This window comes from Pseudoalteromonas sp. XMcav11-Q (assembly GCF_040104525.1).
GTDB lineage: Bacteria > Pseudomonadota > Gammaproteobacteria > Enterobacterales > Alteromonadaceae > Pseudoalteromonas.
Genome location: NZ_JBECOX010000001.1, coordinates 576,714 through 634,384 on the forward strand (window position 1 = coordinate 576,714; position 57,671 = coordinate 634,384).

Below are 57,671 nucleotides of genomic sequence, written 5' to 3' on the forward strand. Positions count from 1 at the left end.
TTAGAGCTCGCCAATGATGTATTGCCTAAAGTTGAAGCAACAAAGTGTCGTTTGAAGGAAAGCCTTAACCAGCCCATCTCACAACTCAGATTAAGCGTGGAATGTCATGCTTGTTTTCACTGGTTGCTGCCAACGATTAAAGAATTCAATACCTTTTGGCCTGACATTAAAGTCGATTACGAACGAGGCTTTAGCTATGATGCGATTCCTGACCTTATTGAAGATGAGCTGGACTTAGTGCTTACTTCGGACATTCGAGAACCAGAACAGCTCGAATACGCGCATCTTTTTGACTTTAAATTAAAGTTAATCGTTGCACCAGATCACGAATTGGCCAAGAAGGCCTATGTCACAGCACTCGACCTAAAAGATGAAACCATCATTTCTTACCCTATTCCTCGCGAGCGTCAGGACATATTTAAGCACTTTATTCAAAATGCACGCTTTGATGGTACGCTAAAAACCGTCGATCAAGGTTTATTAATCTTCCAACTTGTGAGTGCGGGTATGGGGGTTGCGGCCTTACCAGACTGGTTGGTCACACCGTATGAAAGCCAAGGGCTGATTAAATCGATTCCTCTAGGCGCTCTTGGGCTAAATCGTCCAATGTATTTAGCAATGAAGAAAAGCATGAAAGATAACCCTGTTTATCGCCATTTCCTCAATACTTGCCGTAAAACCACGGCAAGATAGTTGACTGGGCTCTTTTTGAGCCCTAATTGTTATACATTTCTACAGCTCCCATCTCATGCTAGCATTGCGTCAGGCTTATCTAAATCTAAGGCATGTTTAAATGTTTGAAGTCAAAAAGGTTATCGGTCAACTTCTGATGCCGTTACCGTTATCTTTGGTTGCACTTATGGGGCTCATGTTTTTTATCGCCAAAACACGCAAAGGGCCGTATATCACAGTCTGGTTGGTCCTACTAACTACTTGGAGCATATCCACTCCTTATGTCGCGCAACACATTATCGAGTGGGATAAGGGCACGCTCACCGCATTCAATCCAAGCAGGCACAAAAACATAGACAGAATTGTTGTGCTTGGTTGTAATTTATACCCCGATGATTCCCTCCCCAGTAATGCTCAACTAGGTAGTTGCGGTTTAGCTCGACTAGTTGAAGGCATTAGACTTGCTAATATTTACCCAAAAGCCCAGCTGTATGTTTCTGGTTATGGCTATGGCAACGCAACAAGCGCAGGACTCATGGCTAAAACTGCACAGAGCTTAGGTATTTCCGCTACCCGTATCAAGCAAAACCCCAATGCCAAAGACACCGCAGACGAAGCGAAAATGCTCGCGCCCGTTTTGGTAGATTATGATGTTGCACTTGTCACGTCAGCTTCGCACATGAAACGCGCAAAAAACCTATTTGAAGCACAAGGCGTTGAAGTATTCCCTGCCCCGACAGAGTTTTATAATTTTAAGTCACTCCCATTAAGTCGGCAGTTTATCGCAAATGATAAGGCGCTAGATATAGTCACTCGAATTTGGCATGAACAAGTTGGTAGTATGTGGATCACGATACGTCGCATTATCGACCCTGAAGCACTTTAAGCGTCGAAAAAGGCATCAAAACCAGGCTAAAGTTCGATAAATTGGCGCTGAAAAACGTAAAAAATTGAAAATTTGCGCAAATATGGGTATAAATAGAGTTTAATCTTAACCCGCGTATCCGCGTACAACACGACTAGGATCTACGATGAGTAAACTAGATAAAACTGAAGTACTAAGCGCTTTCGAAGCTGCGTACGAAGCTGCACATGGCAAAAAGCCTGAAATCACTGCAAAGCCAGGTTGGTATAGCATCGATGGTGGCAAAAACATGCGTCTTGCTGAGGTAGCTGAATTAACAGAAGAGCTAACTTCAGGGTCAGCTGTAGCAAGTGAGACAACGCAGGCGCCTGCCAAAAAAGCGAAAACGACTAAGAAAGCGCCGAAGGCAGCAGCTGTAAAATCAGCAAGCTTTACTATCGTTACAGAAAACGAAGATGGCTTCAAAGCGGAAGAACAGTGGATTGCTGAACTAGCAGCAAAAGATCACGACTGTCGCTTACCTCGTGGTGTTGTGTAAGCACAGTTTCATGAGTGAAGAAACCTCGCTGCTGCGAGGTTTTTTTTGGTCAGCTGCAATTAATACCGATTCAACCTGAGCGAAGAAGAGCTATTTTTATGACGTAAATTGAGCAGGGCGGCGCTCCAAACCAGAATAATCAAGCAAGTTAGTGACACCCAGCCTAATAAAAAAGTCAACGAAGCAAGCGGCAATTCCGGCCACTTTCCTGCCATACCATAACCCGCAATTGTGCGATGGGCGTAAAAACAAATGCATAAGACCAATCCGAAACTCAACGCTAGTGATACCATTACACCTCGGTACTCATCTTTGCGGCGCAATTTAAACTGCCGCTTGATATACATGTAAGTACCACTGAGAACCAAAAATGAGAGCACAACCCCAAATATAAACCACAGTATCTTCCCCCATATCCCCGCAAAATTGCCAAAATGTAGAGGATCTGCGGTGTCGGATAATCGCCAATATAGTCCTTGGCTCGATGCTGTTTGGCTATAAACAACTTCCCCCGTGTAAGGGTTGACATAGATCTTGTTTGCCCTATCCCGAACTATCCAATCCTGCGATTGTCCTTCAGCATAAAAATACCCCCCAGAATAGCGAATAGCTTTCACCTCAAGATCGGGTCTCGTCGCTTTTACTATTGCGAATAATTCCACAACAGACAATTGGGGTTTATCCTGTCTCGGCAGTTCAGCCAAAGGATTAACGGCAAAATCCCCAACATCAGTAAAAGCTGTTTTACCATCGACCATATCCATTCGAACAAACTCAAATAGATACCAAATACTCGTAAGCGAAATAACAACCGCAAGCCATAAGCCCCACGCCCCACTTATTTTATGCATACCTGCCATCTTGGCACGTGCATCCCCGCTAAACGTAAATGCAAATAACTTTTTCCACCAGCCGCGATATACATAATGCGCACTCACGGTCGAGATACATAAAGGAACTGCAAAGATGAGCACAAGATAGTATGAAATGATGCTGTCAAACACGCCAAAAAAATGCATATGGAAATCGCGAAAAAAGCGCTGAATATTAAAAAAACTACTTTCACCTAAGATAGTTCCTGAATATGGATCGACATAAACATGTTGCCATGGACTATCAGGCATTCGCATCACGATGTCATGTGCAAAATAGCTATCAGGACCTGTAAAGGCTATCCCAATTTGGGCATCAGGATACGCCTTTTGTACCATCTCGTAAGCTGCTGCTAAGCTTATTTTTGATTGCCCGTCTACTGCCCTCACCTGATCGTTGAATAGCCAATCTAGTTCGTGGGCAATACTCGCAAACGCGCCAGTCCAACATATTATGAACAGCAACACCCCAAACCACACGCCACTCAAACTATGCCAATTGAACCATTGTTTTGCCGTCATGGACCACCTAATAGCGAAGACATAAAACGACTTCACTTCCTTGCCTTGTATTAATATTCAAAAATAGATAAGCCCCTGTGACAGCGCTATCCAACCTAATTGACATCCCACCTAACAATCAGATCCTAACAACTATGAGATTTGGGTAAGCCATTATTTTTGCAATAATTCATTTTTTGCATTACCTCTTATGGTAACAAAAAGAATTATCATTTAGAATTGAAAATAATTTCTGTTTTCAGTTAGAACCATTCAAAAGTTTGGTTCAATCTCAGAAAAATAGCTCCTACATTTCATAGGAACTTTCACCTTTATCTCTTGTGACGAAAAAACAATTTAGGAAAGGAAACACCCATGCAAACCAAAGCGCATCAATCTACAGCACTAGCTCTGATGTTATCACTCCTTTATTTTTCTCCAAATGCGGCAGCAAAAGCCGAGCGCGACAATATTGAACGGATCAGTGTTGTTGGCCAGCCAATCAAGCGTAACTCGGGTCCTACAGGACTTGACCTTACCATTAAAGAAACCCCCCAGTCTGTTACCGTGTTAAGCCACGATTATATAAAAGACTTCGAGCTGAATGACCTTGAGGACATCATGGTACAGGCAACAGGTATCTCAAGATACAAATTTGGCGCGGGTGATAATACTGAGTTTACTTCTCGTGGGTATCTCGTCAATGCATTGGTTAAAGATGGCTTACCGACCTCAATTGCTGGACCACAAGAGAGTCGCTTAGACACTATTGTCTATGACCGAGTAGAGGTTCTTCGGGGCGCTGCGGGGTTAATGGCGGGTGCAGGACAACCATCGGCAACATTAAATGTCATCACAAAACAACCAGACCGAAGTGGATTTGTTGAAGTTGGTGCTGAGATTGGCTCTTGGAATAAAGTGCGTACACACATAGATGCAACAGGCTCCCTAACGAAAGATGAAGCATTGGCCGGACGAGTTATTCTTGCCTATGAGGAAAGAGATAGCTTTGTCGACAAAGAAAATAGTAATAAGATCGTCGCATACACCCAATTACATCATTATTTCTCCGAAGATACCGAAGCCTCGCTTAGTGTTCATTACCAAGACAATGAACTGAAACTATCACCCTGGGGATTACCCATTTTTTACTCTGATGGTAGTTCCGTCGAAATAGACAAGAAAACAAATTTATCATCGCCAGATAGTCACAACGGCAATACCCACCAAAGTTATCATTTAAAATTATCTCACCAAATCAATTTAGATTGGGAACTTAACTTTGGCGCACAATACAGTAAAACAGAAGCTGACATTACCTTGACCTACTTTAGTGGTAACCCAGACAAAGAAACAGGTCTTGGCCTTCAAGGCGGTGACAGACGCTGGGTTGAAACGGTTGATGGGACTAATTTTATTTTGGGACTGGTTGGTCGGTTTGAGTTATTTGACCGCGCACATCAGGTGAATATCACCTATTTAAATGCCGATTTTGAGTCCACAGACGATCGCTTCGAAGAACTGGATGAAAACGCGAGAACAGTATTTTATCCACTCCAATCGATTAATAACCTTCACCCAGCCGCTCATTTAACTGCGACAGATAAGCAATTTATTGGCTATTGGGACAAAACGACGAAAGAACAGAGTATTGCACTCAGCAGTAAGTTAACGTTAACGGATGCCCTTCACGCCATTGTTGGTGTCAAATTTTTTGATTATGAACGTACCAATGAGCGTGACTTTGCTTGGAGCGGATTCTCAAGCGATAAAGGTGAAGAAACCGGTGAGAGCTTATACTTGGGACTGGTTTACGATCTCAATGACCAGATCAGCACGTATGCAAGTTATACCGATGCTTATGAGCCGCAACTAGATAAAGTGGATGCCAATTTAAATCAATTAGCACCAATCACCGCCCGGAACTTAGAAGTCGGCATCAAAACCACACTTTGGGATGACAAACTACGTCTAAACGTCGCTTACTTTGATAGTTTAAAAGAGGACTTCGGTGTTGTTATTCCCGAATATGCAGACCAAAGACCTGCTAAATATCGACCCGTTGATGGTGCTGAAGCCGATGGATTTGAAGTTGAATTAGAAGCAAAGCTGACAGATGATTGGCAAGTAAACCTTGGTTACAGTGATTTTGATGTTGTCGATGAGCATGGCGAAGATATTAACTTGTATGCGCCAAGACAAACGCTCAATGCAAGCACCAAGTATACTTATGGGGCTTGGCGATTAGGGCTAAATGCAACTTGGGATACAGACAGAAAAGTCGATATTTTAAACGTCCCAGGTGTTGACCTTGGACTTCCAACAGGTGGTCGTCGAGGCGCAGTGCGCGCAGATCAAGATAGCCAGCTTTTACTAAATGCACACGTCAAATATCAATTCTCTAGCCAGCTGAGTGTTAAACTGAATATCAGTAATCTCACAGATGAAAGCTATTACGATACTTACGGTTTCGTGCCGAAAAAGTACAGCGAGCCTAGAGCATACAATTTAAGTATGGAATATCTGTTTTAACGTAAAGCACTATGCAAATGCTGTGGCGTGATAGGGTTACAACGCCTTTAAAACTTAGCCGCCACAGAAAAATGCCTATAATACCAATTGAATTAATTCTCTAATCAATTTGAAGGGTGAAATAGCATATTAGCTTCGTTAAAAATTTCTCATTTAGAACAACTAAATAGCAAAATTTTTGCCTTGCTACTAAAGCTATTTCCCCGCTTCAAGATAGATCATTTACTTAATACAACTGGTATAAATAAAGCGCGGGCTTCTGACTAGAAACCCGCGCTTTTCTATCTCACACCAATTTACGTAACTATGTTTTCAATCCCAAGAGCCGAACCTCCCAAATTAAGTACTAAGTCGAGTTGCCATTAAACCTTAAATACCGACACTTGACCGTTTAACTGCTCAGCTAACGCCTCTAAGTCATTACTCACATCTGCATTACTCTGCGCACTTCGAGTAATTTCAGAAATACTGCTACTGAAATCATTAATATTTTCGCTGATTTCCGCAACCACCGTTGTTTGTTCTTCCGTTGCCGTTGAAACCTGAATATTCATACCGACGATTTCATCCACCGCCTTGTCTATATCAGTCATGATTTGAGCTGACTCATTGGCCCTATCAACTCCTGCAGCTGCACTCGACTGTGCATTCTCCATTGACGACACGGCATTTTGTGCCATGCCCTGTAACTTACTGATCATATCTCGGATCGATTCCGTAGCTTTTTGCGTGTTGTGTGCCAATTGCCTAACTTCATCAGCAACAACCGCGAAGCCTCGACCTGATTCCCCAGCTCTCGCCGCTTCTATTGCAGCGTTTAATGCCAAAAGATTTGTTTGTTCAGCCACACCTTGGATCATTAGCACGACTTGGTTGATTTCATTCGACTGGTCGTTCAACGCTTTAATTAACTGCGCGTTATCTCCCACCTCACTGGCAAGACGCTCGATGGCCTGAATATTTTGCGAAATAACATCCATCCCCTGCTTTGCAAGCTGACCCGACATCTCTGCTTTGTTTGCGGTATTCATTGCATTATGTGCAACCTCCTGAATTGCACTACTCATTTCTGTCGCTGCGGTTGCGATCATTACCGTTTGCTGCTCTTGTTCTTGTGAAGTGCCCGCAATTGACTGACTAATTCCATTTAGCTCGTTGGATGTTGAGGACAGACTATTCACCATCGTAACTAGGTTGGTAACTAACTCATGTAAGCTCGACACCATAGTATTGAAGTCGTTTCCTATCTCACTCAGCTCGTCCTGCCCCTCAACCACTACACGTTGGGTTAAATCAGCATCTCTTGCAATGTTACCAATACGCATACGCAAACGACTGAGTGGTTCGTTAATTGACCTAAATATCAACATACCAATCATCACCATTACGATCACAATAGTAACGGAAGAGATAATCATCGCCGTTTTTGTCGCACTGGCTTCTGAGCGGCCAACATCTCTTAGTGCACTTGCCTCTGCAAGTTGTAACTCAATTAGTGCATTGTAGCTTTCACTTAAGGGGTCAAAGGCGGCATAGAGATCGCGTACAAATTTATCATAAGGAATTTCTTCAAAAGTATTTGCGTTAACTCGGTTAATATAATTAGACAGCAGTTGCTTGACACTTATCTCTGCTTTTTCAACTTGCTTTACTAAGCTTCGCTCTTCGCTCGTAAGGTCCGTGGACAAATAGCTATTCCATTCTTTTTCAGCGATATTTTTAGCTTCTTCGATTTGCTTTAACGCGGCACTGTTGGATAGTTGATGGCCTCGTAACTTGTGAAAAGTATCTACAATAACCACCGCATAGTTGTCTGACACTACTTTTATTTGCCTCAGCGGTACAACTCTGTCGTCATAAATACGGTCAATGTAATTGATAAGATTTGATAATGTTCCAATTGTAAAGATAGTAGCGAGAATAAAAAACACAGCAGGTATGCCCGAAAGCGACAACAATCTGCTTTTAACTGAAACCCTATTTAGCATAGTCTGATTTTTATTGAGTAAACATAGAAATAAAGTATTACTCAAAGTTCATAGATTACAATAATAATTGCAAATTAAGCAGCGCATTATTGATATGCATCATACTTCGTAACTGTGTCTCTTAACTGTATAGGTTTGATTTTTAAACCTATTACAAAAAAAGAGGAGAAGCTTTTATCGGCTTCTCCTCTTTTATTCCACGTCGAAATCACTTTCGCTTAACACTCTTCGTTTTCAGCGTTCATGTTCTCTTTTACATCTTCACACGCGTCTTCCACGCTATTTTCTACTTCCTGAACTGTTTCATCGAAACGCTCACCAGCATCTTCCGCCGGACCTTCGCTACAACCAAAAAGTGCTAAAATTGAAACAAAACCAAATGCTTTTGCTAATGTAATTGCTGATTTCATAATCTATCTCCTAAAACCGTTTTTGTACGTTAATTCCCTTTTACCTGGGAGCTCGTGCTTTGCCAAAAATAAACGAAATAATCATAAAGGCGATAAACACAAAGAATAGAATTTTCGCCATACCTGCCGCAGCGCCAGCGATTCCAGTGAAACCTAGCACGGCTGCGACAAGTGCTAGGAATAAAAACATTACAGCCCAACTCAACATAACATTCTCCTTAGGCAGTTAGCTCTTGCAACTGCTTCATTTGATCGTGACAAGCTTGCATTCTGGTTTGAATTTGCAGTAATACACTCTTGCATTTAGGTGGAAGATCTTTGCTTAATGCTTTATCAAGCTTGCTTAACACTTTGTCTTCCACTTCTTCTAGCTGAGAAATATAGGTGTGCTCTTTGTCGGTGCTCACCATACCAACCAACTTGGTGTACGATTCACGAATGTCGATGCTAAGCGCTGAATCTGTCTCAATTTCACCTTCGTCAATAAGAACAAATGGTTGTAGATCCGAGATTGCTTGCGCTTTATCTACAATCATTTGGTCAAATACGCGGTTTAATTCGATATTATCTAGCTTCTTTTTAGCTTCAGTGTAAAAATCAACACCACCATTTAATACTTTGATGAGCTCTTTTACCGGCCCCATGTCGTAATTTGAATCTGCCATAAATAACTCCTTTCGTTGCGATATTTAATAAGTGCATTTTGCAAATATTATTTTCTGTCCCTTTCACTAATGCAGATTAAATGCCAAATCATAAACCTTTATTATATAAGGATTTTTAATCTAAGCACCTTCAGACCGGTGAAAATATTACAAACTAGATGTAAATTATTCCTGTGATAATTGCGTACTTAAGGTTGTGCTCCCTTTAGCATTGAAATCCATAGTCCTAATTGGGAAAGGAATTAAGATATCGTTATCAGCTAATACACGGTTAATGGTGCAAATTGCTTTGTGCCTGACCACCATAAAGCCCGGATCTGCTGGGTAATCTATCCAAAACCACACTAATAGATTAATAGAGCTGTCACCAAAAGACTCTGCATAGACATCTGTTTCTTTTTGGCTTACTACGAAATCAAGCTTGTTAATTGCCTCAACAATCACCTCTCGGGCTTGCTCTGGGTCGTCCGCATACGAGATACCAACTGGTACTTCTATTCTTCGCTTGCCAAGCTTAGTGTAGTTTTGTAACTCATTCTTAAAGAGAATTTTGTTGGGGATATAAGACAGCTGGCCATAAAAGTTTTCTACTAAGGTGTTTCTCAAATTGATTTTGCTTACCGTGCCAAAGCAATCCTTGGTTCTTATAATGTCACCGACCATAAAAGGTTTTCTGACCCCCATCACAAATCCAGCGATGAGGTTCTCGGTCATGTCTTGGAATGCAAAGCCAATAGCAAGGCCAATGATCCCCGCCCCAGCCAACAATGACATTACAGCACCTGATAGTTTTACTATATCTAAAGCGAAGAAAATCCCAATGGCAATAATAGAGACTTTAAATATGGAACTAATAAGTGAAGCCACTTGTTCTGTCTTTATTGCTTTTTTAATTGCCTTTGAAAACCAAATTGAAGATATTTTAGCCAAAACAGTGAAGAATATGAGTATCATTAAGGCTAGGATCATATTCGGTAGTAACTGCACACCGGATTCAAGCCAAGAGATTAACTTATCATTAATTAACGTCCAGAATTTTTCTAAATTCATAATCAAATATTCCTATTTAAGTACTCGACAAATCTAGAATGCAGTAATCATTCCTAGTTATATTAATTAGCCGTTCATGGAAAAGGTAATTATTACAAACTAATTTACACATCTTCTCGGTAAATTCTTCCTTAAAACTTACTCTATAAAAATAAATCACATAATTATCAACAAGTTAAAGGTTGGCACAACAGCTGCAACAGATAATTCGACTACGAAATTAAAGGAGTTTAATTATGAAAAAGACATTAATTGCAACTGTACTAGTATCTTCACTTACTACTGCTTCAGCATTTGCTGCTGATAACTCTTGGGAAAAAGAAGCGAGTGACGCTTGGATAGACGGTAAAGCAGAAGCAACACTGCTTTTCAACGGTGAACTGAACAACTTTGACATTAACACTGATGTAAAGAACGGCGTTGTAGTGCTAACCGGTAAAGTTGAACACTCAGTAGATAAAAAGCTGGCTGAAGAACTGGTACTAGGTATCGATGGCGTAAAAGAAGTGAAAAACGACCTGACTATCGTAGATATGTCAGATGAGCGCAAAAAAGAGCGCAATTACGAAAGCGATAGCGGTTTTACTGACGCAAAAATCGCAACAGTAATTAAGTCTCGCTATCTGTTCGACACAGATGTAGATGGTACTGACATCGATGTTGATGTGGAAGGTTTAGTCGTAACATTAAACGGTCATGTAGGTAGCGAAGCAGAGCGCAAACTTGCTGTGCAAATCGCGAAAAACGCCAATGACGTTAGAGATGTAAAAGATAACCTTCGCGTTACCACAAAATCATAAGCCAATTTTGATTTGAGGGGGGCTTTCCCCCTCCCATACTTATATTGATTTAAGGAGTAAAGATGAAACAATTAACAATTGCTGCTGCGCTACTTGCCTCTCTAGGTCTTGCATCCACAGCCGCTCACGCGGAGTCTGATTTTGGACTAGATGATTATAAAATTTACACAGGTATCGGTTATGGCCAATACTCTTTCCAATGGGAAGATCGTGAGAATGACACTTCATTCGACGACGACTCTTCTATGCTAAAAGCGTATGTGGGTACAAAAATTAATCCATATTGGAGTTTTGAACTTGCCTATGAGAACTTCGACGAAGCAAGTGACATTGACAACTCTGCTGAAATAGACGGTATTTCTTTATCTACACGTATTTCAGCTCCACTAAACGAACATTTCTCAGTGTATGCTAAAGGTGGTTGGCTTGAGTGGGATGCTGATATCTACGCGGATATTCCAGCTGTAGGTCGAGTTTCATCTAGCCTTGAGGGTGGCGACTGGCTCTATGGTGCCGGTGTTGAGTTTCACCTCAATGAAAACGTTAACATGCGGTTAGAATACACTCGCTATGAACTTGAAGACAATATCGACCCTGATATGGACGTAGCTGCCGTCTCTATCGAATATCAGTTTTAAGCAGTAATTTTGGCTCTATAGCCTCCCAATTATTTCCCCTTTGACTCAGTCCTGGCTCTTCCACAAGAGTCTGGTTTTGGCGCTACCACTTGGTAGCGCTTTTTTTGTTTTCAGTGTACGGCCTCCATATTGAATAATGTAAGTACTTTCTCGCTATTTCTTATTTTCAGGAAACAGAATTTAAAGGTAAACAACCTCTAGATGTAATAGTTGCCATTCAGTGCAAGAAATGAAATCTGTCAATTTTTCAAACTCTACACCCTGTAGGTTCTGCTATGTAACATTTACACCCTTCATTTCGCATCTACCGACAAACGATACCGGAAAACATTAACCTTATGAATTTAAACAGCTTTCAAGTTGGCAAAGGGTTTGCAACCTATATAGTGAACTAAACGAATAAGGAGTAGTTTATGAGTAATCAAGCAAACCAAACACAGACAAGCAATACAGCTAAACCACAGCCAAATGGCCAAGACTCTAGCCATCCTGTTACGGATCAAATTGCAGATACATTGCATGCATCAGTAGATTCACTGCACGCTTCGGCATCTCGTACTGAAACCTCACTACGTGAAAAAAGCCATAATTCGAGTGAAGCGATTGGTGCCAAGCGCAAGGAGTGGGAACGTGCGTGGAATACATCAGGTGTGAAAAAGTATGCAACGGAAAACCCAGTAAAAACGGCTGGTATCGCATTCTCACTTGGTATGTTAGCAACTATGCTGTTAAGGAATAAGTAATCATGCAAGACCAAGCTCAAATAAGAGACCGTCAAGCAGCAGCTCACGAGCGCACTCCAGCGCTCGCTGAGCTTAAAGATTCTGTGTCTCTATTATTCAACAGCTATCAGCAAATCGCAGAAGCACAACTAAACCTATTAGGTGCTAAGTTTAGAGCTAATCTAAAAACCTTATGTATTGCGCTCGGGTTAATTCTATTTTCTCTAATCTTGACAGCAATGGTGTGGGGAAGCTTGCATGTGTTATTTGCTTACGCGTTAACCTACGCGGGACTAAGTTGGTTTGTTTCGGCGGGTATCGTACTGACTATCAATATCGCGATGATTTATTACCTAATCATAACAGGGCTGAAGCTCTTTAATAATAGTATTAACGACCTGACGTCTGGGTTTTATACCCCAGTTGCGAAGCAGGAGGCTAGCAATGACGAAGCTCGCTGAATTCATCACTGATAAGTTGCACCAAGAAGTGGTGATTGAGAAGAAAAAGCTCATTACCGCTAAACATTTTAATCAACTTACCCAAGTGAAAGCCAAGAAGGTATTCACCGGCGCGATTAGCTCTCCTCAAGGGTTGGGCTTCATGTTTATGTTTGGCGCACTCAGCGCTAAATATGGCAAGTTTGGCGCACTAAGAAAAATCGTACTTTTACAAAGAATAGCTCAAGGTATCATTTAACTCCTTGAGCTATTCTTTGGCTCTCTATCTAAACTAGCTTTTCTTTAATTTCTTTCAAATCCACAAGTGTAATTGGCTTTAATAACACTTCATCCACTTGCGACTCAGCCAACTTTTCCGGCTCTGGATCAAAACCACTAGCAATCACAATATGCTGATTAGGATCTTGTGCTTTAATTTCTCGAGCAAGCGTAAGCCCGGACTTATCGGGCAGACCTATATCCAGTAAAATCGTGTCAAAGCGCTCAGAACCAACAAAATGCTGCCAACAAGTTTGCGCGCACTCTGCCGTAACCACATTCACTTGCAGTGAATTAAGTAACAGCTTAAGCAGATTGCGTGTATCTGCGTCGTCTTCTACCACTAAAAACTGCAATGTGCCGCTAGCTTGCTCTACGTCATTGCTAGAAGCTACCAACACCCCGCTCAAGTAGTGTGTTAAATATTCTCCTAACTCAGAGACATTAACAGGTTTGCTCATCATATCGCTAAAGCCTAATGCCATTAACTCCTCTTTTGTGCCTTTTTGAGCTGCTGCTGTCAGTGCGACAACAGGTAAGTCAATACCACGCTCTCTGAGTGCAACAATCGTGTCTCGGCCATCCATTCTAGGCATATGCAAGTCCATAAAGACTAAGTCATACTTATCAGGGTTATCCTTTAGCATCGCAAGCGCTTCAATACCATCACCCGCAATTTCAGCGGTTGCGCCAGTTTGACCAATCAAGGTACGCATTAACATTTGGATCTCACTGATATCTTCAACGATAAGGATATGCCCTTTCAAATCAGATGGAAGCGAGTTATTAGCCGCGTTGTGGGTCTTATCAAGCATTAATGGCGCCAGAGTCATTTCATCGATAGTATCAAGGTCAATACTAAAGCCAAATTCACTCCCCTCTCCCAAAGTCGACTCAACCGCCAGCTCCCCCCCCATCAATTTAATGAGTGCCGAGCTAATAGCCAAACCAAGACCTGCACCTTCGTCTGTACGAGTCGTAACATTTTGTACTTGTTCAAAAGGTTTAAATATACGTTTTAACTTCTCGCAAGGAATACCAATACCCGTGTCAATCACCTTGAATTCAAGTTTTGCATCCGCTTGTAGTGTTATCTCAACCTTCACAAAACCGGAGCTTGTGAACTTAATCGCATTATAAATAATGTTGATAAGTACCTGCTTCAACCGCGTCTTATCTACTTTTACATCCTGCGGCAATGGCGTTTTAGCCTCGATACTAAAACTTAAGCCTTTCTTAGCTGCGGCCATTTTAAACAAACTATACAAATCACTTAAAAAGCTACTCAAACACGTGCTTTGTTTATTGAGCTGTAACCGATTTTCATTTAGCTTGGATAGGTCAAGCACATCGTTTAGCAGATTAAGTAAGTGCTCACTATTATTATTGATAATAGAAAGCTCAGGCTTAACATTCTGCAATTCTTCCCGAGATAGGAGGAGATTAGTGTAACCTAAGATAGAAGTTAAGGGTGTTCTCAACTCATGGCTTAAATGGGCCAAAAAGCGGTCTTTTGCTCGACTATCAGACTCTACACGCAATCGCTCTAGGCGCTCACGTTCAAGCTCTTTGCGTGCCAAAGCGTAGCGAATGGAACGAATAAATCGTGCGCTACTGATCTCTGACTTAAGTACAAAGTCTTCAGCACCAGCTTTTAGGGCTTCGTTATCTAACACTTCGTCTGATTGCCCCGTCAGCATGATTATCGGTGTATGGACCCGTCTTGCTCGCGCTTCTTTTAACACGCTCAAACCGGTTTGTGGGCCTAATTGATAATCCAATAAGCAGAGATCGAAGCCATTGCTCTCAAGTGCTTCTAGCGCTTGATGGTATTGGCTTTGCCAAACGAGATTAAATTTAAAGTTAGGAATAGACTGTAAATAATCTAAGGTTAAAATATAATCGTCTTCGTCATCTTCAATGAGTAGCACATTGACTTCACTGACCGACTCCTTTGTCATACTGTCCTCCACAAATGAAGTGATACTAATTCGTTTAGGTCGCCACGTTATGTTGATACAGATATAGGACGACTTGGGGTGAGGTAGCGCTTGCTTGCACAAGCGCGATAGGATTAGTTTGGCAGCTCTACTATTTCAATCCAGTACTTGCCTAAATGTTTCATCAAATCGACTAAGCCATCAAAATCAACAGGTTTAGTAATATAAGATGCAGCGCCTGAGTCATACCCTCTCAATTTGTCCTCTTCTTCCTTTGAGGTCGTTAAAATCACCACAGGAATAGAACGTAGTATCGGGTCTTTTTTGATTTCTTGTAGTGCTTCTCTACCATCCATTCTTGGCATATTCAGGTCAAGTAAAATAAGGTTAGGTCTTGGGTACTGTTGCTTATCAGTAAACTGGCCCTCATTTCTCAAGTATTCCAAAAGCTCAACCCCGTCTTTAACAAACTGAAACGCATTGAGTACTCGGCTCTCTTCTAGAGCATCTTGAGCCAATAAACGATCATCTTCGTCATCATCCGCCATCAAAATATGGATCGGCTGAGTTTTCTTATAGTTCATTCTTCAATTCCTGAATAATTGGTGTTGGTTCAGCGAGTAGTGTTATCGTGAATTTAGCACCTTTACCATCTTCACTGGTCGCTGAAATCGTTCCGCCGTGTCGCTCAACAATGCGTCTACACACGGTTAAACCAATGCCAGTACCAGCATATTTTTTTCTGTCATGCAGTCGTTGAAAAGGCGAGAATATTTTCTCAGCGTATTCAACGTCAAAGCCAACGCCATTATCTTCCACTACAAAGGTATAGGCATCTTGACTCATCAATTGACTGTTTTCAACCGCGATTGTAATAATCGGATCGCGCCCTTCTATTCTGAATTTAATTGCATTGGAAAGTAGATTTAAAAACAACTGATGTATTTGACTGGCATCACATTTTATTGTCGGTAACACGTCCGAGTTTACGCTCGCTCTACTGTCATGAACTGCTATTTCTAAATCATCCAACACAAACTGTAAAACTTGATTAAGATCCTGATCTTCAAAAGGCTTTGCTCTGGTGGTAACTCGGGATAACTCAAGCAAGTCAGTGATAAGCGTTGACATCCGTTGCGCGGCGCTCGTCATTCGAGCCAGATAATCTCTGCCCTTATCATCAAGGTGTTCGCCATAATTCTTTTCGATGCGATCGCCAAAAGCACGGATCTTTCTCAGCGGCTCTTGCAGGTCGTGAGAGGCAACAAATGCAAAGTCTTCTAGCTCACGGTTACTACGGTTTAACTCTTCAGCATAATGTTCTAACGCTTCGGTACGCGCTTGTACCTTTTCTTCCAGGTGATCGTTCGCTTTTTCTAACTCATTCTTTGCTTTCTTTGCGCTGCGTAGATTGACAACTAAAAGTACCAAAATGGCAAAAATCATCACGGCGCTCAGCAAAGTAAATACAACGATATTCATTTGTGCTTCTTTGCGGACGCGTTTTAACTGATTAAGCTGAATGGTTCGAATATCCACTTCTGCGGCCATGATTTGAGTAAACTCTTCCCGTAGGTCGCCACCAGAGTCCGCAGCTCGGTCAAGTAATAAGTTTTCATTACCTGTATCGGTGTTACGCGCAACGATTACCGTACTTTGTAAAGTTTTAAATCGCGCTTTTACACCTTCAACATAACGATTGATTTTTTGCTGCTGTACTTCACTTTCAGAGTGATTGCTATCAACCCTAGATAGACTTTCATCAAGGTTTTGCAACGCCTTTCTAAAAGGTGCCAAATCGCTTTCTTTATTTGAGATTAAAAATGCTCGTTGTCCAGCCTCTGCATTTAGCATCGCAATATGCAGCCTGTCCAATGACATCATCACTTCGCTGGTGTTACGGATACTCTCTTGAACTTGGTTTAATTCTTTAACATTGTTAAAACCGATTAGGGCATTGGACGCGACAAGGCCAACGCTCACAACCACCGCAAACCAAATAAAATTAAGCTTACTACTCAAATTCATAAAGTAATTCGACTTTGTTTCATTGTTCACTCATCATTTCCTTGCTCCACCAGCGTTTGTAACAACTCGCTGCACTCTTTGGTTGCCTTAATAATCGTATTCGCTATCTCGATCACCTGTTGCTGAGAACCAGGCTGTTCAGCAATAAGCTTAATCAACTCTGAGTTCATTGAAATTTGATTCAAAGGTTTGCGTGCATCGTGTACTAGCTTCGCGAGCTCACCTTGATCATGTTGTGTCATTGTTCCTCCCGAAATTATGACTGTGTTTCTCCCTCATAGGCGTTTAAACGGTTGTAGAGCGTTTTTGTACTGATCCCAAGCATTCGCGCGGCCAGCGTCTTATTACCTTCTACTGATTCTAACGTTTGATAGATCAATTCTCTTTCTACTTCTTCAATCGTTTTACCAGGCTTCATTTCAGGCGTTGGTACTTGAATCGCATTTGCTCTGCTTGAAGTCCCCACCTGTGGTGGAATTGGAGTACGATTAAGCTGCGCATGCTCCATCATACGTTTAGCCTGTGCGAATGGTGAAGCGAAGTTCGCATCAAATACTAAGCTATGGTCATCGTGATCTGCCATAATATAGGCACGATGAATTGTGTGCTTGAGTTCACGCACGTTACCAGGCCAGTCATATTCAACCAAACGGCTCATATCCGCCGCCTTGATCACATATTGGCTATTACCTTTTTTATTCAAGCCTTGGAGAAAATGCTCGGCAAGCAATGGAATGTCTTCTTTTCTCTCTCTCAGCGGTGGAATATGGATTGGAAATACCGCCAATCGGAAATAAATGTCTTCTCGCAGTACATCATTGGTAGCAATATCTTCAACGCTACGGTTAGTCGCTGATATTACCCGACAGTTTACTTTTATCGGCTTTGTGCCACCGACCCGTGTCACCGTATGCGTTTCAAGTACACGTAACAAGTTTGGCTGTTGCTCTATTGGCATTTCGGTTAATTCATCTAAAAACAAAGTGCCATTTTCTGCTTGTTCAAATACTCCAACTTTTTGAGCATTTGCTCCCGTAAACGCGCCTTTTTCGTGACCGAATAGTTCGCTACCGATCAAGTCTTTCGGAATTGCACCACAGTTTACGTTAACCAAGTCCCCTGTCACTGTGCTGGCATTGTGAATTGCGCGGGCAAACATTTCTTTACCTACACCGCTTTCCCCCATCAACATCACATTAGCATCAGTACCCGCAACGCGCTCTATCATCTTATATAGATGTTTCATTTTGGCAGACTCGCCCAGCAACACACCAAAATGTGCTTGACTCTCGGTTCGCTTGGCTTTGTTCTTAGAAGGGCTTAATGCGTTTCTAAAATCGTCTGCATCAACTGGTTTAGTGAGATAATTTAACCCATCATGACAAAGCTGCGACAATGCTGATTTTACTGATGGATGTCCCGTAACCATAGTTATTGGTGTACGGATCCCTGCAGCTCTGATTTCATCAACCAAATGTAAACCACTGCCATCTGGCAGCATAAAATCAAGAAAGATATGATCAAAACTTTGTGTTTCTAGCCATTGTCTGGCCGACGCTAAGTCATTCGCTAAACACGCGTCATGGCCTAAGTATTCGACAATGCGACAGGCCAGCTCTGCAAAATCATGATCATCATCTACTAATAAAACGGTTTTCAATTGAGTCCCTCTCTCAATACTCCAATAGTGTTTCCACTTTTGATTTTTATCTCGCACACTAATGAATGGCCGCAAAATACCTAATTCGGAACCATTACGTTCAGCGCGTGTTTCTGGATCACTATCTCAATACTTTTTGCACTAAGCACTTCACCATCTAGTGCAAAGTGTTGTTCTTGTTCAAATTCTATGTTTATCTTTTCGCACTGCTCGGTGCGAATATTAGAAGGTTTGCCGTCCAATTTAGGTAAAATAAGTTCGGCTACCGTGAGATTCTGCGCACCATCCGGCTCAACCGGTAAAATCGTAATATCTAGTTTGCCATCGTCATAGATTGGCTCTCCATGACCTTGAGCAAGAATTGTGGTTTTTGGTGCTGCATTCGCTACAACCAGACTAACACATTCTATTTGAGATTGCTCAGCGCCATCAAAGCTCACTTTAAAATTAAGAGGCTTATTCTCACTTACCGCCTGCCAAAGGCCTCGAATATAGGCTAATTGCCCCGAGTTATTCTTTTCTTCACGCCCAGCCTTTTCGATCATTTCCTGACCAAAGCCAACGGCTGCTGCTAAAAGCGCGGTGCGGCCATTACAGTTCATTATATCAATAGGCTTAGTTTTACCCGCTAAAATTGCTTCACAGGCACGGTTAATGGGATCTATTTTGGACAGTGAACCAAGTAACACGGTCGCTAAGGAATTGGCAGTACCTAAAGGCAATATACCAAACTGTAAATCACTTTGATGAACACCATGAGCAACACTTGCTAATGTACCATCACCGCCTCCTGCGATGATAATATTTGGCTGTTTATCAGACATGATTTGTTTAGCCAAAGCCGCGACATCTGTCTCTTTCTCTGTAAAGTGAATGGATAAGTTATATTTTTCCGTCAGCATACCCACAATGTCGTTTTCATAGGTAAACCATTTACCCGATCCTGATACAGGGTTAATGACTAATGCCGCCTGCTCACTATGGGTAAAATTTTGACTGTGATGTAGCTTTGTCAGCCCTTTTAGCTGATGCTTGTTTAACCTTGCTGTTTCACGGCGGTTTTGAATTTTTTCAAGTGCTTCACGGACGGTATAATCGGGGTTGGTTGCAAGTAAATAAGCAGTACAAAAGAACACTGAGCGTCCTCGACCTAACGCACAATGCACCACAACCTTTCGCTTTAATTCGTGCTGCGCCGCTATCCATGCCATGCCATGCGCTAACTGCTCTGAGGTAGGCGCTTGATGATCTAACACTGGAATATTGAGGTAGTGTAAGCCTTGCTGTTCTGCTGACCAGTTTAACCCATCAAACTCCGCAGTTACGTCTAAAATGGCTTCAATCCCTTCCGCCTTAAGCATATCCACATCGCTTGGAAATAACCGACAAGCAACAAATAAATCATCGGTAAGCGGCTGAAATGCATCAACAACATCTCTACCTCTTTCAATTGCATTGTATAAATGTACACAGCCTAAATAAGGCCAAAATAGCCAAGTTATATACCAAGGAATTTTGCCTGTACCGTGCTTTCTAAATATGTGCGGATAGTTGGTTGCATAAGCAAAAGTAACTAAAGAAATAGAGACGGTAAACCACGCAAGCGGCAACATTAGCCAAGATCCAATACTGTGGATCGTGAGTGCGGCTAAACAGAGACTTGCAAACAGGTAGTACTTGAGCATTTTCATTGCCTTTCCTTAATTATTTTTGTCGCCTACGGCTTTTTATTATCGCCTTATGCGGAACTCTCTTAGGTTTGTACATATGTAACTAAGTATAGGTATGCATTTCTTAATCTGCGCTGATTCATCAACTTGTTTATGATAATCATGAAGATACTTAACTATAGCTGAGACTATTCACAAAGAAATAAAAAGTGCGTCTGGGTATTTGTAACGACTTATGCAAGTGCTGCTACATAAGTATTCAGCCACCATTAATCCATTAAAATTTCTAATGTGAAAATCATAAAATTTATCAGTTGAATGAAGCATAAATGATCACCATAATGGCGATCCTTTAAACGCATTTGGAGAACCAAACAGACAATGGCAAACGAGCTCGACTGGCTACTTAACTTAATATTACTTACTTTAGGTTTTGGTGCCTTTTTTATTAACCATAAAATGCTACTAAGAATAGCTGCTGTGTGCGCATGTGGCGTACTTTTTATCTCGTTTAGCCTTGATCTGATGAACACCAGTGTAATTTCTAACCTTAGCTTGATTTTGATAAATACTTTTTATCTATTCAAAGTCTATACCTTTGGTCAGCTGGAAGTTCACTAGTTCTTTGCAGTAACTCGTTCATAGCGACTAGTTCCCAGCGACTAGTTCCCTATTTCACTTCGGTGCGCTAAAATCATGGCCATCATTGCTTGTTAATGGAGAAGCAGTATGGCCATGACTGATGAAGAGCTATTTTTAGCTTCAATGGGCGACGTCACTCCGCTCGCCCAAGACAAAAAAGCAGAATTACGCCGTCATAAAAACGAACCTACTATTTCGCAACTCGCAAAACGCGAGGCCGCCGAGCAAGAACTTGAGTTTGATCCTAATTACTTATCTACAGAGTACGTCGATCTATTAGATCCACACGATCTACTCGCCTATAAAAAAAGTGGCGTCCAAGATGGTGTATACAAAAATCTCAGATTAGGTAAATACCAAGTTGATGCTACCTTAGACTTACATGGCAAACCCTTTCATGATGCCCGTAAAGCCTTGTTTGACTTTGTTACCGATTGCCATGCGAAAAGCATCCGAGTGTTGTTATTAAGACATGGTATCGGTTTAAACAGTAAACCCTTTCCCGCTGTATTGAAAAGCTATACAAATAAATGGCTGCAAGAAATGCCGCAAGTGTTGGCATTTCACTCTGCATTAAAATGCCACGGTGGTAGCGGCTCTACTTACGTACTACTAAGAAAGAGTGAAGAGAAAAAACAAGAGAATAGAGAGCGTCACGCTAAACGCTAAAAAACAAAAAGCCGAGTAAAACTCGGCTTATTTGCTATTTGCGGTGGGTGTCGTCCCCTGAAGTTCACTTGCACTAGCTTGATTAAACCAAGCTGATACACCTAACAAAATAACCGAAACCACAACAAGTGATAATTTCGCGCCACCTTGACTTTGCTTCATGGGTTAGACCTTTTTATTATTGTTTTTTTGTTAAATTAATGCATCATTCATAAACACTCAAGATGTTTTTTTATACAGTAGTTTATTCTATTCTCTTTACACTCTGCTCTGTGGCTAATTACAATCATTTAATCAATTAGTAACCCTGTTTTTTCTGGACTGAGTGAACGAGTGCTTTGCCCTCCTGCATCGCTAAATAGTTGTTAGCAATTTGCTGAGCAGCCGTATTCAAACTGGTTAATGCGGCAACATGTGGAGTAATACTAATGTTTGGCTGCTGCCAAAAAGCATGTGATGCAGGGAGTGGCTCAGTGTCAAACACGTCTAAAATAGCCCCGCCAAACGTCTCAGCCGCTAATGCATTGAGTAAATCCGCCTCGTTAAGATGACCTCCTCTTGCGACATTGATGAGTACGCAATGATCTGGCGCGAGTGCAAATAGCTGGGCGTTCAATATCCCTTTTGTTCGTTCAGTCAATGGCAGAAGGCACACAAGATAATCGATGTCCGAAAGAAAAACAGCTAGCTCATCTTGCCCACTGAAGTGCTCAATATTGTCGAATTGTTTTGCAGAGCCGGACCAACCTTTGATGTTAAATCCATTTACGTGTAGCTTGTGCGCGACCGCAAGGCCAAGTTGCCCCATTCCCATAATACCAACCGTGCGGCCTGCTCTTGCGCGCCTTGGCTTCCATATTTGCTGAGATTGATTGTGCCCGTACTCTCTAACTCTAAGCTTATGACTTAATAGTTGGCCTAATACATATTCAGCCATATCATTCGCTAAATTTGGGTCAACGATACGCGCAACTTCCACATGTGGTGGTAATAGCTGCATCGGAATACTATCAACACCGGCACCGTAAGAATGCACAACTTTTAAATTAGGAAGCTGTGACCATAACGTCTCTGGCGCATTCCATGCCAGCACAAACTCGACCTCCTTTAATAAGCTAACATCATCAACGGGCCATTCAAGCAAGGTTTGCTGCGGCAGCAGCGCTGCTAGCTTAGCAACTAACTTGTCATTATTACGACCAGTAACACAAATAAGTAAAGCCATATCGTTCCTTTATTTTCGCTATACGCTATCACTGCAAAATAAATGACATACCAATGCAACATGCTTGTCATTAATAGTTTTTACTCTTGCAAAAAAGCGCCAACAGGTGATGAAAAATGATCAGTGTAGATAAAGTCATTGAAGCAAATCTTCCACAACTTGAAAACTCCCCAAAGGTAAAAGGTTTAGTAAAAAAAGGACTTGGTTATCTCTTGCATGAGCAAGAGTTTGTCGCGTTTGCTGACACCTACCCCCATTTGCAGGGGCTCGAGTTTGTTGAACAGGTGCTCGATGAGTTAGATTTTGACGCTCGCTTTAAACCAAAGCAAATAGAGCATATCCCAAGCGAAGGTCCGGTGGTGATCGTCGCAAACCACCCTATTGGCTCTTTAGATGCACTGGCACTAATCAAAGTGCTGGCGCAAGTACGGCCTGACTTAAAGGTTGTTGCTAACCGGATGTTGATGTCGGTTACACCAATGCATCCACTATTACTGCCTGTTGATAACCTCTCAGGGACCAGTAAAAAGCAAGAGCTGGCAAACATTCACAAGCATTTAAAATCTGAGGGGGCGCTACTTATCTTCCCAGCAGGTGAAGTTTCTCGCTTAAGCCCAACCGGAATTAAAGACTGCAAATGGAACTCTGGCTTTTTAAGAATGGCTAAAAAAGCCAACTGCCCCATTCTACCCATTTTTATCAAAGCGAAAAACAGTCCGCTCTTTTACGGCACCAGTATGATTTATAAGCCTTTAGCCAGTTTATTATTGGTCAAAGAGATGTTTAAACAAAGGCAAAAGTCGCTAGAATTTGAAATAGGCGCCAGCATTCCTCCAGAATCTTATCTTATTGATAACCTTAAAGACAAAGAGATAGTCGCGCTTATTCGCAAGCAACTTTATCGCCTTGCCAGTAAAAAGCCACTGCCACTCAAAACACAAACCCCCATTGCAGTTCCAGAAAATCGCAAAGAACTTAAAAAGGCAGTGGAAGCGTGCGAATGTATCGGTGAAACACCCGATGGCATGCAAATATACGTTTACCAATACACCGGCAGCTCGGTGATATTTAGAGAGCTTGGACGCCTTAGAGAAATTGCCTTTAGGGCCGTGGGAGAAGGGAGTGGTAATCGTCGCGATATCGATAAATACGATATGCACTACCACCATTTGTTGTTATGGGACACGAAACAGCTTGAGTTGGTGGGCGCCTACCGCCTTGCAAGTGCCAAGCAAGTGATAGAAGAACAAGGGCAAGCCGGGCTTTATACCGACAGTTTGTTTTCGTACAGTGAAGCCATGGCCCCATACTTCGAAAAAGGCCTCGAACTTGGTCGCAGCTTTGTGCAGCCCAAGTACTGGGGTCGCAAGAGCCTAGATTACCTGTGGTATGGGATCGGTGCATTCGTAAAGCGCTACCCAGAACACCGTTATATGTTTGGTGCAGTCAGCCTCTCAAACGCGTTACCGGATGAAGCAAAAGCCATGTTGGTTTATCACTACCAACATTACTTTTCAAACCTTGCAGGTATCGCCACGCCGAACAACGAAATGAAGCTAAGTAATGATCAGCTTAACCGTTATCAACACATGTTCAGTGGCGATGACATCAAAGAAGATTTCGCAGAGCTCAAACATATTCTTGCTAATATGGGTGCTCAAGTACCAACCTTATTTAAACAGTATACTGAGCTTTGCGAAGAGCAAGGCGTGAACTTTCTGAGCTTTAGTATAGATCCCGACTTTAATAACTGTATCGATGGTCTGGTACTCGTTGACTTAGCGAAATTAAAAGAGCAAAAAGCGAAACGCTACCTAGGCGACAACCCCTACGGTTAAGCTCAAATACATTGATCCGCTGCAATAAAGATCGCTACACTGCGGTCTTTATTGTTGCCTATTGTTATCACGGGATCATTAGTATGTTCAAGCTACTTGGCCAAGCTGCCATCATTGTGCTGGTGTTTTTCGCCGTTTCAGCCTATCAAGAAAGAAACATGCTTGTCGACTCGGGAGAGCAAACGGCGCCGCCATTTCACCTACCCATTTTACAATCCAAGCAAACTTATTCGTCTATTCAGCTTAAAGGTCAACAAAGTGTCGTGTATTTTTTTGCGCCTTGGTGCGGCGTATGTCGAGTGAGCATGCCAAATATTGATAAACTACATCAGCAAGGCAAAGTCAAAGCGGTGGCGATTGCGTTGGATTATCGTTCCACTGAAGAAGTAACAAAGTTTGTCAGCGATCTACAATTAGACATGCCCGTATTGCTCGGTAATCAGACCACAGCACAAGCGTATAAAGTGCAGGCTTACCCTACATATTATGTACTTGATGAAAACTTCAAAATAACCGAGCGCTCTGTTGGTTACTCATCTGAGATAGGGATCCGAGCGAGATTGTAAGAAACCTCAGTATACCGCTTACAGTTAATTACAACTCTCTGAAATTAATCAACAATTATTTCGTTTAGGCTGACGCACATCTTAATAAAGGATGAATAGGAAGCCGACCATGCGCCACGCCCCACACTTTACGCTCAGCAAAATTTCACTCCTCGTGCTCTGCACTACCCTTACTAATCATGCATTAGCCGATGAGAAGAAAATTGAACACATCGAAGTTATCTATAAACGCAGCTCAGTTATTTCAGAAATTACCGAAGATGCGCAAAAACTCGTAGACATGCCAGGAGCCATGGGCGACCCGCTCAGGGCTGCTTTTGCTCTACCTGGCGTTGTTGCTGCGGGTGGATCTATGGGCGCACCTGCCGTGCGAGGCTCTTCTCCTGACGACAATATCTTTGAAGTGGACTTTATGCCCGCAGGATATATCTTTCACGATTTCGGCAGCTCTATTTTCAACCGCAATACAATTCAAGATTTTCAGCTAAATTCTGCTGGATTTGGTACCAGTTACAGCAATGCCACTGGTGCCGTATTTGACGTCACGCTGCGTAATCCAAAATACCAAGATATTGCCACCACACTTGATTTAACCATGTTTAACGCAGGTATTTTTGTTGAAGGTAAAGCAACTGAAAATTCTGCATTCTATGTGTCAGCAAGAAAAAGTACCTTACCGCTGTTTTTCAGTGATGGCGAGGAGCTTGAGGATGATGATGGCAAGCCAACAGGGATCACCATTAACGATCCACCGGATGATCACGACTATCAAGCCAAGTGGCTGTGGGATATCAATGCAAATAATACCTTAACGGTAAATATCAATGGCGCGGAGGATTCGGTTGCGGCTGGGTTTTCAGGTGCGTCAGATCTTGCTCTTAAAACTCCAGAATATCAGGGCGATGCTCGCTATATTCGTAAATTTAATAGTCAGAACATTTTGTGGGACCACTACGCCAAAGACTTACATATTCGCGCAGGCGTCGGTTATCTCAATCACCAAGCCACCATGCGCTACGGTCAACGCGCGACTTTATCTGATGGCTACTTTGAGAATTTTGAAGAAGAACAACTCAGTTATAAAGTACGAGCCAGTTATAAGCTAAATAAAGAGCAACGTGTCATTGCAGATGCCGGCTACTACGACAAAAAATCCACCTACCGCTACGACGCTTTTAATTATGTTTGCACTGAGTTTGACCCCGACTGTGATCTAAATAAAGGTGAAAGGATTAAGGGCACATCGAGTGCTGGAACAGATTCTGCCTTTATTGGGGTTAATCACGTTTGGCAATTTTCACCAAACTGGCAAAGTGAACTAGGAATAGTGGGTGAATATTATGACTACAGTGATGAGACGATTGTCCATCCACGCCTTGCGCTCAATTACTTCTATAACGATGACACAGTGATCTCAGCTAAGGCTGGCACTTACAGCCGCATTCAAGACCTTGAATACATTTTACCTGTTGTTGGTAACCCGGAACTTGAAGCACAGCGTTCAACTCACTATACCTTAGGTTTTAAGCAGGAGTTGAAAAATGAGTGGTCATATTCCGTCGAGACCTATTATAAAACCATGGATGATCTGCCAAAAAGCGCCCCCTTATCTCAAGTAAACTACATCAATGGGACTTCCGGTACAGCCTACGGTGTTGATTTTATTGTTAACAAAAACAAAACCGATGACTGGTATGGTTGGATTGCGGTAAGCCTTGCAAAAAGTGAACGTGAGGATGAGCTAACCGGCATTAAGCGTGACTATTATGCCGATACCCCTTTTATTCTGAATGCCGTGTTTCACTATGACTTTGGTGAAAAGTGGTCTGGAGGCTTTAACTTTACCGCTCGCAGCGGTCAAGCCTACACCCCAATTGTGGGTGTAAAAGAGAACCCTGAATTTGCGAACCGCTACTTGCCTGTGTATGGCGACCCATTCTCAGAGCGTTTTGACACTTATCACCGCCTAGATATTCGTTTTGAACGCAAAACAGAGTTATTTGGTCTCGATGGCAAGCTAATTTTGGAGCTAATGAATGCATATGGCCAAGACAATACTGCCTATGTTGACCTTGACTACGATAGAGTCAAATCAATCAATGATTTATATATAGAAGAGGAAAGCGATGACTTTGAAATGCGTCCTTCTATTGGCTTCAGCGTAACATTTTAACTTGCCATAGGCGCGCAAGCTCTGCATGATCGCATTTATTTTTTAATGAGAGTCCCTTCATGCCTAAAGCGTGCGCCTATCATATTTTAGTAAAAACCGAAAAAGAGTGTTTAGACATCAAAGCCAAACTAGCCAAAGGTGCTGACTTTGGCAAATTGGCTAAACAATATTCCCTTTGTCCTTCAAAAAAGCGCGGTGGCGACCTTGGTGAGTTCAATAAAGGGGATATGGTGAAGGCCTTTGACGATGTGGTATTCAAAAAGCCGTTATTTGAAGTGCACGGCCCTGTGAAAACCAAGTTCGGCTTCCACTTGATCAAAACCGTCTATCGGAGTTAATCGCTTTTTTGGATTAATCTCATCATTTTAATTCAATTTACCTTCATGATTAATCCTCTATACTGAAGTTAATCATTCTAGCCAGAGAGTTTTGGAGATAACCAGGCGAATTTACGCACCAATAGCTGGCTATTGGAAGTGAATTCAACGCAGTTAGCGCTAAAACTGGCTGCTAGAAAGGCATTAATTATCCGAAGTTCAGGTTCATTTAGGAGAAAGAATATGTTTACTGTTATTTTTGGTCGTGAAGGTTGCCCGTTTTGTGTTCGTGCAAAAGAAGTGGCTGAGCGTTTAACGCAAGAGCGCGATGACTTCAATTTTCGCTATGTTGACATTATCAAGGAAGGCGTAAGCAAAGCCGATCTTGAAAAGTCAGCGGGTAAACCTTGCCCTACCGTACCACAGATTTTTATCGACCAAGATCACATTGGCGGCTTTACTGAATTTGAAGCCTATGCAAAAGCAAATTTAGGCCTTTACCAGTAAATTAGCAAAATCACATAGATTAAATTTTAACCAATATCAGGCACATATAAAATAGTGTGATTTTATGCAAGCTTTTATTTTATCTTTCCTGTACAATGCGCGCCTCTTTAAAATAGTTGAGGCGCATTAATGTCAGAACCAGTTACGTTTGAATCTTTAGACCTTTCTCCTGCAATCTTAAAAGCAGTCGAAGAGCTGGGATATAAAACACCTTCTGAGATCCAAGCTCAATGTATACCGTTATTGCTAGAAAGAAAAGACGTACTGGGACTAGCGCAGACGGGTACAGGTAAAACGGCAGCATTTGCACTGCCATTGTTAAACCAAGTAGACGCATCCGTTAAACAACCGCAAATTCTTGTGCTTACGCCAACGCGTGAGCTAGCTATTCAAGTTGCTGAAGCATTTCAGCAATATGCTAAATATACTAAAGGCGTTGAAGTACTAGCGCTTTATGGTGGTCAAAGCTATGGCATTCAGCTAAGTGCTCTACGCCGTGGTGCCCAAATTATTGTGGCGACACCAGGTCGTTTGATTGATCACATCAACCGCAAGACGATTGACCTTTCTGGTCTAAACGCACTTGTACTTGATGAAGCTGATGAAATGCTACGCATGGGCTTTATCGATGATGTTGAAAGCATCATGGAGAAAACACCGGAAGAGAAGCAAACTTGTTTGTTCTCTGCGACTATGCCTAAGCAGATCCAATCAATCTGTAATAAATATTTAGACAATGCTGAACAAGTTAAGATCACTCCGCGTAACTCTACAGTATCTACGATCGAGCAAGTTTACTGGCGTGCAACTGCACACAAAAACAAAGCTATCGTACGTTTCTTAGAAGCGGAAGATTACGACGGTGCTATCGTGTTCGTACGTACACGTAATGACACTGTTCAGCTTGCAGAGCTACTAGAACGTGAAGGCTTCTCAGCTGCACCGCTCAACGGCGACATGAACCAACAGGCGCGTGAGCGCACAGTAGACCGTCTTAAGAACGGCTTGCTAGATATCGTTATCGCAACCGACGTTGCAGCACGTGGTCTTGACGTAGAACGTCTAAGCCTTGTTGTTAACTACGATATCCCACAAGACTGTGAAGCTTATGTTCACCGTATCGGTCGTACCGGCCGTGCTGGTCGTCAAGGTAAAGCAATCTTGTTCGTTAAGAACAACGAGCGTTATTTACTTAAGAACATCATGCGCCATACGCGCTCTGATATTGCACAGGTTGAATTACCAAGTGCGAAAGTCGTTGAAGAAAAGCGTATTGGTGCATTAGAGACTAAGATCTCTACAGCGCTTGAGCACAAAGACATTGAGTTCTTCTCAAAAGTCGCATCAGGCCTTGCACAAAAGCTAGAACTGAGCCAAGAAGACTTAGCAGCAGCGCTATTGTGTCTTGCACAGCAGCAAACGCCGCTGAAAGTTGAAGATATTCAAATTCAACAGCGTGAGCGTAGAGAACGTGACGACCGTCGTGGCGAGCGTCGCGACAGAGATGGTAGCCGTGGTGAACGTGGTGAACGCAAATCTCGTAGCCGTGACCGTGCATCAGGTCCAATGGATACTTACCGTATCGAAGTAGGTCGTGATCATGGTGTTCAGGTTAAGAACATCGTTGGTGCTATCGCAAACGAAGCAGATATCTCAAGCAAATTCATCGGTGAGATCCGTCTGTTCAATGAACACAGCACGGTTCAATTGCCGCAAAATATGCCAAGTGATGTACTTAGCCACTTCAAGAGCGTCCACATCTGTCAACGCCCTATGAACATGACTAAGAGCACTCACCCTGCCGACCAAGGTCAAGGCAGAGGCGAAGAGCAAAGAGATCGTAAGCGTAGCTTTAAAGACCCACGTAGTGGCGGTGGTGATAAACGCCGTCCTGAAGGTCAAAGAAGAGAAAAACGCGAAAGAAAAGAAATTAGCTTTTCTTAATCGAAGCTCTTAAGAAAAAGCCGCTCAACCGAGCGGTTTTTTTATTTTAGCTAGCGTCAGTTATGCTTTAATGTTGTTGCCAATCTCTTGGTTCAAACTGATAGTAGTCTTTTAACAAATTATATAGTTCTGGGTTTTCCTGTTTGAGTTCATGGGGCTTTTCAATAAAGGTTTCTGTTACCACGGCGAAAAACTCCGCTTCGTTTGTTGCGCCGTATGAATGAATAGCATGGGGCATATTGTAAGACAGCTGCATTTTTAAGTGCTGGTAAGCCTTTGATAGCACCCTCCCCCAGTCTTGGTAACTCATTCCTACAGGTAACGCAGGCGTTCCATTCGTCGCACCAGTTTGTTGGTCAAGTTGATGGGCAAACTCATGAAACACCAAGTTGTGGCCATCCTCAGGCAATCGATTTCCCTCAAGTACATCGTGCCAACTCAGCACTAAAGTACCTCCAGGCCAAGACTCTCCTTGACGAACTGTTTGGTGAAAACTAACCAAACCTGCACCATCTCTAGAGGTTTGTGGCGCGTAATAGCTACTGGGATAGAGTAATATTTCTTTGACGTTGGGATATAACGGCCAAGCTTGCTTAAGAACCAGTAAACAGGCATCTGCGGCAATAATTAAAGTCATCGGCCGTGACACCGTTAACCCATCTCTACCCAACACCCGTTTCTCGCCAAGAAACCATACAATATGTTTTTCCAGCTGTGCGCGGTCAACATCTGTCATCTTACGATAGATAGGCATGTATTTTAGCAATACTTGCTTATCTGAGGCGCTCAGCGTTTGATCTTGGTATTTACTTTGCCACTGCAGTCTTTGAATTTTTTCCCAGTTCCAATACAGAGAAACAAATAGAATAAGGCCGATAATAAGCACTATTTCTATCATGGCTGTTGGCCTTTATAAAATAACCTGAACTAGGAATAATAACTTGTTCTCTAGCAGTTGTTATCCCTTACTACTGCGTTAAATTTGTTTGCAATAGGCTAGCTATTGACGCACAAATTTGCCTTGTATTAAGAAAGAACATCTGGCTAGAGTTGAATAATGTTAGAAGGCGTATTTTATATCAGTTCCCTAACTTCTTATTCCGAGTTCAGGTTGAATAATCCGTCAAATATTAATTGGTACTGACTCCGACTTTTTCAAGCAAACTTTGTTACTATGGCGAAAAAATGCAAATGAACTGCTATGTCTTTACCCATTGAATCTTTACAGCCTCAGTTTACTCAAACACTAAGCGAACAAAATGCGATTGTTGTATGTGCCACAACAGGTTCTGGCAAATCAACCCAACTTCCGCTCTGGGCCTCACAACATGGCAGAGTATTAGTCATTGAGCCTCGGCGTATTGCTTGTACCTCTTTAGCTGAATATGTCGCGGCTCAAAGTGGCTCACCGCTTGGCGAAAAGGTGGGCTTTGCTATTCGGTTTGAGGGGAAGTTTTCACCAGACACTCAGGTAGTTTATGCAACGCCTGGTGTGGCATTAAGGTGGTTTTTTGAGAGCAAACTTGCAGAATTCAGCGTCGTTATGTTGGATGAGTTTCATGAAAGACGCTGGGACATGGACTTATTATTAGCGCTCTTAAAACAGGCTCAATCGCACAAGCTAATTGTTACCTCGGCAACGTTAAACAGCCAAAAGTTAGCCTCTTATTTAGGCGCCCCTATCTTAGAGTCAGAAGGATTCATTTACCCCGTTGAAGAGTGTTTTCACGCGCCCGATCCAAGAACTATGCCCCAAAAAGAGCAACTCGATACTCGAGTTTTTGCAGCTTGCCAATACGCATTGGAACATTGCCAGGGCGATATTTTGGTCTTTTTACCTGGCAAGGCCGAGATCCAAGCAAGCTTAGCTAAAGTAAAAGCGCTGCCAGCGACTATCGTTGGTTTATATAGTGGCTGCAGCCCAGAAGCTCAGCGCATTGCATTAACCGCACAAAGTACACGTCGAATTATTCTCGCAACCAATGTTGCCGAAACCTCGCTCACTATTCCCAATGTCACTTGCGTAATTGACTCAGGGCTTGAGCGTCGTACTCATTTGCGCCTTGGAAAAACCGTATTAGGCTTAGATGCGATTGCAAGAGATTCGGCAAAGCAACGTCTAGGACGCGCAGGACGCACGCAACCGGGACTATGTATCCGGTTATATGGCCAATACGCGCCATTGATAGACAGCACCCCGCCTGAGATCCAAAGAGAATCATTGGCAGAGCTTGTACTTGCGGCGGGCTGCGCAACAACGGGCATTTCGTCTATTGATTTTATCGACCCACTCCCAGAAAGCTCACTAAATAAAGCTAAACAACAGCTAATTACATTAGAAGCCATTGACGAACAAAATATAGCAACTCCGCTTGGCAAGCTGCTGTACCCGCTGCCCGTCGATTTTGAGTTTGGTTATGTGATCCATAAATTGGCTTCAAACACGCTACGCCAAGCGGCTATTGACCTTATTTCGCTACTGTCTGTGCCAGCCCGAGTCTACCAGCTACCTAATGATGTAGAGCGTTTAACAAGATTAAATAGCCGATTTACTCGAGGCTCAGATATAGAAATCGCTATCGCGGTGGTGAGAGGACAAACTGAAGAATTAATTGATATTACGCCTGAGGCGCTCACAGAAGCACAGCAATTTAGCACGCAATTGCGTGAAGCATTTGCACTACCGCCTTTAGATAAGGCAGCCAGTTTTGACCATGACAAACTGGTCATTGAGTTAGCTAAGCTAATGCCACACTGGGTTTATATTAATAAGCAAAACCGTCGCAACGGCTTTAACAATGGCCTAGCTGAAGTCATGCCTTCAAACCATACTCGCGTACCGGAACAGGCAGAAGCATTACTGGTATTAGATACTTTTTCTCTCGCAGGTAAAGGTACCAAACAAGCCAAGACGCTCGCGATGTGTAATGCGCTACTAACGAAAAAGCAATTACTTGAAATGGGCCTCGGCAACCAAACATTGCGCTCTGCCCATATTGATAATGGTGAGCTTTGGGGTGAGTTTATTACACATTACAGTGACGAGGTTTTAGGCCAACAAACTAAGCGCCTTGAAAAGCCTAAGGATGTTGTTTATGCCTTAGTATTTCTTATCCATAATAATACGCTCTTTTCAGGTTTGGCCAAGCAAATAGAAGCCAGTATTGAGCAAACTGCATTGTTCTACCAATTTCATGAGCGCGATGAACTTGTGCCCACACTCAACTCCTTTTTAAGTGACAAGCTAACGGCCCTTGGTATAGAAAGCTATGACGATATAGAACTAATCAGCGAACAAGACTTGTTATTCAAAGAAATTGAAGCGTGGGAATTAACACCGTTTATTGAAAAGTTTCCGCTAACCTGGTCAATTCCAGAGCTGACTATGGCGGTAAGCTATAACTTTAAAGGAAAAAGAATCGAGCTTACTCATATCAACGGTACAAGGAAAGGCGCACCAAAGAGGTGGGAATTGCCAGCCTGGAGTGGTTTTAAAATACGCTATCGTAAAGCGAGTAGAGTAGTCGATGTGACTTAACTTAACCTGAACTCGGGATAGTAACTTGTTCTCTAGCAGCTGTTATCCCTTACTACTGCGTTAAATTTGCTTGCTATAGGCCAGCTATTGACGCACAAATTTGCCTTGTATTAAGAAATAACTTCTGGCTAGAGTGATATTACGCTTTTGACCTTAGGTATTTTAGTTTAATAACTAACTTCTTATCCCAAGTTCAGGTTAACTTATTTTTGTCCAACCTCCACAATATTATGGTTGGGATACTGAAATAAAAAAGGGCTAACCGAAGTTAGCCCTTTTTGTATGTTAATTCATTTTTAGAATCGGATATTAAGACCAACGTTTAGACGACGGCCGTAAACATCAAAGAACTCACCTTCATCATATGTTCCTGGATTTCTCGGTGGTGTAATATCAAATAGGTTAGCTACACCAGCACGGACCTCAATCATTTCATTAACTGTATAGCGAGCATTCAATGTCCACTCAGTATATGAAGGAACGTCATTGTAGTTATTGACTTCAGCAGTCCACTTTCTATCGTTTACTGTCGAATGACGATACTTACCAATTAGACCAACATACAAATCATCGTATGTGTAGCCAATCGTCAAGTTACCTTGCCAGCGAGGGTATCTAACTTCGCCAACTGTTGGGTTAAATTCATACTCTTCGTTCGCAACGTCAGTGTTAAACTCGCGGTGCTCTAAGTATGTAGCAAGTAGACGGAAATCAAATGAACCAAACTCAGTCTCATACTTATATGTTGACTCGATATCAACACCTTTAAGTGCATAAGACGCTAAGTTATATGGTGCATTACGTACAATTGAGATCTCTTTGGTCGCTGGGTCACGGTCTACTAACTCGCAAGATGTGTTATCAAGGCTCGATGCCTCGTAACAATCGTTTACCACACGCTGCGCACCTAGAGATGCAATAGCGTCTTCTACATCGAAGCTCCAGTAATCAACAATTAACGTTAAGTCTTCTGTCGGTGTATAGATAAAACCAAACAATGTATCGTCAGAAGTCTCTTCTTTTAGATTTGGATTACCAGAATTCACACTTGGAGGTGTAACACCACGCCAATCAACAGATGGTCTCCAATTTGACTCTAAAGGACCTGGGTTAGGGATACCCGCGGCTTTACAGTTTGCGATAATATTCGATTTCTTTTCAGCATCAGCGGTTGCAATTTCAACTTGGTCACATGGATCTCTATACGGAGCAAATGACTGAGTACCCGCTGCATGAATTTGTGATAATGAAGGAGCACGAACTGACTGCGATTTAGTCGCACGGAAACGTAACTGGTCATTTACCGCATAGTTGAAACCAACCTTCCAAGCAACATTATCACCAACAGACGAGTAGTCCATGTAACGAGCTGCAAGCTCTAGGCTCAACGACTCAACAAATGGCGCGTCTGCTAGTAGAGGGATTGAAGTCTCTAGACCAATCTCATCAACCGTGAAAGATCCTTCCCAGCCATATACAAAGTTACCAAATACTAGGTTATTTTGCATCGCAGCTCCTGGTTTGTTAGAACCAGTTTCTTTCCTGTGCTCTGCACTAAGTGCAAACGATACGCCACCGGCTGGCATTTCGAACGCATAGCCAGATAGTACACCACCGATAATTTGCTGTTGTTTCACTTTCGAGATTGAAGCCGATGTAGTCACATAATCCATCGCTTCTTGAGAAGCACCGTTTAAGCCAAACAGACTAAGCGGTTGACAGCCATCCAACGCACCTAAAAGTTCACCTTCTTCATTACGGTTAGCACAACGAACAACACCATCAATCAACACAGCATCGATCGCGTTATTGTAATTTTCTTCTAGGAATTCACCATTCCAAACTGTGTCGTTTTTATTACGACCATAGCTGAAATAGACTTCATAATCATAGTCATCTAGCAAAACACCTTGGAAAGAAAGCGTCGTGTTTAATGAAGTACGATCATCTTCATAAGTACGGTTACCAAAGCCCTGAGCTAGTTTATATACTCCGATTGTGTCGTCATCTTCGTAGCCTGCCTCTGCAAACTGTGCTTTTGCATCTGGGTGCCAAAATGCGTTATCCGCACGTAGGGTACTATATAAGAAAATTGGACTACTTTCAGAATACGCACTCGCCTTAGAGAATGAGATCTCGAAGTTCATTGAGTGGTCTTCATGGTAGTTATTTACAACATTTGAAAATACGTTGAAACGTCTAAGTGGCGTTGCCAAATATTGGTGTTCAATAAATTTATAACCATTAGCAAATTCATCACCGAAATAACGGTGTTGATCGTTAGGAGCTGGCTGTGGACCTCCACCTGTCGCAAATGGAGTTAGCTCCCCGTTGTCACCAAATACAAAGTGACCATCAGGTAGAAAAGCATCACCAGCACGGTCATAAATACCTAAAGTTTGAAGTCCACCGTATTGCGCCCATTTACCATCGGCAAGTACACGCTCTGGCAAGCCATCTTTGTCACTTGTGTTGTCTGGGTTACGTAAAGTCGTTACTGGGTTACGTAAAAAGTCACGCTGTTCTGCTGACAATTGCTCTGTTTCTGAGTATGACAAACTTGTAATAAAGCTTGTTTTCTCACCCTCATCACCAAAAGTGAATGAGAAGAATTCTGAACCACCGCCACTTTGTTCTGGAGTAGATTTTTTATAGTTAAAATCGATTGTATCTTGAGACTTCTTCAAAATGATGTTTACAACACCTGCAACCGCATCAGAACCGTATACTGCTGATGCACCGCCGTGTACAACATCCATACGTTCGATCATTTCTGTTGGGATACCATTTAAGTCTACAGCAGGGTTATCTACAGAAGCACCAACATAACGACGACCATTTACAAGTACAAGTGTGCGACCCTCGCCCAATTGGCGTAAGTCAGTGGTATTAATACCCGCACCGAAGATAGAGTTTGTAGTAGTTGTTGGAGATGAACCAACACCTGAAGCTGGAAGTTTTTGAAGAAGGTCTGCAACGTTAGTAATACCTGCGTTTACTAACTCAACACCTGTAATAGAAGTAACTGGAGTAGGTGCAACTTCTGAAAAACGCTTGATACGCGAACCAGTTACTTGGATGCGCTCAACGCTCTCGCCTTCTTCGGCTTGCTGTTCTTCAGCTGAAACAGCTGTACTGGCGAATGCTGCTGTTGATGCAGCTCCGAAAGCTAATGCTAAGCGAACAGCTTTGCTTACTTTATTATTAAACATGATTGATCCCTGATTTTATTTTTATATATACAAAAACCATATGAAAACAATAATTTAATATTAATCAAATCCTGTTTCCAAAGTTGGTCGATTTATCGTATCGAAGGTTATACTACTTTTAGTACCAACATAGGGTCAACAATCATTTCATAAAATAAACGTAAAACACCACTACTTTAACATAAAATATCAAATTTCTCTTTATAACTCATGAAGTTATAAAATTAAAAATAAGTTCACTTTTTTTACCCATTTTGTTATTCATCGCAAACTTTCCTTCTTTGCGCAACAATATGGGGACAAAAATCGCACTAGACCATCAAGTGTTGCTATGTATCAGTTGTTCATTGTAAGCATCACTGTGTAAAAGCAATCAATACGCTGTTGGAGTTGTTAAGGAAAAGTGTTTAGTGAGATCGGACTCGGACTTATTTTTGAGACAAAAAATCGACCTCAACAGAGGCCGATTTGGGTCAAAATTGCTAAATTTCGGTTAGAACTTCTGAGTTACACCTAAGAAGAACTGACGTCCGAATAGCTTGAAGTTACTTTCATCAGTGTTCGCATTGAACGCTGTTTCAATATAAGGAGGTAGCTCGTCCGTTAGGTTACGAATACCGGCTTGCACCGTTGTGTTCGTGTCAAATGAGTATTGTGCTGTTAAATCGTGATACACATATGAATCAACTTTAGCAACTAAACCTGCTAGTGAATCGTAATTATCACGCTTAATGTAAGTTAGATCACCGTACTCAAGACCAGACTGATAGTTTGCAGCCCACACAACACGTAGGTTGTCTAGGTCATAACGTAGATTGAATAAGATTTTGTCTTCAAAGTAAGACGTGTCATCTTCAAATCTGCCAACGAGATCTTCAACGATAAATGTACCTGTTTCACCATCAAAGTTTTCTTCTCCACGCTCTAAGAAGTGAGTCCATGATACGCTAGCAACAAATGCACCGAAGTCTGTGTCAAATGAATAATTCACATCAAGGTCGATACCGCGAGCAGTCATACTTTGTAAGTTTGTAGTGCGGCTGTCTACACGGTCAACTGAACCATCAAAGCCACGTGAGATTTTTGCACACATATCTTCGATAAGACCAGCATAACAACCCTGCAGAATATCATCAGTTGCTAGAGAACCAATTTTACCCTCAATGTTGATATCCCAGTAATCAATAGTGACACCTAAGTTTTCAACAAAATCAGGAGCCCACACAAAACCAATAGTGAATGTTTCGCCTTCTTCAGATTGAACACCTGTGTTGCCACCTAAACGTGTACGAACTTGCGCGTCAGCACTGTTGTGACCGCCTGCTGGAGCCCCCATTTCAAGACATTTAGCCTGACCGGCTGCAGATAAACCACCAATGTTTGCCGCAGAACACGGATCTGAAGCGCTTTCAAATGAATCAAGCTCTGGCGAATACAAATCGCTTAGCGTTGGTTCACGGTATACTTCGGAATAGTTTGCACGGAACTTTAAGCCATCAAAAATGTTTGACTCAATTTTAGCCATCCAAGAGAAGTTTGAACCAGTTGTGCTAAAGTCGTCATAACGTGCACCTAGCGTTAAATCTGCAGATTCAACACCTAAATCACGAACTAGTGGGATCAAGAACTCTGCCGATGCAGCTGTGTAGTTCTTAGATAGACCTGTTAGTGGCTTACTGGTGTTACCAGTCACTGAATCAAAGAACTTACCAGAATCATTTACTTGTTCAAACTCAGTGGTGTAATACTCAAGGCCAAATGCACTTGAAACATAACCTGCTGGGACTTCAAATAGCTCACCAAACACGTCAACACGAACTTGGTGGAATGAATCATTATAGTGATCGCCTAGTGGAGCAGTAATGTAGTCAAGCATCTCTTGCGTCACAGTTCCTGGGCCACCAAATACATTTAACGATACACAATCAGAAATAGGTGCGTCAGGCGTACCACATACCACATTGCCAGCGTCATCTTTGAATGATGGGCCTAAAGCTTTTGCTAGGTGTGGACCGTATAGCTGACCAAAGTCAGTATCTTGAAGGCTATTTGCACCATAGTTGTAGTAAGCATCGAACTGCCAGTTATCGTTAATTGCGCCCTTTAGACCTGCAACTTGTTGGAAACGAACATAATCTTGTTCAAAGTAACGACCACCCTCTAGCATACGACGACGAGAGCGATAAACATCTTCACCGAATGGGTTATAGTAGTTATCAGCTGACACACCGTTAGCCGTCGAACCATTTGACAGTGTAACTACATAGCCTGGGTCATAGGCTGTGTCGAAAGGTACAGCCGCAAGTTCCTGTTTTGAGGTACGCTTATTGATGCGTGTTTCTGTATATACAACAAGGTCATCGTTTAACTCAAATGAAGTATCAACAAAGAAGTTAACGACTTCAAAAGGTGTTTGCATTAAGTTTACTGGGTTGTAGTTGTAAGTATCGTTTACTTCACCACCGCCAACAAATGGACGCATGTCGCTTAGAGAAGGCTTACCGTCACCACCACTTGGGCATTTGTCGTTGGTAAAGTTACCTTTACCTTCAACGTAGAAATTACCACAAGGAGTAGAACCAGACCCTAAAATGAATACGTTCGCATTGTCACCATCTGGAATTAAACCGTTCTCGTAAAAGCTCTTAGCACCTTCTTCTGAGAGCACCTGCCAAGGGTATTGGAAGAAGTTAACATCTTTCACGTCACCCTGATAGATTGGATCCTGCTTGGTATAATCGAAACCTACTGTGATATGACCTGCATCGAACTCTTTACCACCAACTAGTTGGAAGCTTTGCTCTTTACCACCACTAAACATGTCATACCAAGACGTTGTTGCTTTAACTTCAACACCAGTAAGTTCTTTTTTGGTGATGATGTTTACAACACCAGCCATTGCTGACGAGCCATACGCAACCGAAGCACCATCTTTTAGAATTTCGATACGGTCGATCATCGCAGCAGGAATATTCTGGAAGTCTGCACTTACAGGCTTGCGACCATTGATAAGTACTAGCGTACGCTCTGAACCTAAACCACGTAGTTCTACAAATACACCACCACTACCGCCGTTGTTACGCGTTGTTGTTGCTGGTGATCCAGACATAACTGGGTTTGATTGAACAAATTCACCAACGTTACTGATACCCATATCGCCAAGCGCTTCGCCGCCGATAACAGTAATTGGGGCAGTAGATTCAAGGTCGGTGCGCTTTAAGCGAGAACCTGTAACTTCAATACGCTCAACGCTTTTCGCGCCTTCTTCTTCTGCAACTACATTGGTTGCAAACACGGCAGCGCTAGCGCCACCAAACGCGATCGCTAAGCGAATCGCCTTAGTTAACTTATTGTTTAGCATGTGAATCACCCTGGATTGTTTTATTGTAAACAGCTTGTATTAATTATTATTTTGTCGCCTTGTTAATTTCTAAATTGGCAACATTAGGGGCAAGATATTAAACAAACACCCGAGTAATGATCAAGGTTAATTATACCATTTTTTGCAATTACCAATTGCAGGCACAAATAAATATCAACATAAAATACTGAATTAAAACAACAAAACCACATAACCGTGAGCTTGATAAAAATAAAAATCCACAAAAACGGGACTAAATATGAAAATAAGGTGAAACACACCATTTTAGTTAACAAAAAAGGAACTTCATTTTAGTGTGTTTTTGCTGATCAATTAATTTTGAGACTTGAAGGTGGCTGCAATTTGAAAGCACGATCCCTATTAAATCAAATCGAAACTTTGTTGCCCATCTGAACGAATTGATAGCTTAGATGCATTTGGAAGCATCTGATATATAGGAAGAATTTGTTTTTCAATGTATTGATAATAATCAATATCTACAAGCTTGCCTTGCTGCGCGAACTTGGGTCCATCGGTACTTAAATAATACGGTATTTGCGCCCCCTTTTTAGCAGTTTGCAACAATCCATCTTCGATAGCTTGTTTCGCAGCTTTTACCTGAGGAGGGATATTTTTTGTATATAACTCAACAGACTTACCAAGCTTCTTTTTATAAATAAGTTTTTCGTCTACTTTTCCAGCGAAAATCTCATTTATGTATTGATGAGTGATCTCAACGGTGTCGAGCCCGTCAAACAGCGCGCGAATAATTGCTTGTTGATATTCCTTTGCAATTTCCGTCCAATCACTACGCACGGTCTCCATTCCTTTAAAAACCAGCTTTTGCTCGCCAAGATCTGTGATCTGCCCAACATATCGCTTTTTAGAGCCGACTTCTTGACCACGAATGGTGGGCATAAAGAATGGGCTATAATGTGTTTCAAACTCTATTTCTAAATAACTGTGAAGACCAAAGCTTTCCGTAAGTAAAGCGCGCCAGCGCTCATTAATTTCTACCATCAGCTGCTTGCCTATTGCTTGGCACGCTTCGCTACGCAAAGACTCGGGTAAACAGACGAAAGTTGAGTCGGTATCGCCGTAGATCACCTCATATCCAAGCTGTTCAATCCAGGTTCGCGTTTGTTGCATTATTTGATGACCGCGCATCGTTATTGAACTCGCAAGACGGGGATCGTAAAAGCGACAGCCTTTTGAACCAAGTACGCCATACAAGCTATTCATGATGATTTTAATCGCCTGTGAGAGCATCATGTCTTTGTCTAATTTAGCTTGTTCACGTGCGCTGGAGAGCGCGGCGACTAAACCCGGTAAATGATGTTCTGTGCGGCTAAATTTACCTTCATTAAAGCCCTCTATGGCACGTTCAGGATGCTGTAATCCTTCTATTAACCCCATAGGGTCAATGCAAAAAGTGCGGATAATTGAGGGGTAAAGGCTTTTGAAATCGAGTACCAAAATATTTTGGTAGAGGCCTGGCTTTGAGTCCATGACATAACCGCCGGGACTGTCAAAGTTAATACCATGCTCAGATAAATTTGGTGCAATGTAACCGCTACGGTGCAGTAACGGTAAATACAAGTTGGTAAACGCAGCGACTGAGCCGCCCATTTTCTCGAGTTCCAAACCCGTCAACTGAGTTCGAGCGAGGGCAAATTCAAGTAAGTTTAGTTTACTAAAAATGTCGAGCACCAACTGACAATCTTGTAAGTTATACGCTGCGAGCGCCGGTTTATCATGATGAAACTGCCTGATGATTTCCTCAAGCCTGTCGTCCTGTGCGATAAGCTTGGTAGCACCCAAAATCTTCTCAGCCACAAAGCTCAGTTTAAATGTTTCAAAGTGATAGGTCGCATTTTTCATCATATCGATGCCATCTAGCATCACTCTCCCCGGAATAAACACCCGGGTATAGTTACCTTTGAAGGTTGACATCGCTCCGCCATCTCGCCCTATCGCAAGTGCGACGCCGTTAGCCTGCGCGCGCTCCACAAGTATTGCGGCATCGAACTCAATCACGTTCCACCCGATTAACACATCTGGGTCTAAACGATTCACTTGCTTGACCAGCTCTTCTAGTAACGCAATTTCATCTTCAACCCAAACGACATTGACGGCAGCATGTTGCGCCTCACCTATCATGATCACCAGCTTTTTGGTATCGGTCACTAAACCCACCGAAAATAAGACCCCCTCGCCGTTACATTCTATATCGATAGAAAGCATTTCAAGGTGTGGCCTATAATCATCGCAAGCCTTAAATTGCGCCTGAGTAATTTCGATATAGCCCGGTTTTTGCGTGGCTTTACCTTTGACCCAAGCAGCTCCGCGAATAAAGCGCTCCATTAAATAGCGGTCGGAATGGCGAATATCCTCTTCATATAACGCGATTTTATTTTCAAGTAGCTGTTTTGCCTCATAGAAGTGATTCAAGGTGCGAAATTTCACAACACAAACAGGAGCTTGATCGAAGTGCTTTAGTTGACTTGGCGAGATGCTAAACTGCAACTGAGCGCGACTTAGCAGCAGCTCTACTTCCGTTTTTTTATCTTGTTTAATGAAAAAGAGTGGCTGCTCATCCTCTACCCACACCTTGAGTAACTGATGTTGCGATTTGAGCCAATAACACAAGCGCAGTTGGCCATTTACCTGCATCTGCTGTCTCGATAAAATAAAGCCCTGATATATCGCTTGTGCCAACTCCAATACCACCCTAAAATAGACGAATCACTGTAATTATATCCACCTGTTTATTGAACATAAAGTCACAAACAGAATAAAACCTATCCATTAACGCAGTGATTAACTAAAAATCGAGACTCAAGTGGTAGGCTTGCTTCATATCAGAACTCTAGGCTAAATAGATTATGCTCTCAGACAAACTAAAAAAAACCATCCGCCAAGCACATCAAAATGTCGCCTCCGCTTTAGATGGCTTTCGTCCTCGTCCGAGTCAAAATTATCTGGTCGCCGAAATCGCAAAAACACTCTCTGGTGATTATCACCGCACTCAACGTATTTGCGTGATTGAAGCAGGAACAGGTACTGGAAAATCTTTAGCCTATCTACTCGGCGCGCTTCCTGTTGCACTCTCAAGTAAAAAGAAACTCGTCATCTCGACTGCAACCGTCGCTTTACAAGAACAGCTGATCAACAAAGAGTTGCCATTTTTAAAAGAACATTCAGGCATAGACTTTAAATTTGACCTCGTAAAAGGCCGTCAACGCTACATCTGTGTACAAAAACTGATGGCTGCCGTCAGCGATGATGAGATGCAAATGTCGATGATGCCGACAACCAGCAGTCCGCTTTCTCAAATGGAGCAAAGGTGCTTAAGAGAGTTAGCACTTGCTTACCAAGAAAAGCGCTGGCAAGGTGATAGAGATAGCTGGGAAGACACAATTCCAGATAAAGTTTGGAATGTTATCGCTTGTGATAAACACGCCTGCCAACGGCAACTAAAATCTCATCACTTATGCCCTTTTCATTTAGCTCGACAAAAGATTGCACAAATGGATGTGTTGGTGATTAATCACGCTTTGTTACTGGCCGACTTAGAACTAGGTGGCGGAACGATATTACCGGAACCAGAAGAAACATTTTACGTAATTGATGAGGCGCACCACCTGCCTCATATTACCAGAGATTTTTCTTCTGCAGCGGCAACGATTAAAGGCACTATCGAGTGGCTTGAAAAGCTACTTAAGTTTAGCGGAAAGATGGCAAACACCGTGGTTTCGCAAAAAGCCATTGGGCAGAATTTCAAACTGAATGATGCAGCCAATGACGCTGCGAAGTACCTTAGAGCGGTAAGGGATATACTCGATCAGAGCGACTTTACTTATAACGATGACGATACCTACCGCTTTAGTCATGGCGAAGTACCTGAAGCGCTCACCGTAAAAGCAAAAGATATTGCGGATGCCACGCAAGATGCACTGCGTTGCCTTACCAAGATGCATGATGCTCTATCGGGCGATGTTTCAGACGGCGATGTACAAGCTTTTTTAGCCGACCCGTTATTGGTTGAAAGCGGTCAATATATCAACCGACTTGAGCAACTCAACAAACTCTGGTTTAGCTATGCTCGAAAAGGCGACAGCGTGCCACATGCAAGGTGGATAAAACGCTTAGAATACAAACACCATCACGACCATTTACTTTGCGATTGTCCGATTGAAGTCGGCTATTATTTGAAGGATCACCTCTGGCGAGAGTGTGCAGGCGCGGTGCTCTGCTCCGCAACCCTCAGTGCTTTGGGCACATTCGATCATTTCGCCCACGAAAGTGGGTTGGCAAAAGAGCCTGGTGTTAAATATATCAAGGCTGATTCTCCGTTTGATTATCCCAATCAAGCGACATTGCATTTGCCAAAAACCCAAACAGATCCAACGGATAAAGCCTTTAGCGATTATTTAGCGGATGCCCTGCCAACCTATTTAGACACCAGTAAGGCTAACCTTGTACTGTTTGCTTCTTATTGGCAAATGAATCATGTGGTAGAAAAATTAAGAGGTAAAAATCTCAATATTTTGGTACAGGGTGAGCTTTCCCGTGACGCCCTACTCACTCGTCATAAAGCAAATATCGACTTAGGTCGTGGCAGTATCTTATTTGGTACACAAAGCTTATCCGAGGGACTAGATTTACCCGGAAAATACTTAGAGAACCTCGTGGTGACTAAGATCCCTTTTGCCGTGCCAACATCCCCTATTGAGGAAGCCCAGGCGGAATTCGTACAAAGTAAAGGTGGGAATCCATTTTTATCTATCACGGTACCCGATGCTGCAAAGAAATTAGTACAAAGCTGTGGTAGACTGCTGCGTAAGGAATCAGACTCCGGCCGTATCACCATCTTAGATAGACGTTTAGTTACAAAACGTTATGGCAAAGCCATGCTTGATACTCTGCCACCATACAAAAGGCAAATTGATTAATAATGTTTGAACTCGCTTTAGATCCCACAACTTGGGGGTTACTTTGCTTAGTCGCACTGGCTGCTGGATTTATTGATGCAATTGCAGGTGGTGGTGGGCTGCTAACCGTACCAGCTTTGCTTACTGCTGGCCTTCCTCCGCATTTAACCTTAGGTACCAACAAGCTTGCCGCGAGTTTTGGCTCCTTAACTGCGAGCTTTACCTACTACAAAAAGCAGTTATTCAAACCTAGCTTTTGGATTGGCTCTATTATTGCCACGGCGATAGGTGCCGTATTGGGCACATTACTTGTCGACTTTTTAAGTATCGAGTTTTTAAATAAACTTATCCCCGTTATTATCATCGCTGTCGCAATTTATAGCTTAGTCGGTAGGCTAAGCCCAACAGATTCCCATACTTTGCCAGAAGCGAATCGAACACTCAAAATCAAGCAGTGGGCGCAAGGTTTATCGTTGGGATTTTTTGATGGTATGGCAGGACCTGGTACTGGCACGTTTTGGACTGCGTCTAACAGTATGCTCTATAAAATGAGCTTACTTTTAAACTGTGGTCTTGCTCGTTCAATGAACTTTGTTTCCAACTTTATTTCGCTTATCACCTTTGTAGCCTTGGGTCATGTTAACTTTATGCTGGGTATCACCATGGGCGCCTTTTTAATGTTTGGAGCTTGGCTTGGTGCGCATTCTGCGATTAAGTTTGGCAACAAACTAATCAAACCACTCTTTAACACTGTGGTTATTGTACTTGCTGGCAAGCTCATTTTTGAGGCTTATTTCTCGTGAGCACAGGGCTTATTAAGCTTGAGCAACAAGTCAGCCGCTTAAAGCAACAAGCAGCGCAATTTGACTCCGCGAAATGGTTTGATAAGAATCGTTATATGCAGTCACAGCCCAGCTTATTTGATGCCCGTGTATTTCGAACTAAAAGCTTAAAGCTCAGCGACTATGTTGAAGAAATAGCAGAAGCAATGTCCCACCTACCGCCAAGTGCGCAGCGCCACGCCTTTACATTTGCCATCGAGCGGATAGGTTCACAAATGGAAGCCGTGTTGAAGGTGTTAAAATCAACCCCGGTCTGGGCGAAAGAAAACAAACTGAATACACCAAAAAAAGCCAAAGTGTATAAGAAGGCAGTGCAGAAGATTATGCAGTCGTCCCATGAGTTATATCAGGAGCTGTCACAAAATCATGAATTTGAGCGTCGACTGCAAGAAATGATTGATCTCAGAAGACTACAGATGGACAAAGCAGAGCCCACTCAAGCTGCCAAACTCAATGCCGAAATATTAGCCCTTCATGCCCGCCTTGGCCGCTGTAGAAAAGCCATTTCCGCCACCGAGCAAAAAATTCAAGAAGTTGAGAAAAGTCAGAGCCGTTAATGCTGTACTACCACCCTATTTATAGCGAGTTGAGCCTGCCTGAAAAGCATCGCTTCCCTATCAGCAAGTATAAAAAATTATACCAACGAATAAACGCCAGTAGATTTGCTAAATTTATCAAAGAACCCGAGCAAAAAATCACAGCTGATGCACTGCAACTTTGCCACGACAGTAATTACGTTGATGGCTTTCTAAACGGCACGTTGAGCGAAAAAGCAATTAAGAAAATGGGCTTTCCTTGGAGTGAGCAACTAGTTGAACGCACTTTGATTTCTCTAGGTGGCGGTTTAGCGGCAGCAAAGTATGCGCTCGAATATGGATTTGGAGCAAACTTAAGCGGCGGCTATCATCACGCACATCGCGATTTTGGCAGCGGCTTTTGCATATTTAATGATTGGGCGGTGGTCGCGGCAACGCTCATTGCACATCAACGGGTTGAGCGAGTGCTGATCTTTGACTGTGACGTACATCAAGGCGATGGCACAGCAACGATCGTTGCAGATAGAGACGATATCATTACCTGCTCCATCCACTGTGAAAGTAACTTTCCTCGCATTAAACCGCAATCCGATTTGGACTTTGCCTTACCTGTGAATACACAGGATGCGCAATATGTGGCAACCGTCCGCGAAGCCTTACAACTGGCGGTTCGATTATACCAGCCAGACATCATCCTCTATAACGCTGGTGCAGACGTCTATCAAGGCGATGAACTAGGACACTTTAGTGTTTCAAAGCAAGGTGTTAGAGCTCGAGATTCGATTGTTTTTGAGTATGCTCATCACCTCAATATCCCATTAGCTTTTGCTCTGGGTGGGGGCTACCAGCGCGAAGTTGATCATCTTGTAGATATACATCAACAAACCTTTTTGGCTTTGTTCGATAACCCCGCTATTATGATATAAACTTAAAAGGAATGTGCAGGAGGCTGTATGAAGTTACATGATGATATTCATAATTATTATGAGAAGCTGGTCGTCGAACATATCGTCCGTCGTAAGTTAGATAAAATTTATGATGAAGACGTAATGGCTGACTTTTGTTGTACTGTATTGAACCAACTACCATCGCGTTATATTCGCTACGATGTCGACATGGAGTTTTACCTGCCTCAGCCCGAGCGTGTAAAAATGGAACAGGCGGTAGAGCGTGCGATTGATTTTGCCATTTCACAAATCGCTAAAAAGGAACAATTTCAAGTATGAGTACCCCTTTAGAACAAGCGCCAACTCATGTAAAGCTTGCCGTCGACCTCATTATGTTGTTAGAGGAGCATGATCTTCCTGCGGAGGAAGTCATGGCTGCACTTGAAATTGTCAGATCTGACTTTCAAAACAAGCTGAATAACCAACAAAAAACTTAACATTAAATATACATTTAAGTCATACTTATTTTTTAACCTTAGATTCTAATCAATAGCGGTTGTGCAAAACGGCACAACCGCATTTATTAAGGAAAGCTGTATGACAACAACACAACTCCCTTTATTGTCCCTCGCGATTATTGCTGCGTCTGCACAATATGCTTACGCCAATGACTTTGCTGCATTAGACGAAGCCCTCCCAGCACCCTACATTATCAACGGTACTGAACCTGTGTTTGATTTTGATGGTGATGGTTGCCTGCCGAGTGCTGGGATCAGTAGAACTGGCGCGCAAAATTCAGGGCTAAAAACATCGGGCCGCATCACAGGAGATTGCAGAGATAATCAATTTTTAAATACCTCTAATACTGTGCACCGCTACGCCTGTAAAACAACAACTAACGGCGAGTATTGTGGACACTTCTATGCACTTTACTTCAAAAAAGACCAAGTGTTTGACTACTTTGGTGGTGGTCACCGCCATGACTGGGAATATGCAGCGGTATGGACTCGAGATGGGATAGTTACACATGGTAGCTATAGCGCACATGGCGACTTATTCACTAAACCTGCTAATGAGCTACCATTCGAAAATGGCCACTTAAAAATTGTCTATCATAAAGACGGCATTTTGACCCATGCACTGCGCTTTGCCAAATCAAACGAAATCGCTGAAAACAACTATCACCGCTTTGTCACACCCGCTATCATCAGTTGGTACAAAATGGCTGGAGATGGAATTTCGAACACAGCATTACGAGAAAAGCTCAATCAATATGATTATGGCTCCGCCACCTTGCCCGTTAAAGACAGTCGTTTCCTCAATAACCTCAATCGCTTTAAACCAAGTGACTACCCAACTTACGCGCAAAGTGATATAGACAACGCTCAGTAACTGCTTAGACAAACTCACCTCATCAATCGATGAGGTGAGTCGATATGCTATACCAATTGGTATTAGCCTGCGTCTTGCTTCTGCCTAAGCAACCTTGCTCGCTCTAGTTTATATTGTGCAAAGAAAATACTATCCATTTCACTTGTTTGCGGATCGATAAAATAAGCAATATCGCTTCGATATGGTTCAGGTGAGAAGTGTTTGCCATCTTCCCAATAGAGCACAGCGTGCTTTACTAATTCACCGAGATAGGTGTGATCCCACGCATAGTGACAAAAGCCATGGTGCTCCCCCAAATTAGGTGAGTATTTTTTTTCAATATCCGCCATTTGCCCGGTATTTTTGTAATCCGCAAATTGTTTAGCATCTTGCTCCGCCGATTGAGGATCAGTGAAATAGGCAATATCACGCCTAGGTGGTAAGGCTTGAGGTAATCCAAATTTATCCGATATACCATTGCACTTTACGACAATCCACTGCACAAAATGTGCCCCGATAATATGGTCCCATTTCAACGCAACGTACATATAACCTCCTTTTGAACATCATTTATCAATTATTGCAAAGAACTGATCATGCCCAGCTAAGTTTAGCCACTTCTATTGATCTTACTAGTACAAGTTCAATTGCCTTTAATTCAGATCAAAAAGTTTTTCAAACTATAAAAAAGCGTTACAAGGTATTACAGAACCGCACTTTATCGCTTATTTTTGCCAATTTAGCGCTAGCTTTAGCAAACGTAAATTTCACCTTACTGGCACTTTTTTTACATCACACTACAATGCAGAAAAAGCAAGATTGGAAACGTACCGATGAATGTGACACGCAGTTCGCTAAAAAACCCAGCGAGTGTAATTGTCATCTTGGTGTTGATTATTTTATTTGGGCTGTTAAGTATATTTAAACTGCCCATTCAGTTGACGCCAGATATTGAGCAACCACAGATCACGATTTTCTCGGGATGGCGCCAAGCCGCCCCAGAAGAAATAGAATCAGTGATCATCGAACCGCTAGAAAATGCGGTAAAAAACACACCTGGCGCACTTGAGGTTAATACCAACATCAATCGTGGTAATGGCTCTATTACGCTAACATTTGCGGTGGGTGCAAATATGCAACAAGCGATGCTAGATGTGCTAACAAGCTTAAATCAAGCCCCACCGTTGCCACTTGATGCGCTAGACCCAGTCGTATTCGCCGGCGGTAATAACGGTGAAGCAGCAGCCACTTTGTTGGTCACGCCCAAAGACTATCAGGCAAATAGTCTCGATTTTGATATGGCGCAGTTTCAAAAGCAAATCGACGAGTTTATTGAACCAAGACTTGCACGAATTCCCGGCGTGGCACGTGTCGATCTAGCGAGTGAGCGGCCAAAAGAGCTGCGTATTACTTTCGATCCGCACAAAGCCGCCGCGCTTGGTATTAGTTTAGATCAAATCAGTAATGTACTTGCAAGCTCTCGCGATACTTCTGGAGGTCTTGCCAACGTTGGGCGTCGTCAATATACCGTGCGATTCACTGGCCAATATGACCTTTCCAGTATGGCTCAAATGCGTGTCGGCTACTCTGGGGACAGGCCAATCTACTTAGGTGATATTGCAAGTGTTGAGCGCACCTTTTCAGACCGTTTGGGCATGAGTGGCCGCAATGGTAAACCGGCCTATTATATTCGGCTCTCTCGGGCCAACGAAGCAAATACCGTTGCCTTGCTTGATGAAATCAACCTTGCAATTGATGAATTAAACCAAGGGCCGCTGGCTGAAAATGGCTTATCGATTGAGCTCAGCTTTGATGCCTCCGTCCACATTCGAAATGCACTTTCTTTAGTAAAAAGTAACTTAGGCCTTGGGGTACTCTTATCTTGTTTAATTCTGTGGCTATTTTTTAGAGGCTTAAAAGCAACCTTGGTGATTGCAGCTACAATCCCCATTTCATTGATGGTCGCCTTTCTCGCACTTAATATCTTTAACCGTAGCCTTAATGTAATCTCGTTGGCGGGATTGGCATTTGCAGTAGGCCTTGTACTAGACGCAGCAATCATAGTCCAAGAGAATATCTCACGCTTAAGAGCTGAAGGGTTCGGCAACAAAAAAGCTGCTTTAAAGGGGGCTGCACAAGTGACCGGTGCTTTATTTGCGTCGACAACCACCAGCGTCGCCATCTTTTTACCAATTCTCTTTATGGCGGGTATTGAGGGGCAGTTATTCTCCGATTTAGCACTGACACTCTCGATTGCCGTTATTGCGTCAATGTTGTGTGCGATTACCCTTATTCCACTGGCAAATCATTTGTGGCCAGACTCTGAACTAAAACCAGATCCTTATCATCAATACTGGCAAAAGCTCACCAACTTCATCATGAAGTTGACCAATAACAGAGTAAAGCAACTTACTTGGATTGGCGTATTACTGGGTGGCTCGGTGGTTGCAACCATGACCATGCTGCCAAAAACTGACTTTATGCCAAGAGCCCCCACCGATGGCTTTTTCTTTAACCTAGTGACACCACCTGGTGGCAACGTACAGTTTATGGAAGAAGAATTGCTGCTGCGCGTGAAAAAACGCTTAATGCCCTATTACCAAGGCGAAAAAGAACCTGGTATTAAAGACTTTAATTTCTATGCGTTTGGCTCTAATGCTGGCGGTTTTATCTATTCAGCCGACCCTCAACGTGTTGAAGAACTGATGAAAGTGGCCAGAGAAGAAATCTTCGTTGACCTTCCCGATACTCAAGTATTTTTCTTTCGCGGCTCCATGATCCAAGTCGCCAATGGCGGCGATGGTCGCGATATCAATATTGACCTTACAGGTCCCAATATGAACGACTTAATCTCAGCTGCTCAAGTGGCTCTACAAGCTGTGCAAACCGCACTCCCTGAGGCAACGGCCAGACCTCAGCCGCGATTGGATATGGCAGAGCCAGAGCTTAGATTAACGCCTAACGATCGTCGGATCACCCAAGCGGGATTAACGCGTCGAGATGTATCTCAAGCGGTACAAGCTTATACCGGTGGATTATTCGTCAATGAGTATTTTGATGGTAACGAGCGTATGAACGTTATTCTTCGTGGTATCCCTTGGCAAAGCCCTGAGGAACTAAAAGCCTTGCCTATCGTAACCCCTCAGTCAGGAATTCAAACTCTCGGCGAGTTGGCAAATATAGAACGTACAGTTGGCCCGACGCAACTGCGGCGTGTTAATGGTCGTCGCACGGTCAGCATTGTTGTCACGCCTCCGGCTGATATGAGCCTGCAGCAAGTGCAAACCATCTTGAGTGAACAGGTGATGCCAAAAGTGCGCGCAAGCCTACCGGCCAGTGCGGGTGCTATTTTGGCGGGAAATGCACAAAAGATGAATTCCGCAATGGAAGAAATGGCGTTGAATTTTGTCCTCGCGTTGTTCATTTTGTTCTTGTTAATGACCGCGCTGTTCAAGTCCGCCAAAGACAGCGCCTTGGTATTGTTAGTGATGCCACTGGCTATCGCAGGTGGCGTGCTGGCTCTGTATATCTTAAACCTCTTTACCTTCCAGTCCTTGGATTTACTGACCATGATAGGCTTTATCATCTTGCTTGGGCTGGTCGTTAATAATGCCATTTTGCTGGTGGATCAGACTCGCGTTGCGATGGCATCAGGTATGAGCCGTGAAGCATCGGTCAGACAAGCGGTGTTACTAAGAGCAAGGCCCGTTTACTTGAGCACCTTAACCAGTCTGTTTGGCATGCTGCCACTCATGCTCATGCCAGGCGTAGGCTCAGAAATCTACCGCGGCCTTGCGACTGTCATCGTCGGTGGTATGGCTATCAGTGCTTTATTTACCTTAGTGTTGATGCCGAGTTTATTGCAACTTGGGCGGCAAACTCCGCCATCCGAAACAAACAAATCAACGGCCAAAGCCCCGCTCAGCCTAGTTGCCAATCAGTAAGTAGTGAGAACAGAATGAAAAACCCGATAAAACAGACACTTCAGGCCCTAGCACTATGTGCTGGGATCGTTGCGCCACAAGCCATCGCCGTGGTGCCAGTCACCGTCGCAGAAGTGACAAAAGCCCCTCTCACGAGCGAAATTGAAGTTAGTGGCACACTGTATGGGAAAGACGACGTGACGCTGACCGCCGGAGTTAGTGGCCGTTTGTTGTACGTAGCAGAACCCGGTACCAGTGTCGCAAAAGACGAAATCTTAGTACGTATGGACACACTTCCGCTGGAACTCGATAAGGCCCGCCAAGCCGAATTATTAAATCGAGCCAAGATCAATTTACGCTTATATCAACAAGAATTGACTCGATTAAAGAAGCTCGCAAAAGCCAGCAGTGCGGCAGAGAGTCAAGTCGATGAAATGCAAAATAAACATGACCTAGCGCTGTCGGATATCGCCTTAGCAGAAGTCGAACTTAAGGTTATTGACGATAAGTTGACTCGCGCAACGGTCCGTGCACCATTTGATGGCGTTATCAGTGAACGTTTTAAGCGCGCGGGTCGAGAAATAAACCGCGCCGATGAACTGCTCACCATATTAGATATCCATCATCTTGAGGTTCGCTTATATGTGCCCGTTAAGTACTTGAAGTTTTTGCAAAAAGGCATAACGCTGCCAATCCGTTCTGGTGATTTATCGCAGCCAGATAACACGTCAGCAAAAGTCACAGCGGTGATCCCCTCAACCGATCCGCGCTCACAAACCGTTGAAGTGCGTGCAACACTCGCAGCAGATCAAACCCATAGGTGGGCAATTGGTCAATTAGTTGATGTAGCGGTGCCGCTCACCAGCAAACAAGCCGTATTGCTGGTTGACCGGGACGCCTTAATATTACGTAAACAAGGCACCCATATCGTCAAAATAGATGAGCAAAATAAAGCCGAACAAATTCCTGTCACCGTCGGCAATGGCAAAGGCCAATGGGTGGAAATTACTCCCCGCACCAGCGATATCTTACATGCCGGTGATAGAGTCGCCGTTCGCGGTGCTGAGCGCCTGCAAACAGGACAAGACGTCGAGGTGACAAACCCTTAATAACAAACCAGTTACTAGCCCAATGAGCTCACTCATGGACGAGCGGCTCATTTTTCTTTTCCACCCCCACGATATTCTCCCTTTTTGATCTATCGTAAAACCAGTTAAACTAGCGCTATCTAAGAGTTAGGGGGTGTTATGAAACGAACCAAATTAGTGAATCAATTAACGGAATTACTAAAGCCATTTCAAATTAGCGATTACTGTCCAAATGGTCTGCAAGTGGAAGGAACAGACGAAATCCAAAAAATCGTCACGGGTGTTACCGCAAGCCAAGCTTTAATTGATGCCGCTATTGAACGAGGTGCAGATGCCATTTTGGTTCACCACGGCTATTTTTGGAAAGGGGAAGATCAATGTGTTACGGGCATGAAAAAGCGCCGCCTACAAGCCCTGCTTGCCAATGACATCAACTTAATCGCTTACCACCTTCCACTGGATGTTCATCCTGAACTCGGGAATAACGCACAGCTCGGTAAGCTACTTGGGCTTGAATATGAAAGACCGCTTGAACCTTGGAATAAAAATAGCGTAGCGGTAAAAGGTAAATTAACGACGCCAATGACTGCTGTTGATTTTGCCGCTTTAGTTGAAGAAAAACTCGGTAGAAAGCCGCTCTTAAATGTTGCTGGCGATCATCCAATCAGCACCATTGCTTGGTGTACCGGTGGCGGGCAAAGCTTTATTGATCTCGCGGCAAGCCAAGGCATTGATGCCTACTTAACGGGTGAAGCATCAGAGCAAACCATTCATTCATCAAACGAACAACAGATCCACTTTATCGCGGCTGGACATCATGCCACAGAGCGTTACGGCGCGAAGGCACTTGGTGAATATTTGGCAGCACAGTATGGTTTGGATGTTGAATTTATTGATATCGACAACCCGGTTTAATACCACTTTGCTTAACTAAGTGATCTCGCATATGGCTAGAAAAAAGCAGCAACAAAAACCGGCACCGACAGATAAAAACTTTGCTGAACTAACGTACAAGTTTAAAAACAATATCTATGGCACCAATAAAGGCAAAATCAGAGAAGCAGTGCTCAAGCGTGACTTGAGCGCACAAGTTGACTGGTTAACGCAATCAAGTGGCAAACGCATATTAGATGTTGGCGGCGGACAAGGGCAATTGGCGCTCTTTCTAGCATCGCTTGGCCACCATGTCACTGTGATTGATATTTCAGAAGAGATGCTTGAACTTGCCAAAACGCGCGCGCATGAAGCCGGACTAAATGATCTGCTGCATTTTATCCACGCGCCCCTGCAAGCGCTCGATACGCTGAACTTAGGACAATTCGACTTAGTATTGTGCCATGCGGTGCTTGAATGGCTGGTTGAGCAACAAAGTGCGCTTATGCTGCTAAAGTCGCAGCTGAGCGAAACTGGCTTGCTTTCACTCATGTATTTCAACCATGAGGCGCATCTGATGGCCAATATGGTGTACGGTAACTTCGACTATGTGCAAAAAGGCCTTAAGGTAAAGCAAAAAGTAGGTCTCAGTCCCAATAAACCAATTAGCCAAACTGACATGGCAACTTGGCTTGATAAGGCAAAACTCAGCGTTATGCAAAAAACCGGTGTTCGCTGTTTTCATGACTATTTAAGGGAGTTGAGTAAGGCGGATGAAGATTTTGACGCTTTGCTCGCCTTAGAGCTTAAATACAATCGCCAAGAGCCCTATGCGTCTCTAGGTCGTTATACCCACTTGATGTTAAAAAAAGCGTAAGTCCAGCACTGCTTACGCTTCTTCCGCTCTTAGGGTTAACACTTCAACGCCGTCATCTGTTACCAACACAGTATGCTCCCACTGCGCCGATAGCTTTTTATCTCGGGTTACCACAGTCCAGCCATCTTTTTTGGTTTTAATTTTTGCGCTACCCTGATTGATCATCGGCTCAATGGTAAAGGTCATCCCCGGCTTTAGCGTCATCCCGGTATTTGCTTTGCCATAGTGCAATACATTTGGCGCTTCATGCATTTCTCTACCGATCCCATGACCACAATACTCGCGTACCACAGTGTAGCCGGCTTTTTCAGCCACTTGCTGTACAGCCGAACCGATATCCCCAAGCTTTGCTCCAGGTTTAACCATTTTTATTCCAGCCCACATCGCTTGGTAAGTCGTTGCCACTAACTTTTTGGCTGGGAGTAATGCGTCTGGCATCACGTACATTTTGCTGGAGTCGCTGATAAAGCCATTTTTCTCAAGCGTAATATCGATGTTTACAATATCTGAAGACTTTAAGATTTGTGATTTACTCGGCACACCATGGCACACAACCTCGTTTACAGAGCTATTGAGGACGAACTGATAACCATATTGACCAAGGCTGGCAGGACGCGCTTTAAGCTCATCAACAATAAAGTTGTGCACTTTATCATTAATCTCTAGCGTAGAAATTCCGGGTTCAATCCAACTATCAATGTAGTCAAACACCTGCGTAAGCAATCGCCCACTTTCGCGCATCAATTGGATCTCATCAGCGGTTTTGAAGGTAACCTCTTGCATCTCAATTTCCTTTTAGCTGTTGTGACTTCACTCGCGTCATTTCTGCCGTAATGATCTCTGTAAACGTAAGCGTTGGATTGCGCTCGGCAAGTCGCCCAATTTTAATCCAGAACTCAGCCTGTGAATTGATTGAGCGCGACATCACAGTGCTTGCTTCACGGATCTCATCGTGTAGTTCATCTGAAATTTTTACGATACCCATTTATATAAACCATATACATATCATATATAATTCATATAATAACGGAGTTGCGGAACAATGCAAAATCTAATGCCAATTTGCTTATTATGTTGAAGCAAAAAAATTTAAGGCAAAAAAATGCACCGCCTCGGCGGTGCACTCCGTATTTTAAGCTTAAGTCACCCAAGCTTAGGTTGACTCACTAAAAGCTATAGCGCATCCCTAATTGCCAATTGAACGGTTCGCCGTGCATTACATAGCCGTCCCAAGATGAAATACTGTTGTAGTAACTTTCATCCAGTAGGTTGTTGAAGTTAAGCGACACACTAAGCTGTTCACTCACTTCATATCTTGCCATTAAATTAAGTAACGCTCCGGAAGATTGTGTGATCTTATACGCCTCGCTACCGCCGCCCGGCAATGGCCTTTGTGGTATTGCATAAAAACTACCTTGCCAATTAATTCCAAGCCCCGCAGTCAAGCCGTCAACAAACTCGCTAAAGTCATAGGTGGTATACAGGTTTATGAGCTCTTTGGGCTGATCCGTTAACAGCTCTTTGCCATCTTTTGATTCAGTTTTGTGTTTTGATAGCCCTAAGCTGATATTCCACTGCTCATTGATAGAGCCTGTAAATTCAACTTCAAAGCCTTCTGTCGTATCGCCTTCACCGCGCTGAATATATGGCCTATTGCCCTGCGGAGTTAGATAGCTGTCTGGGTAGTTTGGATCGACAATCGCAAGCCCATTTTCAACATTACGATACACCGCCGCCGTAAAGTTCAAGGTGTCATCAAGTAACTCACCTTTTACCCCGAGCTCATAGCTTTCGCCGGTGCTTGGGTCGAGCATTTTATCATTGATATCAAAGTAGGCTTGCGGCTGAAATGCCTCTGTGTAGCTCGCGTAAACACTATATTGCTCATTAATATCAACCACGAGCCCGGCATAAGGTGTGACTTCTGTATCCACCTTTTCATGATAGCGGTTACGAAGAAACTTACCGTTATTAGGATCATAGAGGTCAATATCGTACTCCCAATTGGTGATCCTAGCGCCAACAATAAGTTTAACATCATCATGCGGGTTAACACGCACGGCCACAAATCCACCATT

Annotated in this window: 51 protein-coding genes (2 of these 51 cut by a window edge); 29 read left to right on the forward strand and 22 right to left on the reverse strand. The window is 42.9% G+C overall.

Going from position 1 to position 57,671, the window contains the following annotated elements; translation table 11 throughout:
• From ABMY45_RS02780 to ABMY45_RS02790, 3 genes are all read left to right on the forward strand, one after another.
• On the forward strand, positions 1–693 hold the 3' portion of the coding sequence (locus ABMY45_RS02780) for a LysR substrate-binding domain-containing protein (protein ID WP_010606609.1). It extends 195 nt beyond the left edge of the window; 693 of the gene's 888 nt are visible here — the last part of the coding sequence; its start codon lies beyond the left edge, outside the window; it ends in the stop codon at positions 691–693.
• A 100-nt stretch (positions 694–793) separates the two neighbouring features.
• Positions 794–1,558: an ElyC/SanA/YdcF family protein gene (locus ABMY45_RS02785; protein ID WP_239422490.1), complete on the forward strand. Its 765-nt coding sequence runs from the start codon at positions 794–796 to the stop codon at positions 1,556–1,558.
• A 145-nt stretch (positions 1,559–1,703) separates the two neighbouring features.
• Entirely contained in the window at positions 1,704–2,075 is a 372-nt protein-coding gene (locus tag ABMY45_RS02790) for a hypothetical protein (protein ID WP_010606607.1), read from the forward strand.
• 59 nt (positions 2,076–2,134) lie between these two features.
• Here the strand turns inward: ABMY45_RS02790 and ABMY45_RS02795 are convergent, their stop codons facing one another.
• Positions 2,135–3,469 (reverse strand): PepSY-associated TM helix domain-containing protein, encoded by a 1,335-nt coding sequence (locus ABMY45_RS02795; protein ID WP_349288355.1) that lies wholly within the window; start codon positions 3,467–3,469, stop codon positions 2,135–2,137.
• A gap of 354 nt (positions 3,470–3,823) precedes the next feature.
• On the opposite strand from ABMY45_RS02795, the gene ABMY45_RS02800 reads away from it, so the two are divergent.
• Positions 3,824–5,980, forward strand: a complete 2,157-nt coding sequence (locus ABMY45_RS02800) for a TonB-dependent siderophore receptor (RefSeq protein WP_349288356.1) — start codon at positions 3,824–3,826, stop codon at positions 5,978–5,980.
• A 362-nt stretch (positions 5,981–6,342) separates the two neighbouring features.
• Here the strand turns inward: ABMY45_RS02800 and ABMY45_RS02805 are convergent, their stop codons facing one another.
• The 5 genes from ABMY45_RS02805 to ABMY45_RS02825 form a co-directional block, all read right to left on the reverse strand.
• On the reverse strand, positions 6,343–7,968 hold the full coding sequence (locus ABMY45_RS02805; protein ID WP_174169963.1) for a methyl-accepting chemotaxis protein: 1,626 nt from the start codon (positions 7,966–7,968) through the stop codon (positions 6,343–6,345).
• A 218-nt stretch (positions 7,969–8,186) separates the two neighbouring features.
• A complete protein-coding gene (locus ABMY45_RS02810) occupies positions 8,187–8,378 on the reverse strand; it encodes a hypothetical protein (protein ID WP_010606603.1) in 192 nt (63 codons plus the stop codon).
• 40 nt (positions 8,379–8,418) lie between these two features.
• On the reverse strand, positions 8,419–8,586 hold the full coding sequence (locus ABMY45_RS02815) for a DUF1328 domain-containing protein (protein ID WP_010378934.1): 168 nt from the start codon (positions 8,584–8,586) through the stop codon (positions 8,419–8,421).
• Between the two features lie 10 nt (positions 8,587–8,596).
• Complete coding sequence (locus ABMY45_RS02820) at positions 8,597–9,043, reverse strand: PA2169 family four-helix-bundle protein (protein WP_102057237.1); 447 nt, start codon at positions 9,041–9,043, stop codon at positions 8,597–8,599.
• 165 nt (positions 9,044–9,208) lie between these two features.
• On the reverse strand, positions 9,209–10,093 hold the full coding sequence (locus ABMY45_RS02825) for a mechanosensitive ion channel family protein (protein ID WP_010606601.1): 885 nt from the start codon (positions 10,091–10,093) through the stop codon (positions 9,209–9,211).
• Between the two features lie 236 nt (positions 10,094–10,329).
• Here ABMY45_RS02825 and ABMY45_RS02830 point away from each other — a divergent pair, with 236 nt between their 5' ends.
• The 5 genes from ABMY45_RS02830 to ABMY45_RS02850 all read left to right on the forward strand — a co-directional run bounded on the left by ABMY45_RS02830 (position 10,330) and on the right by ABMY45_RS02850 (position 12,952).
• Positions 10,330–10,893, forward strand: coding sequence for a BON domain-containing protein (locus ABMY45_RS02830; RefSeq protein WP_010606600.1), 564 nt, complete (start codon positions 10,330–10,332; stop codon positions 10,891–10,893).
• A 62-nt stretch (positions 10,894–10,955) separates the two neighbouring features.
• A complete protein-coding gene (locus ABMY45_RS02835; RefSeq protein WP_010606599.1) occupies positions 10,956–11,531 on the forward strand; it encodes an outer membrane beta-barrel protein in 576 nt (191 codons plus the stop codon).
• 413 nt (positions 11,532–11,944) lie between these two features.
• Entirely contained in the window at positions 11,945–12,274 is a 330-nt protein-coding gene (locus tag ABMY45_RS02840) for a hypothetical protein (RefSeq protein ID WP_010606598.1), read from the forward strand.
• A gap of 2 nt (positions 12,275–12,276) precedes the next feature.
• A complete protein-coding gene (locus ABMY45_RS02845) occupies positions 12,277–12,714 on the forward strand; it encodes a hypothetical protein (protein WP_010606597.1) in 438 nt (145 codons plus the stop codon).
• Complete coding sequence (locus tag ABMY45_RS02850; RefSeq protein WP_045989359.1) at positions 12,698–12,952, forward strand: hypothetical protein; 255 nt, start codon at positions 12,698–12,700, stop codon at positions 12,950–12,952. Before ABMY45_RS02845 ends, ABMY45_RS02850 begins: the two co-directional genes overlap by 17 nt.
• A gap of 28 nt (positions 12,953–12,980) precedes the next feature.
• Here the strand turns inward: ABMY45_RS02850 and ABMY45_RS02855 are convergent, their stop codons facing one another.
• The 6 genes from ABMY45_RS02855 to ABMY45_RS02880 all read right to left on the reverse strand — a co-directional run bounded on the left by ABMY45_RS02855 (position 12,981) and on the right by ABMY45_RS02880 (position 20,291).
• Positions 12,981–14,933 carry a response regulator gene (locus ABMY45_RS02855; protein ID WP_349288357.1) on the reverse strand — a complete coding sequence of 651 codons (1,953 nt, stop codon included), beginning with the start codon at positions 14,931–14,933 and terminating at the stop codon, positions 12,981–12,983.
• A gap of 113 nt (positions 14,934–15,046) precedes the next feature.
• Positions 15,047–15,496, reverse strand: a complete 450-nt coding sequence (locus ABMY45_RS02860; protein WP_010606594.1) for a response regulator — start codon at positions 15,494–15,496, stop codon at positions 15,047–15,049.
• On the reverse strand, positions 15,486–16,970 hold the full coding sequence (locus tag ABMY45_RS02865) for a sensor histidine kinase (protein WP_206473358.1): 1,485 nt from the start codon (positions 16,968–16,970) through the stop codon (positions 15,486–15,488). The genes ABMY45_RS02860 and ABMY45_RS02865 overlap by 11 nt, the downstream gene beginning before the upstream one ends.
• Positions 16,967–17,182, reverse strand: a complete 216-nt coding sequence (locus tag ABMY45_RS02870; protein ID WP_010606592.1) for a histidine kinase — start codon at positions 17,180–17,182, stop codon at positions 16,967–16,969. Before ABMY45_RS02870 ends, ABMY45_RS02865 begins: the two co-directional genes overlap by 4 nt.
• Before the next feature lie 14 nt (positions 17,183–17,196).
• A complete protein-coding gene (locus tag ABMY45_RS02875; protein ID WP_029215868.1) occupies positions 17,197–18,600 on the reverse strand; it encodes a sigma-54 dependent transcriptional regulator in 1,404 nt (467 codons plus the stop codon).
• Positions 18,601–18,680: 80 nt separating this feature from the next.
• Positions 18,681–20,291, reverse strand: a complete 1,611-nt coding sequence (locus ABMY45_RS02880) for a diacylglycerol kinase family protein (RefSeq protein WP_349288358.1) — start codon at positions 20,289–20,291, stop codon at positions 18,681–18,683.
• Positions 20,292–20,651: 360 nt separating this feature from the next.
• Here ABMY45_RS02880 and ABMY45_RS02885 point away from each other — a divergent pair, with 360 nt between their 5' ends.
• Together ABMY45_RS02885 and smrA are read left to right on the forward strand one after the other, a co-directional pair.
• Positions 20,652–20,891 carry a hypothetical protein gene (locus tag ABMY45_RS02885; protein ID WP_102057241.1) on the forward strand — a complete coding sequence of 80 codons (240 nt, stop codon included), beginning with the start codon at positions 20,652–20,654 and terminating at the stop codon, positions 20,889–20,891.
• 108 nt (positions 20,892–20,999) lie between these two features.
• On the forward strand, positions 21,000–21,581 hold the full coding sequence (gene smrA / locus ABMY45_RS02890; protein ID WP_010606588.1) for a DNA endonuclease SmrA: 582 nt from the start codon (positions 21,000–21,002) through the stop codon (positions 21,579–21,581).
• 27 nt (positions 21,582–21,608) lie between these two features.
• Here smrA and ABMY45_RS02895 read toward each other — a convergent pair whose 3' ends face one another.
• Together ABMY45_RS02895 and ABMY45_RS02900 are read right to left on the reverse strand one after the other, a co-directional pair.
• Entirely contained in the window at positions 21,609–21,743 is a 135-nt protein-coding gene (locus ABMY45_RS02895; RefSeq protein WP_010378895.1) for a hypothetical protein, read from the reverse strand.
• Positions 21,744–21,879: 136 nt separating this feature from the next.
• The gene (locus ABMY45_RS02900) at positions 21,880–22,806 is read right to left on the reverse strand and encodes a glyoxylate/hydroxypyruvate reductase A (protein ID WP_211866658.1); all 927 of its coding nucleotides are present in this window, start codon (positions 22,804–22,806) and stop codon (positions 21,880–21,882) included.
• A 116-nt stretch (positions 22,807–22,922) separates the two neighbouring features.
• On the opposite strand from ABMY45_RS02900, the gene ABMY45_RS02905 reads away from it, so the two are divergent.
• The 6 genes from ABMY45_RS02905 to ABMY45_RS02930 all read left to right on the forward strand — a co-directional run bounded on the left by ABMY45_RS02905 (position 22,923) and on the right by ABMY45_RS02930 (position 30,151).
• Complete coding sequence (locus ABMY45_RS02905; RefSeq protein ID WP_174169959.1) at positions 22,923–24,644, forward strand: lysophospholipid acyltransferase family protein; 1,722 nt, start codon at positions 22,923–22,925, stop codon at positions 24,642–24,644.
• Between the two features lie 83 nt (positions 24,645–24,727).
• Complete coding sequence (locus tag ABMY45_RS02910) at positions 24,728–25,210, forward strand: TlpA disulfide reductase family protein (RefSeq protein WP_206473354.1); 483 nt, start codon at positions 24,728–24,730, stop codon at positions 25,208–25,210.
• A 109-nt stretch (positions 25,211–25,319) separates the two neighbouring features.
• A complete protein-coding gene (locus ABMY45_RS02915; RefSeq protein WP_206473352.1) occupies positions 25,320–27,383 on the forward strand; it encodes a TonB-dependent receptor in 2,064 nt (687 codons plus the stop codon).
• 59 nt (positions 27,384–27,442) lie between these two features.
• Positions 27,443–27,721, forward strand: coding sequence for a peptidylprolyl isomerase (locus ABMY45_RS02920; RefSeq protein ID WP_039496854.1), 279 nt, complete (start codon positions 27,443–27,445; stop codon positions 27,719–27,721).
• A 222-nt stretch (positions 27,722–27,943) separates the two neighbouring features.
• Entirely contained in the window at positions 27,944–28,207 is a 264-nt protein-coding gene (locus ABMY45_RS02925) for a GrxA family glutaredoxin (RefSeq protein WP_010378880.1), read from the forward strand.
• A gap of 129 nt (positions 28,208–28,336) precedes the next feature.
• A complete protein-coding gene (locus ABMY45_RS02930) occupies positions 28,337–30,151 on the forward strand; it encodes a DEAD/DEAH box helicase (protein ID WP_206473350.1) in 1,815 nt (604 codons plus the stop codon).
• Positions 30,152–30,218: 67 nt separating this feature from the next.
• Here the strand turns inward: ABMY45_RS02930 and ABMY45_RS02935 are convergent, their stop codons facing one another.
• A complete protein-coding gene (locus tag ABMY45_RS02935; protein WP_174169955.1) occupies positions 30,219–31,049 on the reverse strand; it encodes a M90 family metallopeptidase in 831 nt (276 codons plus the stop codon).
• Between the two features lie 303 nt (positions 31,050–31,352).
• Between ABMY45_RS02935 and ABMY45_RS02940 the strand changes: the two genes are divergently transcribed.
• Positions 31,353–33,689, forward strand: coding sequence for a helicase-related protein (locus ABMY45_RS02940; RefSeq protein ID WP_227386961.1), 2,337 nt, complete (start codon positions 31,353–31,355; stop codon positions 33,687–33,689).
• Between the two features lie 296 nt (positions 33,690–33,985).
• Here ABMY45_RS02940 and ABMY45_RS02945 read toward each other — a convergent pair whose 3' ends face one another.
• The 3 genes from ABMY45_RS02945 to ABMY45_RS02955 form a co-directional block, all read right to left on the reverse strand.
• Positions 33,986–36,901 (reverse strand): TonB-dependent receptor, encoded by a 2,916-nt coding sequence (locus ABMY45_RS02945; RefSeq protein ID WP_174169953.1) that lies wholly within the window; start codon positions 36,899–36,901, stop codon positions 33,986–33,988.
• Between the two features lie 493 nt (positions 36,902–37,394).
• Positions 37,395–40,262, reverse strand: coding sequence for a TonB-dependent receptor (locus ABMY45_RS02950; protein WP_010606579.1), 2,868 nt, complete (start codon positions 40,260–40,262; stop codon positions 37,395–37,397).
• A 381-nt stretch (positions 40,263–40,643) separates the two neighbouring features.
• A complete protein-coding gene (locus ABMY45_RS02955) occupies positions 40,644–42,980 on the reverse strand; it encodes a DNA polymerase II (protein WP_206473343.1) in 2,337 nt (778 codons plus the stop codon).
• Positions 42,981–43,147: 167 nt separating this feature from the next.
• Between ABMY45_RS02955 and dinG the strand changes: the two genes are divergently transcribed.
• From dinG to ABMY45_RS02990, 7 genes are all read left to right on the forward strand, one after another.
• Positions 43,148–45,217, forward strand: coding sequence for an ATP-dependent DNA helicase DinG (gene dinG, locus ABMY45_RS02960; RefSeq protein ID WP_102057249.1), 2,070 nt, complete (start codon positions 43,148–43,150; stop codon positions 45,215–45,217).
• A 2-nt stretch (positions 45,218–45,219) separates the two neighbouring features.
• Positions 45,220–45,999: a TSUP family transporter gene (locus ABMY45_RS02965; protein WP_206473341.1), complete on the forward strand. Its 780-nt coding sequence runs from the start codon at positions 45,220–45,222 to the stop codon at positions 45,997–45,999.
• The gene (locus ABMY45_RS02970; protein ID WP_349288359.1) at positions 45,996–46,595 is read left to right on the forward strand and encodes a primosomal replication protein; all 600 of its coding nucleotides are present in this window, start codon (positions 45,996–45,998) and stop codon (positions 46,593–46,595) included. The genes ABMY45_RS02965 and ABMY45_RS02970 overlap by 4 nt, the downstream gene beginning before the upstream one ends.
• Positions 46,595–47,500 carry a histone deacetylase gene (locus ABMY45_RS02975; protein WP_349288360.1) on the forward strand — a complete coding sequence of 302 codons (906 nt, stop codon included), beginning with the start codon at positions 46,595–46,597 and terminating at the stop codon, positions 47,498–47,500. The genes ABMY45_RS02970 and ABMY45_RS02975 overlap by 1 nt, the downstream gene beginning before the upstream one ends.
• Positions 47,501–47,527: 27 nt before the next feature.
• Positions 47,528–47,800, forward strand: a complete 273-nt coding sequence (locus ABMY45_RS02980; protein ID WP_010606573.1) for a late competence development ComFB family protein — start codon at positions 47,528–47,530, stop codon at positions 47,798–47,800.
• Positions 47,797–47,958 (forward strand): DUF2496 domain-containing protein, encoded by a 162-nt coding sequence (locus ABMY45_RS02985; RefSeq protein ID WP_010606572.1) that lies wholly within the window; start codon positions 47,797–47,799, stop codon positions 47,956–47,958. Before ABMY45_RS02980 ends, ABMY45_RS02985 begins: the two co-directional genes overlap by 4 nt.
• A gap of 100 nt (positions 47,959–48,058) precedes the next feature.
• Complete coding sequence (locus ABMY45_RS02990; protein ID WP_010606571.1) at positions 48,059–48,853, forward strand: NPP1 family protein; 795 nt, start codon at positions 48,059–48,061, stop codon at positions 48,851–48,853.
• Positions 48,854–48,915: 62 nt separating this feature from the next.
• On the opposite strand, the gene ABMY45_RS02995 is transcribed toward ABMY45_RS02990, so the two are convergent.
• A complete protein-coding gene (locus ABMY45_RS02995; protein ID WP_102057251.1) occupies positions 48,916–49,380 on the reverse strand; it encodes a hypothetical protein in 465 nt (154 codons plus the stop codon).
• Between the two features lie 285 nt (positions 49,381–49,665).
• On the opposite strand from ABMY45_RS02995, the gene ABMY45_RS03000 reads away from it, so the two are divergent.
• The 4 genes from ABMY45_RS03000 (at position 49,666) to ABMY45_RS03015 (ending at position 55,593) form a co-directional block, all read left to right on the forward strand.
• Positions 49,666–52,776: an efflux RND transporter permease subunit gene (locus ABMY45_RS03000; protein ID WP_349288361.1), complete on the forward strand. Its 3,111-nt coding sequence runs from the start codon at positions 49,666–49,668 to the stop codon at positions 52,774–52,776.
• Between the two features lie 14 nt (positions 52,777–52,790).
• Positions 52,791–53,864: an efflux RND transporter periplasmic adaptor subunit gene (locus tag ABMY45_RS03005; protein ID WP_349288362.1), complete on the forward strand. Its 1,074-nt coding sequence runs from the start codon at positions 52,791–52,793 to the stop codon at positions 53,862–53,864.
• A 138-nt stretch (positions 53,865–54,002) separates the two neighbouring features.
• Positions 54,003–54,758, forward strand: a complete 756-nt coding sequence (locus tag ABMY45_RS03010; RefSeq protein ID WP_237115855.1) for a Nif3-like dinuclear metal center hexameric protein — start codon at positions 54,003–54,005, stop codon at positions 54,756–54,758.
• 31 nt (positions 54,759–54,789) lie between these two features.
• Positions 54,790–55,593: a methyltransferase domain-containing protein gene (locus ABMY45_RS03015; RefSeq protein ID WP_349288363.1), complete on the forward strand. Its 804-nt coding sequence runs from the start codon at positions 54,790–54,792 to the stop codon at positions 55,591–55,593.
• A gap of 12 nt (positions 55,594–55,605) precedes the next feature.
• Here ABMY45_RS03015 and map read toward each other — a convergent pair whose 3' ends face one another.
• From map to ABMY45_RS03030, 3 genes are all read right to left on the reverse strand, one after another.
• A complete protein-coding gene (gene map / locus ABMY45_RS03020; RefSeq protein WP_174169944.1) occupies positions 55,606–56,376 on the reverse strand; it encodes a type I methionyl aminopeptidase in 771 nt (256 codons plus the stop codon).
• A gap of 1 nt (position 56,377) precedes the next feature.
• Positions 56,378–56,578 (reverse strand): ParD-like family protein, encoded by a 201-nt coding sequence (locus ABMY45_RS03025; RefSeq protein WP_239982081.1) that lies wholly within the window; start codon positions 56,576–56,578, stop codon positions 56,378–56,380.
• A gap of 181 nt (positions 56,579–56,759) precedes the next feature.
• Positions 56,760–57,671, reverse strand: partial view of a TonB-dependent siderophore receptor gene (locus ABMY45_RS03030; protein WP_102057256.1) — the final stretch only. The gene runs 1,362 nt beyond the window's last position; 912 of the gene's 2,274 nt are visible here — the last part of the coding sequence; its start codon lies beyond the right edge, outside the window; the stop codon is at positions 56,760–56,762.

Excerpts from the sequence above, each read along its gene's own strand:
- ABMY45_RS02785 (WP_239422490.1), top strand. The coding sequence starts at position 794 with ATGTTTGAAGTCAAAAAGGTTATCGGTCAACTTCTGATGCCGTTACCG.
- ABMY45_RS02790 (WP_010606607.1), top strand. The coding sequence starts at position 1,704 with ATGAGTAAACTAGATAAAACTGAAGTACTAAGCGCTTTCGAAGCTGCG.
- ABMY45_RS02795 (WP_349288355.1), bottom strand. The coding sequence starts at position 3,469 with ATGACGGCAAAACAATGGTTCAATTGGCATAGTTTGAGTGGCGTGTGG.
- ABMY45_RS02800 (WP_349288356.1), top strand. The coding sequence starts at position 3,824 with ATGCAAACCAAAGCGCATCAATCTACAGCACTAGCTCTGATGTTATCA.
- ABMY45_RS02805 (WP_174169963.1), bottom strand. The coding sequence starts at position 7,968 with ATGCTAAATAGGGTTTCAGTTAAAAGCAGATTGTTGTCGCTTTCGGGC.
- ABMY45_RS02810 (WP_010606603.1), bottom strand. The coding sequence starts at position 8,378 with ATGAAATCAGCAATTACATTAGCAAAAGCATTTGGTTTTGTTTCAATT.
- ABMY45_RS02815 (WP_010378934.1), bottom strand. The coding sequence starts at position 8,586 with ATGTTGAGTTGGGCTGTAATGTTTTTATTCCTAGCACTTGTCGCAGCC.
- ABMY45_RS02820 (WP_102057237.1), bottom strand. The coding sequence starts at position 9,043 with ATGGCAGATTCAAATTACGACATGGGGCCGGTAAAAGAGCTCATCAAA.
- ABMY45_RS02825 (WP_010606601.1), bottom strand. The coding sequence starts at position 10,093 with ATGAATTTAGAAAAATTCTGGACGTTAATTAATGATAAGTTAATCTCT.
- ABMY45_RS02830 (WP_010606600.1), top strand. The coding sequence starts at position 10,330 with ATGAAAAAGACATTAATTGCAACTGTACTAGTATCTTCACTTACTACT.
- ABMY45_RS02835 (WP_010606599.1), top strand. The coding sequence starts at position 10,956 with ATGAAACAATTAACAATTGCTGCTGCGCTACTTGCCTCTCTAGGTCTT.
- ABMY45_RS02840 (WP_010606598.1), top strand. The coding sequence starts at position 11,945 with ATGAGTAATCAAGCAAACCAAACACAGACAAGCAATACAGCTAAACCA.
- ABMY45_RS02845 (WP_010606597.1), top strand. The coding sequence starts at position 12,277 with ATGCAAGACCAAGCTCAAATAAGAGACCGTCAAGCAGCAGCTCACGAG.
- ABMY45_RS02850 (WP_045989359.1), top strand. The coding sequence starts at position 12,698 with ATGACGAAGCTCGCTGAATTCATCACTGATAAGTTGCACCAAGAAGTG.
- ABMY45_RS02855 (WP_349288357.1), bottom strand. The coding sequence starts at position 14,933 with ATGACAAAGGAGTCGGTCAGTGAAGTCAATGTGCTACTCATTGAAGAT.
- ABMY45_RS02860 (WP_010606594.1), bottom strand. The coding sequence starts at position 15,496 with ATGAACTATAAGAAAACTCAGCCGATCCATATTTTGATGGCGGATGAT.
- ABMY45_RS02870 (WP_010606592.1), bottom strand. The coding sequence starts at position 17,182 with ATGACACAACATGATCAAGGTGAGCTCGCGAAGCTAGTACACGATGCA.
- ABMY45_RS02880 (WP_349288358.1), bottom strand. The coding sequence starts at position 20,291 with ATGAAAATGCTCAAGTACTACCTGTTTGCAAGTCTCTGTTTAGCCGCA.
- ABMY45_RS02885 (WP_102057241.1), top strand. The coding sequence starts at position 20,652 with ATGGCAAACGAGCTCGACTGGCTACTTAACTTAATATTACTTACTTTA.
- smrA (WP_010606588.1), top strand. The coding sequence starts at position 21,000 with ATGGCCATGACTGATGAAGAGCTATTTTTAGCTTCAATGGGCGACGTC.
- ABMY45_RS02895 (WP_010378895.1), bottom strand. The coding sequence starts at position 21,743 with ATGAAGCAAAGTCAAGGTGGCGCGAAATTATCACTTGTTGTGGTTTCG.
- ABMY45_RS02900 (WP_211866658.1), bottom strand. The coding sequence starts at position 22,806 with ATGGCTTTACTTATTTGTGTTACTGGTCGTAATAATGACAAGTTAGTT.
- ABMY45_RS02905 (WP_174169959.1), top strand. The coding sequence starts at position 22,923 with ATGATCAGTGTAGATAAAGTCATTGAAGCAAATCTTCCACAACTTGAA.
- ABMY45_RS02910 (WP_206473354.1), top strand. The coding sequence starts at position 24,728 with ATGTTCAAGCTACTTGGCCAAGCTGCCATCATTGTGCTGGTGTTTTTC.
- ABMY45_RS02915 (WP_206473352.1), top strand. The coding sequence starts at position 25,320 with ATGCGCCACGCCCCACACTTTACGCTCAGCAAAATTTCACTCCTCGTG.
- ABMY45_RS02920 (WP_039496854.1), top strand. The coding sequence starts at position 27,443 with ATGCCTAAAGCGTGCGCCTATCATATTTTAGTAAAAACCGAAAAAGAG.
- ABMY45_RS02925 (WP_010378880.1), top strand. The coding sequence starts at position 27,944 with ATGTTTACTGTTATTTTTGGTCGTGAAGGTTGCCCGTTTTGTGTTCGT.
- ABMY45_RS02930 (WP_206473350.1), top strand. The coding sequence starts at position 28,337 with ATGTCAGAACCAGTTACGTTTGAATCTTTAGACCTTTCTCCTGCAATC.
- ABMY45_RS02935 (WP_174169955.1), bottom strand. The coding sequence starts at position 31,049 with ATGATAGAAATAGTGCTTATTATCGGCCTTATTCTATTTGTTTCTCTG.
- ABMY45_RS02940 (WP_227386961.1), top strand. The coding sequence starts at position 31,353 with ATGTCTTTACCCATTGAATCTTTACAGCCTCAGTTTACTCAAACACTA.
- ABMY45_RS02945 (WP_174169953.1), bottom strand. The coding sequence starts at position 36,901 with ATGTTTAATAATAAAGTAAGCAAAGCTGTTCGCTTAGCATTAGCTTTC.
- ABMY45_RS02950 (WP_010606579.1), bottom strand. The coding sequence starts at position 40,262 with ATGCTAAACAATAAGTTAACTAAGGCGATTCGCTTAGCGATCGCGTTT.
- dinG (WP_102057249.1), top strand. The coding sequence starts at position 43,148 with ATGCTCTCAGACAAACTAAAAAAAACCATCCGCCAAGCACATCAAAAT.
- ABMY45_RS02965 (WP_206473341.1), top strand. The coding sequence starts at position 45,220 with ATGTTTGAACTCGCTTTAGATCCCACAACTTGGGGGTTACTTTGCTTA.
- ABMY45_RS02975 (WP_349288360.1), top strand. The coding sequence starts at position 46,595 with ATGCTGTACTACCACCCTATTTATAGCGAGTTGAGCCTGCCTGAAAAG.
- ABMY45_RS02980 (WP_010606573.1), top strand. The coding sequence starts at position 47,528 with ATGAAGTTACATGATGATATTCATAATTATTATGAGAAGCTGGTCGTC.
- ABMY45_RS02985 (WP_010606572.1), top strand. The coding sequence starts at position 47,797 with ATGAGTACCCCTTTAGAACAAGCGCCAACTCATGTAAAGCTTGCCGTC.
- ABMY45_RS02990 (WP_010606571.1), top strand. The coding sequence starts at position 48,059 with ATGACAACAACACAACTCCCTTTATTGTCCCTCGCGATTATTGCTGCG.
- ABMY45_RS02995 (WP_102057251.1), bottom strand. The coding sequence starts at position 49,380 with ATGTACGTTGCGTTGAAATGGGACCATATTATCGGGGCACATTTTGTG.
- ABMY45_RS03000 (WP_349288361.1), top strand. The coding sequence starts at position 49,666 with ATGAATGTGACACGCAGTTCGCTAAAAAACCCAGCGAGTGTAATTGTC.
- ABMY45_RS03005 (WP_349288362.1), top strand. The coding sequence starts at position 52,791 with ATGAAAAACCCGATAAAACAGACACTTCAGGCCCTAGCACTATGTGCT.
- ABMY45_RS03010 (WP_237115855.1), top strand. The coding sequence starts at position 54,003 with ATGAAACGAACCAAATTAGTGAATCAATTAACGGAATTACTAAAGCCA.
- ABMY45_RS03015 (WP_349288363.1), top strand. The coding sequence starts at position 54,790 with ATGGCTAGAAAAAAGCAGCAACAAAAACCGGCACCGACAGATAAAAAC.
- map (WP_174169944.1), bottom strand. The coding sequence starts at position 56,376 with ATGCAAGAGGTTACCTTCAAAACCGCTGATGAGATCCAATTGATGCGC.
- ABMY45_RS03025 (WP_239982081.1), bottom strand. The coding sequence starts at position 56,578 with ATGGGTATCGTAAAAATTTCAGATGAACTACACGATGAGATCCGTGAA.